Origin of the sequence: Pseudomonas sp. FJ2-5-13 (assembly GCF_029201605.1) — a bacterium.
GTDB classification, from domain to species: domain Bacteria; phylum Pseudomonadota; class Gammaproteobacteria; order Pseudomonadales; family Pseudomonadaceae; genus Aquipseudomonas; species Aquipseudomonas lactis.
In genome coordinates this window covers 863,264-919,793 of record NZ_CP104045.1, presented here as the reverse complement: position 1 = coordinate 919,793, position 56,530 = coordinate 863,264, and the positions used below count along the sequence as shown (strand labels likewise).

59 protein-coding genes, 2 tRNA genes and 1 pseudogene (2 of these 62 cut by a window edge) are annotated in these 56,530 nt (G+C 59.9%); 38 read left to right on the top strand and 24 right to left on the bottom strand.

What is annotated here, in order from left to right:
• Positions 1-471: the 5' portion of a peptidylprolyl isomerase gene (locus N2A98_RS04020; RefSeq protein WP_027606858.1), read on the bottom strand. The gene continues 15 nt to the left of window position 1, outside the view; only the first 471 of its 486 coding nucleotides appear in the window; its start codon is at positions 469-471; its stop codon lies off the left edge, out of view.
• On the opposite strand from N2A98_RS04020, the gene N2A98_RS04015 reads away from it, so the two are divergent.
• The 3 genes from N2A98_RS04015 to N2A98_RS04005 all read left to right on the top strand — a co-directional run bounded on the left by N2A98_RS04015 (position 470) and on the right by N2A98_RS04005 (position 3,836).
• On the top strand, positions 470-757 hold the full coding sequence (locus N2A98_RS04015) for a DUF3565 domain-containing protein (protein ID WP_078802457.1): 288 nt from the start codon (positions 470-472) through the stop codon (positions 755-757). The two genes, N2A98_RS04020 and N2A98_RS04015, sit on opposite strands and share 2 nt — an antisense overlap.
• A gap of 79 nt (positions 758-836) precedes the next feature.
• Positions 837-2,936: a phosphate acetyltransferase gene (gene pta, locus N2A98_RS04010; RefSeq protein WP_003188396.1), complete on the top strand. Its 2,100-nt coding sequence runs from the start codon at positions 837-839 to the stop codon at positions 2,934-2,936.
• Positions 2,937-3,836 (top strand): acyltransferase, encoded by a 900-nt coding sequence (locus N2A98_RS04005; RefSeq protein ID WP_275623050.1) that lies wholly within the window; start codon positions 2,937-2,939, stop codon positions 3,834-3,836.
• A gap of 533 nt (positions 3,837-4,369) precedes the next feature.
• Here N2A98_RS04005 and cysN read toward each other — a convergent pair.
• The 3 genes from cysN to N2A98_RS03990 form a co-directional block, all read right to left on the bottom strand.
• Positions 4,370-6,268, bottom strand: a complete 1,899-nt coding sequence (cysN, locus tag N2A98_RS04000; protein ID WP_003188392.1) for a sulfate adenylyltransferase subunit CysN — start codon at positions 6,266-6,268, stop codon at positions 4,370-4,372.
• Between the two features lie 9 nt (positions 6,269-6,277).
• A complete protein-coding gene (cysD, locus tag N2A98_RS03995; RefSeq protein ID WP_016971196.1) occupies positions 6,278-7,195 on the bottom strand; it encodes a sulfate adenylyltransferase subunit CysD in 918 nt (305 codons plus the stop codon).
• A 681-nt stretch (positions 7,196-7,876) separates the two neighbouring features.
• Positions 7,877-8,635 (bottom strand): Nif3-like dinuclear metal center hexameric protein, encoded by a 759-nt coding sequence (locus N2A98_RS03990; RefSeq protein ID WP_032893642.1) that lies wholly within the window; start codon positions 8,633-8,635, stop codon positions 7,877-7,879.
• Between the two features lie 101 nt (positions 8,636-8,736).
• Between N2A98_RS03990 and algW the strand changes: the two genes are divergently transcribed.
• Positions 8,737-9,897: a Do family serine endopeptidase AlgW gene (gene algW, locus N2A98_RS03985; protein WP_003188388.1), complete on the top strand. Its 1,161-nt coding sequence runs from the start codon at positions 8,737-8,739 to the stop codon at positions 9,895-9,897.
• A 112-nt stretch (positions 9,898-10,009) separates the two neighbouring features.
• Positions 10,010-12,106, top strand: a complete 2,097-nt coding sequence (locus N2A98_RS03980) for a TonB-dependent siderophore receptor (RefSeq protein ID WP_275623049.1) — start codon at positions 10,010-10,012, stop codon at positions 12,104-12,106.
• Positions 12,107-12,940: 834 nt separating this feature from the next.
• Here the strand turns inward: N2A98_RS03980 and hemH are convergent.
• On the bottom strand, positions 12,941-13,966 hold the full coding sequence (hemH, locus tag N2A98_RS03975; RefSeq protein ID WP_044271433.1) for a ferrochelatase: 1,026 nt from the start codon (positions 13,964-13,966) through the stop codon (positions 12,941-12,943).
• Between the two features lie 14 nt (positions 13,967-13,980).
• Positions 13,981-14,880 carry a TIGR01777 family oxidoreductase gene (locus N2A98_RS03970; protein WP_275623048.1) on the bottom strand — a complete coding sequence of 300 codons (900 nt, stop codon included), beginning with the start codon at positions 14,878-14,880 and terminating at the stop codon, positions 13,981-13,983.
• Positions 14,881-15,092: 212 nt separating this feature from the next.
• Here N2A98_RS03970 and N2A98_RS03965 point away from each other — a divergent pair, with 212 nt between their 5' ends.
• From N2A98_RS03965 to N2A98_RS03910, 12 genes are all read left to right on the top strand, one after another.
• Complete coding sequence (locus N2A98_RS03965) at positions 15,093-16,079, top strand: FAD-dependent oxidoreductase (RefSeq protein WP_044271431.1); 987 nt, start codon at positions 15,093-15,095, stop codon at positions 16,077-16,079.
• Positions 16,076-16,291, top strand: a complete 216-nt coding sequence (locus N2A98_RS03960; RefSeq protein ID WP_044271430.1) for a TIGR02450 family Trp-rich protein — start codon at positions 16,076-16,078, stop codon at positions 16,289-16,291. Before N2A98_RS03965 ends, N2A98_RS03960 begins: the two co-directional genes overlap by 4 nt.
• A gap of 112 nt (positions 16,292-16,403) precedes the next feature.
• A complete protein-coding gene (locus tag N2A98_RS03955; RefSeq protein WP_003188379.1) occupies positions 16,404-17,363 on the top strand; it encodes a DUF523 and DUF1722 domain-containing protein in 960 nt (319 codons plus the stop codon).
• Positions 17,364-17,366: 3 nt separating this feature from the next.
• Entirely contained in the window at positions 17,367-18,296 is a 930-nt protein-coding gene (locus N2A98_RS03950) for a MerR family transcriptional regulator (protein ID WP_275623047.1), read from the top strand.
• Entirely contained in the window at positions 18,297-19,739 is a 1,443-nt protein-coding gene (phrB, locus tag N2A98_RS03945; RefSeq protein ID WP_069557898.1) for a deoxyribodipyrimidine photo-lyase, read from the top strand.
• Entirely contained in the window at positions 19,732-20,154 is a 423-nt protein-coding gene (locus tag N2A98_RS03940; protein ID WP_078802453.1) for a nuclear transport factor 2 family protein, read from the top strand. The genes phrB and N2A98_RS03940 overlap by 8 nt, the downstream gene beginning before the upstream one ends.
• Positions 20,151-20,933 carry an SDR family NAD(P)-dependent oxidoreductase gene (locus tag N2A98_RS03935; protein WP_003188373.1) on the top strand — a complete coding sequence of 261 codons (783 nt, stop codon included), beginning with the start codon at positions 20,151-20,153 and terminating at the stop codon, positions 20,931-20,933. Before N2A98_RS03940 ends, N2A98_RS03935 begins: the two co-directional genes overlap by 4 nt.
• Entirely contained in the window at positions 20,930-22,177 is a 1,248-nt protein-coding gene (locus tag N2A98_RS03930) for an FAD-dependent oxidoreductase (protein WP_275623046.1), read from the top strand. The genes N2A98_RS03935 and N2A98_RS03930 overlap by 4 nt, the downstream gene beginning before the upstream one ends.
• Complete coding sequence (locus tag N2A98_RS03925; RefSeq protein ID WP_275623045.1) at positions 22,174-22,983, top strand: DUF1365 domain-containing protein; 810 nt, start codon at positions 22,174-22,176, stop codon at positions 22,981-22,983. Before N2A98_RS03930 ends, N2A98_RS03925 begins: the two co-directional genes overlap by 4 nt.
• Positions 22,970-24,241, top strand: a complete 1,272-nt coding sequence (locus N2A98_RS03920) for a cyclopropane-fatty-acyl-phospholipid synthase family protein (protein WP_275623044.1) — start codon at positions 22,970-22,972, stop codon at positions 24,239-24,241. Before N2A98_RS03925 ends, N2A98_RS03920 begins: the two co-directional genes overlap by 14 nt.
• Positions 24,234-24,725, top strand: coding sequence for a DUF2878 domain-containing protein (locus tag N2A98_RS03915; protein ID WP_047712548.1), 492 nt, complete (start codon positions 24,234-24,236; stop codon positions 24,723-24,725). The genes N2A98_RS03920 and N2A98_RS03915 overlap by 8 nt, the downstream gene beginning before the upstream one ends.
• 54 nt (positions 24,726-24,779) lie before the next feature.
• Positions 24,780-25,082, top strand: a complete 303-nt coding sequence (locus tag N2A98_RS03910) for a YkgJ family cysteine cluster protein (protein WP_003188364.1) — start codon at positions 24,780-24,782, stop codon at positions 25,080-25,082.
• 141 nt (positions 25,083-25,223) lie between these two features.
• Here the strand turns inward: N2A98_RS03910 and N2A98_RS03905 are convergent, their stop codons facing one another.
• From N2A98_RS03905 to N2A98_RS03875, 7 genes and pseudogenes are all read right to left on the bottom strand, one after another.
• Positions 25,224-25,742, bottom strand: a complete 519-nt coding sequence (locus N2A98_RS03905; RefSeq protein WP_275623043.1) for an acyloxyacyl hydrolase — start codon at positions 25,740-25,742, stop codon at positions 25,224-25,226.
• 111 nt (positions 25,743-25,853) lie between these two features.
• Positions 25,854-26,648, bottom strand: a complete 795-nt coding sequence (murI, locus tag N2A98_RS03900; protein ID WP_044271411.1) for a glutamate racemase — start codon at positions 26,646-26,648, stop codon at positions 25,854-25,856.
• The gene (locus N2A98_RS03895; protein WP_044271409.1) at positions 26,641-27,396 is read right to left on the bottom strand and encodes a molybdopterin-synthase adenylyltransferase MoeB; all 756 of its coding nucleotides are present in this window, start codon (positions 27,394-27,396) and stop codon (positions 26,641-26,643) included. Before N2A98_RS03895 ends, murI begins: the two co-directional genes overlap by 8 nt.
• Positions 27,390-28,220 (bottom strand): peptide chain release factor N(5)-glutamine methyltransferase, encoded by an 831-nt coding sequence (gene prmC, locus N2A98_RS03890; RefSeq protein ID WP_047712546.1) that lies wholly within the window; start codon positions 28,218-28,220, stop codon positions 27,390-27,392. Before prmC ends, N2A98_RS03895 begins: the two co-directional genes overlap by 7 nt.
• On the bottom strand, positions 28,221-29,303 hold the full coding sequence (gene prfA / locus N2A98_RS03885; RefSeq protein ID WP_044271404.1) for a peptide chain release factor 1: 1,083 nt from the start codon (positions 29,301-29,303) through the stop codon (positions 28,221-28,223).
• Positions 29,300-30,589, bottom strand: coding sequence for a glutamyl-tRNA reductase (gene hemA, locus N2A98_RS03880; protein ID WP_003188356.1), 1,290 nt, complete (start codon positions 30,587-30,589; stop codon positions 29,300-29,302). Before hemA ends, prfA begins: the two co-directional genes overlap by 4 nt.
• Positions 30,590-30,697: 108 nt before the next feature.
• Positions 30,698-30,784, bottom strand: a pseudogene (locus N2A98_RS03875) (outer membrane lipoprotein carrier protein LolA); the annotation flags it as partial.
• A gap of 121 nt (positions 30,785-30,905) precedes the next feature.
• Here N2A98_RS03875 and N2A98_RS03870 point away from each other — a divergent pair.
• The 19 genes from N2A98_RS03870 (at position 30,906) to N2A98_RS03780 (ending at position 45,324) form a co-directional block, all read left to right on the top strand.
• A complete protein-coding gene (locus N2A98_RS03870) occupies positions 30,906-32,630 on the top strand; it encodes a tetratricopeptide repeat protein (protein ID WP_044271401.1) in 1,725 nt (574 codons plus the stop codon).
• A gap of 4 nt (positions 32,631-32,634) precedes the next feature.
• On the top strand, positions 32,635-33,252 hold the full coding sequence (lolB, locus tag N2A98_RS03865) for a lipoprotein insertase outer membrane protein LolB (protein ID WP_078802448.1): 618 nt from the start codon (positions 32,635-32,637) through the stop codon (positions 33,250-33,252).
• Between the two features lie 49 nt (positions 33,253-33,301).
• Positions 33,302-34,105 carry a 4-(cytidine 5'-diphospho)-2-C-methyl-D-erythritol kinase gene (gene ispE / locus N2A98_RS03860; protein ID WP_153475606.1) on the top strand — a complete coding sequence of 268 codons (804 nt, stop codon included), beginning with the start codon at positions 33,302-33,304 and terminating at the stop codon, positions 34,103-34,105.
• 37 nt (positions 34,106-34,142) lie between these two features.
• A tRNA-Gln gene (locus N2A98_RS03855) sits at positions 34,143-34,217 on the top strand.
• Positions 34,218-34,263: 46 nt separating this feature from the next.
• Positions 34,264-35,205, top strand: coding sequence for a ribose-phosphate pyrophosphokinase (locus N2A98_RS03850; protein WP_003171603.1), 942 nt, complete (start codon positions 34,264-34,266; stop codon positions 35,203-35,205).
• 137 nt (positions 35,206-35,342) lie between these two features.
• Entirely contained in the window at positions 35,343-35,942 is a 600-nt protein-coding gene (locus N2A98_RS03845) for a 50S ribosomal protein L25/general stress protein Ctc (RefSeq protein ID WP_003188351.1), read from the top strand.
• 167 nt (positions 35,943-36,109) lie between these two features.
• Positions 36,110-36,694, top strand: a complete 585-nt coding sequence (gene pth / locus N2A98_RS03840; RefSeq protein WP_003188350.1) for an aminoacyl-tRNA hydrolase — start codon at positions 36,110-36,112, stop codon at positions 36,692-36,694.
• A 21-nt stretch (positions 36,695-36,715) separates the two neighbouring features.
• Positions 36,716-37,816, top strand: coding sequence for a redox-regulated ATPase YchF (ychF, locus tag N2A98_RS03835; protein ID WP_044271395.1), 1,101 nt, complete (start codon positions 36,716-36,718; stop codon positions 37,814-37,816).
• 320 nt (positions 37,817-38,136) lie between these two features.
• On the top strand, positions 38,137-39,060 hold the full coding sequence (locus tag N2A98_RS03830) for a sigma-54 dependent transcriptional regulator (protein WP_047712543.1): 924 nt from the start codon (positions 38,137-38,139) through the stop codon (positions 39,058-39,060).
• A gap of 217 nt (positions 39,061-39,277) precedes the next feature.
• Positions 39,278-39,481, top strand: a complete 204-nt coding sequence (locus N2A98_RS03825; RefSeq protein ID WP_044271389.1) for a hypothetical protein — start codon at positions 39,278-39,280, stop codon at positions 39,479-39,481.
• Positions 39,482-39,596: 115 nt separating this feature from the next.
• Positions 39,597-39,965 (top strand): EscI/YscI/HrpB family type III secretion system inner rod protein, encoded by a 369-nt coding sequence (locus N2A98_RS03820; protein WP_275623042.1) that lies wholly within the window; start codon positions 39,597-39,599, stop codon positions 39,963-39,965.
• A gap of 5 nt (positions 39,966-39,970) precedes the next feature.
• Positions 39,971-40,771 (top strand): type III secretion inner membrane ring lipoprotein SctJ, encoded by an 801-nt coding sequence (gene sctJ, locus N2A98_RS03815; RefSeq protein ID WP_044271387.1) that lies wholly within the window; start codon positions 39,971-39,973, stop codon positions 40,769-40,771.
• A gap of 13 nt (positions 40,772-40,784) precedes the next feature.
• A complete protein-coding gene (locus N2A98_RS03810; protein WP_275623041.1) occupies positions 40,785-41,333 on the top strand; it encodes a type III secretion protein in 549 nt (182 codons plus the stop codon).
• Between the two features lie 11 nt (positions 41,334-41,344).
• On the top strand, positions 41,345-41,938 hold the full coding sequence (gene sctL / locus N2A98_RS03805) for a type III secretion system stator protein SctL (protein ID WP_275623040.1): 594 nt from the start codon (positions 41,345-41,347) through the stop codon (positions 41,936-41,938).
• A gap of 59 nt (positions 41,939-41,997) precedes the next feature.
• Entirely contained in the window at positions 41,998-42,213 is a 216-nt protein-coding gene (locus N2A98_RS03800) for a hypothetical protein (RefSeq protein WP_275623039.1), read from the top strand.
• Positions 42,214-42,606, top strand: coding sequence for a type III secretion protein (locus N2A98_RS03795; protein WP_069557893.1), 393 nt, complete (start codon positions 42,214-42,216; stop codon positions 42,604-42,606). It begins immediately after the preceding gene.
• A 14-nt stretch (positions 42,607-42,620) separates the two neighbouring features.
• Positions 42,621-44,762: a type III secretion system outer membrane ring subunit SctC gene (gene sctC / locus N2A98_RS03790; protein WP_275623038.1), complete on the top strand. Its 2,142-nt coding sequence runs from the start codon at positions 42,621-42,623 to the stop codon at positions 44,760-44,762.
• A complete protein-coding gene (gene hrpT, locus N2A98_RS03785) occupies positions 44,759-44,962 on the top strand; it encodes an HrpT family type III secretion system protein (RefSeq protein WP_044271377.1) in 204 nt (67 codons plus the stop codon). The genes sctC and hrpT overlap by 4 nt, the downstream gene beginning before the upstream one ends.
• Before the next feature lie 11 nt (positions 44,963-44,973).
• Positions 44,974-45,324: a transcriptional regulator gene (locus tag N2A98_RS03780; RefSeq protein ID WP_275623590.1), complete on the top strand. Its 351-nt coding sequence runs from the start codon at positions 44,974-44,976 to the stop codon at positions 45,322-45,324.
• On the opposite strand, the gene sctU is transcribed toward N2A98_RS03780, so the two are convergent.
• The 11 genes from sctU to N2A98_RS03725 are packed head-to-tail and all read right to left on the bottom strand — an operon-like array spanning position 45,325 to position 55,465.
• Positions 45,325-46,422: a type III secretion system export apparatus subunit SctU gene (gene sctU / locus N2A98_RS03775; protein WP_047712537.1), complete on the bottom strand. Its 1,098-nt coding sequence runs from the start codon at positions 46,420-46,422 to the stop codon at positions 45,325-45,327.
• Positions 46,419-47,207 carry a type III secretion system export apparatus subunit SctT gene (gene sctT, locus N2A98_RS03770; RefSeq protein ID WP_044271374.1) on the bottom strand — a complete coding sequence of 263 codons (789 nt, stop codon included), beginning with the start codon at positions 47,205-47,207 and terminating at the stop codon, positions 46,419-46,421. Before sctT ends, sctU begins: the two co-directional genes overlap by 4 nt.
• Before the next feature lie 10 nt (positions 47,208-47,217).
• Positions 47,218-47,481 (bottom strand): type III secretion system export apparatus subunit SctS, encoded by a 264-nt coding sequence (gene sctS / locus N2A98_RS03765; protein WP_014716816.1) that lies wholly within the window; start codon positions 47,479-47,481, stop codon positions 47,218-47,220.
• A gap of 7 nt (positions 47,482-47,488) precedes the next feature.
• Entirely contained in the window at positions 47,489-48,142 is a 654-nt protein-coding gene (gene sctR / locus N2A98_RS03760; RefSeq protein ID WP_275623037.1) for a type III secretion system export apparatus subunit SctR, read from the bottom strand.
• Complete coding sequence (locus tag N2A98_RS03755; protein ID WP_047712536.1) at positions 48,139-49,155, bottom strand: FliM/FliN family flagellar motor switch protein; 1,017 nt, start codon at positions 49,153-49,155, stop codon at positions 48,139-48,141. Before N2A98_RS03755 ends, sctR begins: the two co-directional genes overlap by 4 nt.
• Positions 49,152-49,610, bottom strand: a complete 459-nt coding sequence (locus tag N2A98_RS03750; RefSeq protein ID WP_047712535.1) for a type III secretion system HrpP C-terminal domain-containing protein — start codon at positions 49,608-49,610, stop codon at positions 49,152-49,154. The genes N2A98_RS03755 and N2A98_RS03750 overlap by 4 nt, the downstream gene beginning before the upstream one ends.
• Positions 49,607-50,035, bottom strand: a complete 429-nt coding sequence (locus tag N2A98_RS03745) for a YscO family type III secretion system apparatus protein (protein ID WP_047712534.1) — start codon at positions 50,033-50,035, stop codon at positions 49,607-49,609. The genes N2A98_RS03750 and N2A98_RS03745 overlap by 4 nt, the downstream gene beginning before the upstream one ends.
• Positions 50,022-51,380 carry a FliI/YscN family ATPase gene (locus N2A98_RS03740; RefSeq protein WP_044271367.1) on the bottom strand — a complete coding sequence of 453 codons (1,359 nt, stop codon included), beginning with the start codon at positions 51,378-51,380 and terminating at the stop codon, positions 50,022-50,024. Before N2A98_RS03740 ends, N2A98_RS03745 begins: the two co-directional genes overlap by 14 nt.
• Positions 51,377-52,276 (bottom strand): FHA domain-containing protein, encoded by a 900-nt coding sequence (locus tag N2A98_RS03735; protein WP_275623589.1) that lies wholly within the window; start codon positions 52,274-52,276, stop codon positions 51,377-51,379. Before N2A98_RS03735 ends, N2A98_RS03740 begins: the two co-directional genes overlap by 4 nt.
• 37 nt (positions 52,277-52,313) lie before the next feature.
• Positions 52,314-54,407 carry a type III secretion system export apparatus subunit SctV gene (gene sctV / locus N2A98_RS03730; protein ID WP_044271365.1) on the bottom strand — a complete coding sequence of 698 codons (2,094 nt, stop codon included), beginning with the start codon at positions 54,405-54,407 and terminating at the stop codon, positions 52,314-52,316.
• Positions 54,404-55,465 (bottom strand): TyeA family type III secretion system gatekeeper subunit, encoded by a 1,062-nt coding sequence (locus tag N2A98_RS03725; protein WP_044271363.1) that lies wholly within the window; start codon positions 55,463-55,465, stop codon positions 54,404-54,406. Before N2A98_RS03725 ends, sctV begins: the two co-directional genes overlap by 4 nt.
• Before the next feature lie 264 nt (positions 55,466-55,729).
• On the opposite strand from N2A98_RS03725, the gene N2A98_RS03720 reads away from it, so the two are divergent.
• Together N2A98_RS03720 and N2A98_RS03715 are read left to right on the top strand one after the other, a co-directional pair.
• Complete coding sequence (locus N2A98_RS03720) at positions 55,730-56,281, top strand: RNA polymerase sigma factor (RefSeq protein WP_044271360.1); 552 nt, start codon at positions 55,730-55,732, stop codon at positions 56,279-56,281.
• A gap of 237 nt (positions 56,282-56,518) precedes the next feature.
• Positions 56,519-56,530 (top strand) — tRNA-Met (locus tag N2A98_RS03715); it runs 65 nt beyond the window's last position.

The window sequence follows — 56,530 nt, the reverse complement described above, 5'->3', positions numbered from 1 at the left end:
GCCTTCACCGTGGACGTGGCCGTGAGCCACTTCTTCCTGGGAAGCGTCGCGGATGGCCACGATCTTCACTTGGAAGTTCAGACGCTGGCCAGCCAGAGGGTGGTTGCCGTCAACGGTGACGTCGTCGCCGTCCAGGTCGCGGATGGTGACGATCTGCATTTGGCCGTCCGGCGCGGAAGCGTGGAACTGCATGCCCACTTCCAGCTCATCGACACCTTCGAACATGCTGCGGCTCAGGGTGCTGACCAGTTCGGCGGAGTATTCGCCGTAGGCATCTTCAGGTTCTACGGCGACGGTCAGTTCGTCACCGACGCTCTTGCCTTCCAGAGCCTTTTCCAAGCCCGGGATGATGTTGCCTGCGCCTTGCAGGTAAACCAGCGGCGCGCCGCCGGCGGAGCTGTCGATGACCTCACCAGCGTCGTTGGTCAGGGTATAGTCGATGGAGACAGCCTTGTTAGCGGCGATCGTCATGGGGCGAGACCTTTTGCAAAAGAATGAAGAACGGACAAGTCTAAACAAGGATTTGCCCGAAAGCGAACGGAACCCGGACGGACGGGGCCGATCAACGGTCACGATCACAGGTTTTCATCAAGACGACGATGGGCACTGGGTGGCCGAGCTGTCTTGCGGCCACACCCAGCACCTGCGCCACCAGCCGCCCTGGCAGTCACGCGCCTGGGTGCTCGACCCCGCGCAACGCCTTGAAAAAATAGGCCAGGCCTTTGCGTGCGGCTGGTGTGCGCAAGGGCACGAATAACGATAACCTTGGCGCCTGATTCGCGGTAGGCACTCACCCATAGAGCGCCACCCAAGCCATGCACCTCCAGAGAATTCGCATGCAGACTTTTTTTATCGCGCCCACCGATTTTGGTGTGGGTCTGACCTCCATCAGCCTTGGGCTGGTGCGTACCCTGGAACGGGCCGGCCTGAAAGTCGGCTTTTTCAAACCCATTGCCCAACCACACCCTGGCGACACCGGGCCGGAACGCTCCACCGAGCTGGTGGCGCGCACCCACGGCCTGAAACCGCCGCAACCGCTTGGCCTGGCTCACGTAGAGCGCATGCTCGGCGACGGCCAGCTCGATGAGCTGCTCGAAGAAATCATCACCCTGTACCAGCAGGCGGCCGTAGGCAAAGACGTGCTGATCGTCGAAGGCATGGTGCCGACCCGCAGCGCCAGCTACGCGGCACGGGTCAACCTGCACCTGGCCAAGAGCCTGGACGCGGAAGTGATCCTGGTCTCGGCACCGGAAAACGAAGTGCTCACCGAGTTGTCTGGCCGCGTGGAATTGCAGGCCCAACTGTTTGGCGGTCCCAAAGACCCGAAAGTGCTGGGCGTGATCCTCAACAAGGTACGCACCGACGAAAGCATGGAGGCCTTCTCGGCTCGCCTCAAAGAGCATTCGCCGCTGTTGCGCAGCGGTGATTTCCGGCTGCTCGGCTGCATCCCCTACCAACCCGAGCTCAACGCCCCGCGCACCCGCGATGTGGCGGACCTGATGGGCGCGCAGATCCTCAACGCCGGCGACTACGAAAGCCGGCGCATGACCAAGATCATCATTTGCGCGCGCACCATGCGTAACACCGTCGAGCTGCTCAAGCCCGGTGTGTTGGTGGTGACCCCGGGCGATCGCGACGACATCATCCTCGCCGTCAGCCTGGCCGCCATCAATGGCGTGCCGCTGGCCGGGCTGCTGCTGACCAGCGACACCCTGCCCGACCCGCGCATCATGGATCTGTGCCGAGGCGCCTTCCAGGCCGGGTTGCCGGTGTTGTCGGTGAGCACCGGCTCCTATGACACCGCCAACCAGCTCAATAGCCTCAACAAGGAAATCCCCATCGATGACCGCGAGCGTGCGGAAATCATTACCGACTTCGTCGCCAGCCACCTCGATGCACGCTGGCTGCACCAGCGGTGTGGCACGCCACGGGAGATGCGCCTGTCGCCGGCGGTGTTCCGTTACCAACTGATCCAACGCGCCCAGGCCGCCAACAAACGTATCGTGCTGCCCGAAGGGAGCGAGCCGCTGACCGTACAGGCCGCCGCGATCTGCCAGGCCCGCGGCATTGCCCGTTGCGTGCTGCTGGCCAAGCCTGCGGATGTGGAAGCCGTTGCCCGCGCCCAGGGCATCGACCTGCCCGAAGGCCTGGAGATTCTCGACCCCGATCTGATTCGCCAACGCTACGTGGAGCCGATGGTCGCCCTGCGCAAGAGCAAAAGCCTCAACGCGCCCATGGCCGAGCAACAGCTGGAAGACACCGTGGTGATCGCCACCATGATGCTCGCCCTCGACGAAGTGGATGGCCTGGTCTCCGGCGTGATTCACTCCACCGCCAACACCATTCGCCCCGCGTTACAGTTGATCAAGACCGCGCCGGGCTGCACCTTGGTGTCGTCGGTGTTCTTCATGCTGTTCCCCGAGCAGGTGCTGGTGTACGGCGACTGCGTGATGAACCCGCACCCAAGCGCTGCGGAACTGGCGGAAATCGCCCTGCAAAGCGCTGACTCGGCAGCCGCGTTCGGCATCACACCACGGGTGGCGATGATCAGCTATTCCAGCGGTGACTCGGCCAGCGGCGAGGAAGTGGAAAAAGTCCGCGAAGCCACCCTGCTCGCCCACGAGCAACAAAGCTCGCTGCTGATCGACGGCCCGTTGCAGTACGACGCCGCCGCCAACGAAAACGTCGCCCGGCAACTGGCCCCCAACAGCCAGGTGGCAGGCAAGGCCACCGTCTTTGTGTTCCCAGACCTGAACACCGGCAACACCACCCACAAAGCCGTACAACGCAGCGCCGATTGCGTGAGCCTGGGGCCGATGCTCCAGGGCCTGCGCAAACCGGTCAATGACCTGCCACGTGGCGCCCAGGTGGACGACATCGTGTACACCATCGCCCTGACGGCGATCCAAGCCGCCAATCGACCCATGGATATCTAAATGCTGGATTTTCTACCTGCCGCCGTGTGCGGGGTGATCGCTTCGCTGTTGCTGGCGCTGAACACGATCCTGCTGTGTTCGTTCCTGTTTATCGTCGCGCTGTTCAAGGCGCTGCCGTTTGCCAAGCGCCTGAGCGAATGGCTGATGAACCACACCCACGAAGCCTGGGTCACCAACAACAAGGGCTGGATGAACCTGGTGCGGCGTACACGCTGGCACCTGACTGGCCTTGAGGGCCTGGACTACCAGCACTCGTACCTGGTGACCAGCAACCATCAGAGCTGGGTCGACATCATGGTGTTGCAGTACGTGCTCAATCGGCGCATTCGCCCGCTGAAGTTCTTCCTCAAGCAAGAGCTGATCTGGGTACCCGTGATTGGCCTGGCGTGGTGGGCACTGGGCTTTCCCTTCATGAAGCGCTACAGCAGGGCTTATTTGGAGAAGCACCCGGAGAAGAAAGGCAAAGACCTGGAAACCACGCGCAAGACCTGCGCGAAGTTTCGCGACAACCCCGTGGGGATCTTCAACTTTGCCGAAGGCACACGCTTTACCCCGGGCAAGCATGCGCAGCAGCAGTCACCGTTTCGCTACCTGCTTAAACCCAAGGCGGGCGGTATTGCGTTTGTGCTGGATGCCATGGGCGAGCAGCTCAAATCACTGGTGAATGTGACCATCCACTACCCCGGCGGGCGCCCAGGCTATTGGGATCTGCTGTGCGGCAATGTGCAGGAGGTGGTGGTGCACTTTGAAGAAGTACAGATCCCGGCTGAGTTCATCGGCAAGAATTATGAGCAGGATGGGGACTATCGGTTGGCGTTCCAGGGCTGGATCAACCGGTTGTGGCAAGACAAGGATGCGTTGCTGGAGCAGTTGCACAAAGACTTTCCAGCCAGCCGCTGAACAACATGTGCATGCCATTTAATGTGGGAGCTGGCTTGCCTGCGATAGCCATAGGTATCTACACAACGCTGTAGCGCTCAACGCTAACCACGATGCGAAGCGAACCGCTCTTGATCTGCTTTTGATCTTGATCTCAAGCGCCCCGTTAAACCACGCTGGCCGGAATTCGACAGGGATTTGGGGGGTAAACCGGCAGGGATGCCGGTTTAGCCGCCCCGCGCCATGGATGGCGCGTGGCGGCGGCCCCCCAAATCACTGGCGGATTACGGGCACACCGAGCCTAGGCGAGGTGCCGAGTGGTGGGGCAAGAGCGTTTTGCTTACTTTTGCGCTTCTCAAAAGTGAGCCGCCGTCAGGGCGGAACCCTAAGTGGCCGTGACCTAAATAACGGATATGTACCCGGTCCAGCTGTGTTGACTCTTAGGCCGTCTTCGCAGGCAAGCCAGCTCCCACATTGACCGAGGCCACATTTGAGAATATGTAAAAAGCCCGCCACCGAGTGATCGATGGCGGGCTTTTTGATGGCTGCGAGGTTTAGATCGCGCCGCGCTGACGCAACAGCTCCAGCACTTGCTTGACGCTGTCTTCCAGCGACAACGCCTGGGTGTCGATCACCAGGTCAGCATTCAACGGCACGTCATACGGGAAAGATTCGCCAGGGATGTTATCCCCACCGGCCGCGTACAACCCTTGCGGGTCACGCTCGGCGCACACCAACGGCGATGCCTGTACGTAAACGGTCAGCAGGCGGTCGGCACCGATCAGCGCCTTGGCCTGTTCACGGCCTTCGGCATCCGGGGCAACGAAGGCCGCCAGGGTCAGCAGGCCGGCTTCGTTGAACTGGCGCGCCACATGAGCGGCACGACGCCAGTTCTCGGTACGCCCGGCACGGTCCTGCGGCAACCCTTTGTTCAGGTCGTGGCGCAGGTTCTGGCCATCCAGTACGAACACCGCACGGCCCATGTCGAACAGCTTGCGCTCGACCGCATAGGCCAGGGTGCTCTTGCCAGCGCCCGACAAGCCGCTGAACAACACCGTGGCCGGCTGCTGGCCGAAACGCAGGGCGCGTTCTTCGGTGGCGACATGCGCCAGGCTGCCGTGCTGCGCTGCGCCGCCATGACCCACCGGCGGTGCGATGATCATGCCCGCGGCCACTGTACCGTTGGTCAAGCGGTCGATCACGATAAACGCGCCGGTGGTGCGGTTGCTGTCGTAACCGTCCAGGGCGATGGCGGCGTCCAGGCTGACCTTGACCCGGCCAATCTCGTTGAGCTGCAGCGAACTCGCCGGGCCTTCAGCCAGGGTGTTCACATCCACGCGGTGCACGATGCTGGTGATGGAACCCGGCACGTAGCTGGTGGCGCGTTTGATGTCGTATTTCTTGCCCGGCAGCATCGGTTCTTCGGCCATCCACACCAGCATGGCGTCGAAGGCGTCGGTCACTTGCGGCACGTTGTCGGCATGCACCAACAGGTCGCCACGGGAGATGTCGATCTCGTCTTCCATGGTCAAGGTCACGGCCTGGCCTGGGCCTGCGTGTTCCAGCTCACCTTCAAAGGTGACGATGGATTTGACGCGGCTGCTCTTGCCCGACGGCAACACCACCACTTCGTCGCCCTTGTGCACGATGCCGCTCGCCAGAGTGCCGGCAAACCCACGGAAGTTCAGGTTCGGGCGGTTGACGTATTGCACCGGGAAACGCAGGTCGGTGTAGTTGCGGTCGTTGGCGATCTCGACAGTCTCCAAGATCTCCATCAGCGACTGGCCGGTGTACCAGGGCGAACGCTCGCTCTTGTTCACCACGTTGTCGCCCTTGAGCGCCGACATCGGCACGAAGGCCAGGGTGCTCGGCTTGAATGCGATACCTTCGGCGAACTTCAGGTAATCGGCCTTGATCGACTCGAATACGCTTTGGTCAAAGCCGTTGATGTCCATCTTGTTGATGGCCACCACGATGTGTTTGATGCCCAGCAACGAGGCGATGTAGCTGTGACGACGGGTCTGGGTCTGCACGCCGTAGCGGGCGTCGATCAGGATGATCGCCAGGTCACAGGTGGACGCACCGGTGGCCATGTTGCGGGTGTACTGCTCATGGCCGGGGGTGTCGGCGATGATGAATTTGCGCTTGGCGGTGGAGAAATAGCGGTAGGCAACATCAATGGTGATGCCCTGCTCACGCTCGGCCTGCAGGCCATCGACCAGCAACGCCAGGTCGATATCGTCACCGGTGGTGCCGGACTTTTTCGAGTCGCGGGTAATGGCTTCCAAGTGATCCTCGTAGATCATCTTGGAGTCGTGCAGCAGGCGCCCGATCAGGGTGCTCTTGCCGTCGTCGACGTTGCCGCAGGTCAGGAAGCGCAACATCTCTTTGCGCTCGTGCTGGCCCAGGTAGGCGAGGATGTCCTCGCTGATCAAATCAGATTGATGCGACATGACAGCCCCTTAGAAATAGCCTTGACGTTTTTTATCTTCCATCGAGCCGGCACCATCGTGGTCGATGACACGGCCCTGGCGCTCGGAAGTTCGCGTCAGGAGCATTTCCTGAATGATGTCCGTCAGCGTCTCGGCTTCGGACTCCACCGCGCCCGTCAACGGGTAGCAGCCAAGGGTGCGGAAACGTACTTTCTTTTTGACGATACGGGCCTTGTCTTCGTCGGACAGGTGCTCGAGGATGCGGTCGTCGTCGATCATGATCAACGTGCCGTTCTTCTCGATCACCTCGCGCTCGGCGGCGAAATACAGCGGCACAATCGGGATGCCTTCCAGGTAGATGTACTGCCAGATGTCCAGCTCGGTCCAGTTGGACAGCGGGAACACGCGGATCGACTCGCCCTTGTTGACGTTGCCGTTGTAGACGTTCCACAGCTCGGGGCGTTGGTTTTTTGGATCCCAGCGGTGTTTGCTGTCGCGGAACGAGTACACGCGCTCTTTGGCACGGGATTTCTCTTCATCGCGACGGGCACCGCCGAATGCGGCGTCGAAACCATGCTTGTCCAGCGCCTGCTTGAGGCCCTCGGTCTTCATGATGTCGGTGTGCTTGGCGCTGCCGTGGGTGAACGGGTTGATGTTCTGCGCCACGCCATCGGGGTTGATGTGGGTGATGAGGTCCAGGCCCAGCTCCTCGACCATCTTGTCGCGGAACTTGTACATTTCCTGGAATTTCCAGCGGGTGTCGACGTGCATCACCGGGAACGGCAGCTTGCCTGGGAAGAAGGCCTTGCGTGCCAGGTGCAGCATCACGGCGGAGTCTTTACCGATCGAGTAGAGCATCACCGGGTTATCGAACTCGGCGGCGACCTCGCGGATGATGTGGATGCTTTCCGCCTCCAGCTGTTTCAGATGCGTCAGTTTGTCGACCATGGTTACTCACGGAAAAACGATCTTATGGACGGCCAGCGGGCCGTGTTCGAGCGAGGCATGCTAGCACAGCAACTTCTTCTATTTAGGGCGCCAGCTAGACCGAAACGATATATGAATATGCCGCCGAGTTTGGCGCTCGACTCGGTCAATGTGGGAGCTGGCTTGCCTGCGAAAGCCATACTAAACCTGTGGCGAGGGAGCTTGCTCCCGTGACGACCTGATAGCCGACGCACCGCGATCCAAATGTGGGAGCTGGCTTGCCTGCGAAGACGGCCTAACAGTCAACACAGTTGGACCGGGTACATATCCGTTATTTAGGTAACGGCCGCTTAGGGTTCCGCCCTGACGGCGGCTCACTTTTGAAAAGCGCAAAAGTAAGCAAAACGCTCTTGCCCCACCACTCGGCACCTCGCTTAGGCTCGGTGTGCCCGTAATTCGCCAGTGATTTGGGGGGCCGCCGCCACGCGCCATCCATGGCGCGGGGCGGCTAAACCGGCATCCCTGCCGGTTTACCCCCCAAATCCCTGTCGAATTCCGGCCAGCGTGGTTTAACGGGGCGCTTGAGATCAAAAGCAGATCAAGATCAAGAGCGGCTCGCTTCGCATCGTGGTTACCGTTGATGGAGTTGCGTGGAGACCTACGATTCTCGCAGCCAGCTCCCACCGTGTTCAGCGCTGTGCTTTAGATCGGATTGGGGCAGTCGATGAACAGGTGCTCCAGGGCAAAGCGCCGCGCCAGGTAGTCGCCTAACGCCTGCACGCCATAGCGTTCGGTGGCGTGATGGCCGGCGGCGATGAAGCTGATGTTGTTTTCCCGGGCGCTGTGGAAGGTCTGTTCGGACGCTTCACCGCTCAGGTACAAATCGACACCCGCGGCAATCGCCTGGTCGATGTAGCCTTGGCCACCACCGGTACACCAGCCGACGCGGCGAATCATCTCGCTGCCTTCGATCAGCAGCGGTTCGCGGCCCATCACGTCCTGCACGCGGCGGGCGAAGTCACGGGGTGACAGGGGCTCGGCCAGGGAGCCGACCAGGCCGACAACTTTGGGGTTGCCAGGGTCCAGCGGGCCTTCGACGGTGATGTCCAGGTGGCGAGCCAGTTGCACGTTGTTGCCGACATCGGCGTGCAGGTCCAGGGGCAAGTGGTAGGCCAGCAGGCTGATGTCATGCTTGAGCAGGGTTTTGAGGCGGCGTTGCTTCATGCCGGTGATGCAGGGGTTCTCGCCCTTCCAGAAATAACCGTGATGGACCAGCACCAGGTCGGCCTTGGCTTCGACGGCGGCGTCCAGCAGGGCTTGGCTGGCGGTCACGCCGCTGACGATGCGCATCACTTGGGGCCGGCCCTCGACCTGCAGGCCGTTGGGGCAGTAATCGGCAATTTTGGCGCTGCCGAGGTAGCGGTCGGCTTCCTCGACGAGGGTAGTAAGGGGCACGGCCATAAAAGACTCCTAAATATCCCGTTCGCAGGCGTCGCAGCCTCGTATAATGCGCGACATTATGGGCGCTCTCCCGCCCCCTGCAACCTGTCAGGACTTACTTGATGCTCAAGGCACTGCGTTTTTTTGGATGGCCATTGTTGGCTGGCGTGCTGATCGCGATGCTGATTATCCAGCGTTATCCCCAGTGGGTGGGCCTGCCCACACTGGATGTGAACCTGCAACAGGCACCGCAGACCAACACGGTGGTGCAGGGTCCGGTGACCTATGCCGACGCCGTAGTCATTGCCGCGCCGGCGGTGGTCAACCTGTACACCACCAAAGTCATCAACAAGCCCGCGCATCCGTTGTTTGAAGACCCGCAATTTCGCCGCTATTTCGGTGACAACGGCCCCAAGCAGCGCCGCATGGAATCCAGCCTCGGCTCCGGTGTGATCATGAGCCCTGAAGGCTACATCCTCACCAACAACCACGTGACCACCGGCGCCGACCAGATCGTGGTGGCCCTGCGTGACGGCCGCGAAACCCTGGCCCGCGTGGTGGGCAGCGACCCGGAAACGGATCTGGCGGTACTCAAGATTGATCTGAAGAACCTGCCGGCCATCACCCTCGGCCGCTCCGACGGTTTGCGCGTGGGCGATGTGGCGCTGGCCATCGGCAACCCGTTCGGGGTGGGGCAGACGGTGACCATGGGCATCATCAGCGCCACCGGGCGTAACCAGCTGGGCCTTAACAGCTACGAAGACTTCATCCAGACCGACGCGGCGATCAACCCCGGCAACTCGGGCGGTGCGCTGGTGGACGCCAATGGCAACCTGACTGGCATCAACACCGCGATTTTTTCCAAGTCTGGCGGTTCACAGGGCATTGGCTTTGCGATCCCGGTGAAGCTGGCGATGGAAGTGATGAAGTCGATCATCGAACACGGCCAGGTGATTCGTGGCTGGCTGGGCATTGAAGTACAGCCCTTGACCAAAGAGCTGGCCGAGTCGTTCGGCCTGACCGGGCGTCCAGGCATCGTGGTGGCGGGGATCTTCCGCGACGGCCCGGCGCAGAAAGCCGGCCTGCAGCTGGGCGATGTGATCCTCAGCATCGACGGCGCGCCAGCGGGTGATGGCCGCAAGTCGATGAACCAGGTGGCGCGGATCAAGCCGACCGACAAGGTGGCGATCCTGGTGATGCGCAACGGCAAGGAGATCAAACTGTCGGCGGAAATCGGCCTGCGCCCACCACCGGCCACCGCGCCAGTGAAAGAAGAGCAATAACCGTCGCGACCCAAGCGCCCGTTCACGGGCGCTTGTAAGGCTATATTTCTTAGCGATTCATTCTCATTAGGCATGTTATATTGTTTCAATATCGCTATTGGAACGCTCTATCATGTCGTCTCGAAAGTTTGTGCCCTTGGCCGGCCTGGCCCTGGGTTTGCTGCTCGACCCTGCCTACGCCGAAGAAAACACCCTGGAACTGGACACCATCAGCGTCACTTCTGACGCCTATGAATCCGCCACCGGCCCAGTCGACGGCTACCGTGCCACCCGCTCTGCCAGTGCGACCAAGACCGACACGGCTTTGCGCGACATCCCGCAATCGATCAGCGTGATTCCGGCCACGGTACTCAAAGACCTGGGCAGTACCAGCGTGGAGCGCGCCCTGGAATTCGCCGGCGGTGTGTCCAAGCAAAACAACTTCGGCGGCCTGACCCTCTACGAATACAGCGTGCGCGGCTTCACCACGTCCGAGTTCTACCAGGATGGTTTCAGCGCCAACCGTGGTTACCCCAGCACCCCGGACGCAGCGAATATCGAACGCATCGAAGTGCTCAAGGGCCCCGCCGCCAGCCTCTATGGGCGTGGCGATCCCGGCGGCACGGTGAATATCGTCACCAAGAAACCCCAGCCCGAGGCCTTCACCACGCTGCAGACCAGCGCCGGCAGTTGGGACCGCTACCGCACGGCGCTGGATGTGAATACCCCGCTGGACAGCGAGGGGCGCGTGCTGACGCGAGTGAACCTGGCCGTTGAAGACAACCACAGCTTTCGCGATCACGTCGACGCCAAGCGCGTGTTCGTCGCGCCCTCCTTCAGTTGGCAGTTGGACCCGGACACCACCCTGCTGGTGGAAAGCGAGTTCGTGCGCCACAGTTCCACCTTCGACCGGGGCATCGTCGCCAACACAGGCATGTCCCATTCCACCTTCCTCGGCGAGCCCAACGACGGCAATATCCGCAACCACAACAACCGCATCCAGGCGGCATTGGAACACCACCTCAACGACGCCTGGAAACTGCGCCTGGCCAGCCATTACAAGCAAGGCAGCCTGTGGGGCGATGCTTCGGAAAGCCGTGCGCTGAACCCAGACGGCCACAGCGTCAACCGCCGCTACCGTGAGCGCTCCACCGGTTGGCATGACAGCATCACCCAACTTGAACTCAGAGGCTTGTTCGATATTGGCACTTGGCAGCACGAATTGCTGGTGGGCGCTGAATATGAGGATTACCGCAAAAAAGAACGCGTCACCACCATTGGCGGCAGTCGTTACCCCATCGATATTTACAACCCCGTCTACGGCCAGCCTAAACCCAATGGTGAGCGCTCCGGCACCGACTTCTTCGAACAAACCAAAAGCCACGCACTGAACCTGCAAGACCAGATCATCTTCACCGACCGCCTGCGCGGCATGATCGGTGCGCGCTTCGAGCACTTCGAACAAAGCACCGACGACTTCACCCGCAACCACGCCAAGAGCCGCCAAACCCACGACGCCTTCACCCAGCGCGCCGGCCTGCTCTACCAGCTCACGCCAGAAGTCGGCGTATTTGCCAACGCCTCCACCTCGTTCAAGCCCAATAGCGGCCTGGATGCCGGCGGCAAGTCCTTCAAGCCCGAAGAAGGCGTGGGTTACGAGGTGGGAATCAAAAGCGAACTGTTTGACGACCGCCTCAGCGCCACGCTTGCGGCCTTTCATATCGAAAAGGAAAACGTGCTGACCCTCGACCCGGCGACCAACCTCAACCGCGCCATGGGCAAGGCCCGTAGCCAGGGGTTCGACCTGCAAGTAACCGGGCAAGTGACCGACGCCGTGCGCGTGATCGGCGCCTTGGCTTACATCGACGCCGAAGTGACCAAGGGCGACAAAACCATCCCCACGGGCAGCCGCATTCTCGGCGTGGCCAAGCGCAGCGGGAGTGTGTTGGGCGTGTATGAATTCCAGGACGGCGCATTGCGTGGCTCAGACCTGGGCGCAGCGTTCACCTATGTGGGTGACCGCTCAGGCGAAGCCGGCACAGGCTTCGAACTGCCCGCCTACCACACCGTGGATTTGCTGGCCCATTACAAGGCCACGCAGAACGTGACGGTGGGGCTGAACCTCAACAACCTGTTCAATGAAAAGTATTACGAGCGGTCTTATAGCAACTATTGGGTCAACCCCGGCGAGCCGCGCAACTTCACGGTTAGCCTGACCCTTAATCTGTAAATACAGTCAAATTGTGGAAGGTGGCTTGCCTGCGATGGCCATAGATATCGACACAACGCTGTCGCAATCAACGGTAACCACGATGCGAAGCGAGCCGCTTTTGATCTTGATCTGCTTTTGATCTTAGGCGCCCCGTCAAACCACGCTGGCCGGAATTCGACAGGGATTTGGGGGGTAAACCGGCAGGGATGCCGGTTTAGCCGCCCCGCGCCATGGATGGCGCGTGGCGGCGGCCCCCCAAATCACTGGCGGATTACGGGCACACCGAGCCTAAGCGAGGTGCCGAGTGGTGGGGCAAGAGCCCTTTTGGTTACTTTTGGGGCTCTTTTCCAAAAGTGACCCGCTGTCAGAGCGGAACCCTAAGTGGCCGTTACCGCAGGAATGGATATGTACACGGATAACAGTGTCGCCTGCCAGACCGCCTTCGCGAGCAAGCCCGCTCCCACAGTAGGATCGTTGGGGGGTCAGGTAGCTGGGCGTCGGCTGTCAGGCCGCCATCGCAGGCAAGCCAGCTCCCACACTAGGATCGTTGGGGTGTCAGGTAGCTGGGCGTCGGCTGGCAGGCCGCCATCGCAGGCAAGCCAGCTCCCACACTAGGATCGTTGGGGTGTCAGGTAGCTGGGCGTCGGCTGGCAGGCCGCCATCGCAGGCAAGCCAGCTCCCACACTAGGATCGTTGGGGTGTCAGGTAGCTGGGCGTCGGCTGGCAGGCCGCAATCGCAGGCAAGCCAGCTCCCACACTAGGATCGTTGGGGTGTCAGGTAGATGGGCGTCGGCTGTCAGGCCGCCATCGCAGGCAAGCCAACTCCCACAACTGGCTCACCGCAGGGCTCGATTACAATGAAACCGGCGCCCGTTCGCACAGTGTATTAAGCGCCGCCGCCCACTGCGGCTCATCATTCAGACAAGGCACCAACACCAACTCCTCGCCCCCCGCTTCACGAAATTGCTCGCGACCGCGATCACCAATTTCCTCCAACGTCTCAATGCAATCGGCGACAAACGCCGGGCACATCACCAGCAGCTTCTTCACGCCTTGCTGGGCCAATGCCTCTAGGCGCGCCTCGGTGTAGGGTTCGATCCACTTGGCCCGCCCCAGGCGGGACTGGAACGCCACCGACCACTTACCCTCCGGCAAACCCAACCGCGCGGCCACGTCCCGCGCCACGCTGAAGCACTGCGCGCGATAACAAGTGGCAAGCACCTCGGGGGATGCATTCTTGCAGCAATCGGCGTCCTTGAAGCAGTGTTGGCCCGTGGGGTCGAGCTTGGTCAGGTGACGCTCAGGCAAACCATGGAAACTGAGCAGCAAGTGATCGTAATCCTGCTCCACATAAGCGCGCACACTCGCCGCCAGCGCATCCAGGTACTCAGGCTGATCGTAGAACGGTTGCAGGATCGAAAACTGCACATTCAGTTGCTTGTCGCGCACCACTCGCTTGGCTTCCTCTATCACCGTAGTCACGGTGCTGTCGGCAAACTGCGGGTACAACGGCGCCAGTGTGATTTTTTGAATACCCTGGGCGGCCAGGCGCGTCAGGACCGTTTCCAGGGACGGCTCGCCATAACGCATCGCCAGTTCCACCGGCCCCTGGGTCCACTGCGCGGTCATTTGCTGTTGCAGGCGGCGGCTTAAAACCACCAGCGGCGAACCCTCGTCCCACCAGATCGACGCATAGGCATGGGCCGATTGCTCGGGGCGCTTGATCAGGATCAGCGACACCAGCAAGCGCCGCACCGGCCACGGCAGGTCGATCACATAAGGGTCCATCAGGAACTGATTGAGGTAGCTGCGCACATCGGCCACGGAGGTGGACTTTGGCGAACCCAGGTTGACCAGTAACAACGCGTGATCGGTCATGCAACATCCTATCTTTAGAGGCGGCTGGACAAGTCGTCCAGAGCCGCACGCAACTCAGTGAACTGGAAAGTGAAACCTGCGGCCTGCAGCCGTTCAGGCAAAGCCTTTTGCCCGCCCAGCAACAAGCCGGACAACTCACCCAGGCCAACCTTCAACGCAAATGCCGGCATCGGCATGAACGCCGGGCGGTGCAGCACCTGGCCCAGGGTCTTGGCAAACTCGCGGTTACGCACCGGGTGTGGCGCGCAGGCATTATAAGGACCGTTGGCGTCTTGCTTGTGCAGAAGAAAATCAATCAGGGCGATTTGATCCTTGATATGCACCCAGGGCATCCACTGCCGCCCATTGCCAATCGGCCCGCCCAGCGCCAGTTTGAACGGCAGCAGCAGGCGCGACAAAAAGCCGCCCTCGGCAGACAGCACCAACCCCGTACGCACCAGCACCACGCGAATGCCCAAGGCTTCGGCACGCTGGGCGGTTTCCTCCCAGGCGATACACAACTGGCTGGGGAAATCATCCTGCACCGGGCCGCTGTCTTCGGTCAGTTCGCGCTCGCCGCCATCGCCGTACCAACCCACCGCAGAACCGGAGATCAGCACCGCCGGTTTCTGCTCCAGGCTTTCCATCCAGGCCAGCAAGGTTTCGGTGAGGTGAATGCGACTGTTCCACAGCAACGCCTTGCGCTTGTGGGTCCAAGGCCGGTCGGCAATAGGCGCGCCTGCCAGGTTGACCACCGCGTCCACCGCGCCAATCACCTCTTGCAAACGCGCCACCCCAAGCACCTGTGCACCACACAGCTGGGCGACCGTTTCCGGTTGCCGGCTCCATACGGTCAGGCGATGCCCTTGTGCGAGCCAGTGCTTGCAGAGTTGGCGACCGATCAAGCCGGTACCGCCGGTCAGCAAAATATGCATGGGACTCTCCTCATGTAACGTTCGCCGCCGCTCACTGGTCTATTTTATAAGCAGGGATCAATTTGATAATGGAGCGTGACGGGGGTTTAAGCCTTAGCTTAACCATAGGTCACGCCACACAATCAGGCACGCCAAAACTTATACCAAAAAACAATATTGTACAGCTATTGGTGTCGGCGTAGTCTGTACCCAACGGTAGAACGAGGCCTCCCATGACTGTTCCCATCGCGATCATTGGTACCGGCATCGCCGGTCTCTCCGCCGCCCGAGCGTTACAAGACGCCGGGCACGCAGTACAACTTTTCGATAAAAGCCGCGGCAGCGGTGGCCGCATGTCCAGCAAGCGCAGCGACGCCGGCGCACTGGACATGGGTGCGCAATACTTCACCGCCCGCGACCGGCGCTTCGTCAACGAAGTGCAGCGCTGGCAGAGCAACGGCTGGGCCGAGCAATGGAAGCCGCAGTTATATAACTTCAAGTCCGGCCAACTGACGCCCTCCCCCGATGAGCAGATCCGCTGGGTGGGCACGCCGCGCATGAGCGCCATCACTCGCGCCCTGCTCGACGACTTGCCAGTGGAGTTCGGTTGCCGCATCACCGAAGTCTTCCAGGGCACGCAGCACTGGAACCTGCTCGACGCGGACGGCGGCAATCACGGCCCTTTCAGCCATGTGATCATTGCCACGCCGGCGCCCCAAGCCACCGCCCTGCTGGCCGCCGCGCCTAAGCTGGCGAGTGCCGCCGCCGGGGTGAAGATGGACCCGACCTGGGCCATCGCCCTGGCTTTCGACAAGCCCCTGGATACGCCGATGGAGGGCTGCTTCGTGCAAGACAGCCCCCTCGACTGGCTGGCGCGCAACCGCAGCAAGCCTGGGCGGGACACCACCCTCGACACCTGGGTGCTGCACGCCACCAGCGCCTGGAGCAAGGCCCATCTGGACCTGTCCAAGGAAGCGGTGATCGAACACCTGCACGGCGCCTTTGCCGAATTGCTGCACAGCGCCATGCCCGCGCCGTCGTTCAGCCTGGCGCATCGCTGGCTCTACGCACGCCCCTCCAGCAGCCATGAGTTCGGTGTGCTGGCCGACGCCGACCTGGGCTTGTTCGTCTGCGGCGACTGGTGCCTGTCCGGTCGGGTGGAAGGTGCCTGGTTGAGTGGCCAGGAAGCGGCGCGACGCTTGATCGAGCACCTGCAATGAACCGCATCAACCCCGCCAAACTGCTGCTGTCAAAATGGACGGCAGCCCATCCGCGCCACAAAGAAAAACACTTCTTGGTCACCGAGTTGTTCCGTGACGACGAGGGCACGGTGCTGGACATCGAACTGCAGGCCGTCCTCACCCGGCGCGCCGAACGCCTGCCCTGGGAGACGTTGAAAAACGCTGAAGACTGGAAAATCGGCTGGAAATAACGCACCCACACAAACCTGTACAAATTATTTGACTTGTACAACATCGAGCCTATGATGAGATTTAGTTGTACAAGATTTTTAGCTTGTACAGGATTCTTGCAGAGGTTTGCTTATGTCCAGCCATGTGAAACCGAAGATCGCCATCAGCGCCTGCCTTCTGGGTGAGAACGTGCGCTTCAATGGCGGGCATAAACAGTCCCTGCTGTGCAGCCAGACCCTCAGTGACTATTTCGATTTTGTCCCACTGTGCCCTGAAGTTGCCATCGGCCTGGGCATTCCTCGGCAAGCGATCCGCCTGGTCGGGGACCCTGACCATCCGCAGGCCGTGGGCAGCGTAAACCCTGCGCTCAATGTCACGCAGCCACTGGATGATTACGGCCAGCAAATGGCGCGGGAACATACTGACCTGTGCGGCTACATCTTCATGCAAAAGTCACCGTCCTGCGGCCTGGAGCGCGTCAAGGTGTACCGCGACAACGGCACGCCTGTTGACGGTGGCGGGCGCGGCATTTACGCCCAGGCGTTTTGTGCTCGCCACCCCAACCTGCCGGTGGAAGAAGACGGTCGCCTGAACGACCCGGTGCTGCGGGAAAACTTCCTCACCCGCGTATTCGTGTACGCCAGTTGGCAGCAACTAATGGCCGACGGGCTTACCCGTCACCGCTTGCTGACGTTTCACTCGCGCTACAAGTACCTGCTGATGGCCCACAGCCCGGCGCATTACAAAAGCCTGGGCCACTTGCTCGGCAGCATGGGCAAAGGCATTGACCTGCCAGCGTTGGCCGACGGCTATTTCAGCGAACTGATGGCGGGCCTGAAAAAATGCGCGACGCGCGGCACCCATACCAATGTGCTGCAACACATCAGTGGCTACCTCAAGCAGGCCATCAGTGCCGATGACAAACAGGAAATGCAGACCGTTATCGGCCAATACCGGCACGGCATCGTGCCGCTGGTGGTGCCGCTGACCCTGCTCAAGCACCACTTTCGCCAACACCCGGACCGCTACATCGCTCAGCAGGCCTACCTGCAACCGCACCCGGAAAACCTCAGCCTGCGTAATGCGATCTAACCCATGAAACCTGCCCTGCTCGACGAACCCGGCGAAGACCTCGCCCACGCCCTGGAAAACGGCTGGCTGCCGATCCGCGAGGTGGCGCGCCAGACCGGCGTGAACGCGGTGACGCTGCGCGCGTGGGAGCGCCGCTATGGCCTCATCGTGCCCCAGCGCACCCCCAAAGGGCATCGGTTGTTCAGTGCCGAACATGTGCAACGCATCCAGGCCATCCTCACCTGGCTCAATCGCGGCGTGCCGGTCAGCCAGGTCAAGGGGCTGATCGACTCCGCCCAAGCCAGCCCGGAGCCGATGGAAAACGAGTGGCAGAGTCTGCGCCAGCACTTGGTGAGTGCCATCAGTGAACTGGCCGAGCGCCGGGTCGATGACGCGTTCAACCAGGCCATGGCGCTGTACCCGCCGCGCACCCTGTGCGAGCAACTGATGCTGCCGCTGCTCAACGAGCTGGAACAACGCTGGCAAGGCCAGTTCGGCGCGCAGATGGAGCGGGTGTTTTTCCTGTCCTGGTTGCGCAGCAAGTTCGGTGCACGGATCTATCACAACAATCGCCAACTCCACGGCGCGCCGCTGTTGCTGGTCAATCATTCCGACCTGCCCCTGGAACCGCACCTGTGGCTCAGCGCCTGGTTGGCCAGCAGTGCCGATTGCCCGGTGGAAGTGTTCGATTGGCCGCTGCCGGTCGGCGAACTGGCCTTGGCGGTGGAACACCTGCAACCGCGTGCGGTGCTGCTGTATTCGAGCAAGGCCCTGCAGGTGCCGGCACTCAGCAAACTGTTGGGCGGCATTAGTTGCCCCACGGTGATTGCCGGACCAACGGTGTGCATCCACCACGCCGAGTTGGGCGTATTAACCCAAGACATCCCTGATTTGTCCGTGGCCGAGGACCTGTTGTCGGCCCATCAATTATTGATCCAGCGTGGAATTGTCTAAATGCATTTGATCTGGCTGCGCACCGACTTGCGCCTGCACGACAACACTGCCCTGGCTGCCGCGAGCCAGCGCGGCCCCGTCGCGGCTGTTTACCTGATCACGCCCGAGCAATGGCTGGCCCACGATGACGCACCGTGCAAAGTCGATTTCTGGCTGCGCAACCTGCAACACCTGAGCCAGGCACTGGGCAACCTCAACATCCCGCTGTTAATCCGCCACGCAGCGACCTGGGACCAGGCGCCGACGGTGCTGAGCCAACTGTGCCGCGAGCTGTCGGTGGAGTCGGTACACGTCAACGAGGAATACGGCATTCACGAAAGCCGCCGCGACCGCGCCGTGGCCCAGGCCCTGGAAGCGGACGGCGTGACCTTCCACAGCTACCTGGACCAACTGTTTTTCCAGCCGGGCAGCGTGCTGACCAAGACCGGCACCTACTTCCAGGTGTTCAGCCAGTTCCGCAAGGTCTGCTACAGCCGCCTGCACAGCGCCCTGCCCCGCGTGGTGCCGACGCCAAAGGCCCAGGCCGAACTTGGCGTGAAGAGCGACCCTGTGCCGACGACAGTCGAAGGTTTCCAAACACCCAGCGAAACCTTGCGTGCGCTCTGGCCCGCAGGCGAAGACGAAGCGCGCCGTCGCCTCGATGCTTTCGCCGATCAGCAGATCAGCTATTACAAGGACGAACGCGACTTCCCAGCCAAGCCCGGCACCAGTCAGCTTTCTGCCTACCTGGCCGCCGGTGTGGTTTCGCCGCGCCAGTGCTTGCACGCCGCGCTGCAAACCAACCAGGGCGAGTTCGAAAGCGGCGACATCGGCGCCATCACCTGGATCAACGAGCTGCTGTGGCGCGAGTTCTACAAACACATCCTGGTCGGCTACCCACGGGTTTCCCGCCACCGCGCGTTTCGCCCGGAAACCGAAGCGCTGGCTTGGCGCAAGGCGCCCGAAGACTTGGCCGCCTGGCAACAGGCGCGCACCGGTTTGCCGATCATCGACGCGGCCATGCGCCAACTGCTGGAAACCGGCTGGATGCACAACCGCCTGCGCATGGTGGTGGCGATGTTCCTGACCAAGAACCTGCTGATCGACTGGCGCGAAGGTGAGCGCTTCTTTATGCGCCACCTCATCGATGGCGACCTGGCAGCCAACAACGGCGGTTGGCAGTGGAGTTCGTCCACCGGCACCGACTCGGCGCCGTATTTCCGGATATTCAGCCCACTGAGCCAATCGGAAAAATTCGACGGCGACGGCGTGTTCATCAAACGCTGGCTACCGGAGCTGGCCGCGCTGAATAAAAAACAAGTGCACAACCCCGAAGCGGCTGGCGGCCTGTTCGGGGTGGCGGATTACCCGCGTGCCATCGTCGATTTGAAACAGTCCCGCGAGCGTGCCTTGGCCGCTTTTCGCCGGCTGCCTTCGCGACAGGAGATGGCCGAACATGAGTGACTTCCTGCGCCAGTTCGCCCACACCTTCGCCACGCTGGACAAGCACAACCTGCACCTGCTTGGCAGCCTGTACAGCGAGGACATCGCCTTTGCCGATCCCCTGCATGAAGTCCAGGGCCTGCCCGCATTGCGGCGCTACTTTGCCGACTTGTACAGCAACGTCAGCCAGCTGGATTTTGACTTCCACGGCTTCGATACCGTGGCCGAAGGCGAAGGCTACCTGCGCTGGACTATGCGCTTTCGTCACCCACGCCTGGCCGGCGGCCAGGTGATCGAGGTGCCAGGCTGTTCCCATTTGATGTGGCACGACAAGGTTTACCGCCATCGCGACTATTTCGATGCCGGCGCCCTGCTCTATGAACATGTCCCCCTACTGGGTCGCGTTATTCGTTGGCTGAAAAGGAGAATGGGATGAGCCTTACACCGCCCCGTCGTTACTGGCTGACCGGCGCCAGCAGTGGTATCGGTGCCGCGCTGGCCGTGGAGTTGCTCGACAGCGGCGCCCACGTGGCCCTCAGTTCCCGCACCCAAGGCCCGCTGGATGCCCTCGCCCTTCGTTATCCAGGCCAGGTGCTGGTGGTGGCCGGCGACCTGACCAACAGCCAGACCGTGCGCGAGATCGGTGAGCGTATCAGCGAGGTCTGGGGTTCACTGGACACCGTGATCCTCAACGCCGGCACCTGCGAATACGTGGACGCCCGGCAATTTGACGCCTCGATCATCGAGCACGTGGTGCGCACCAACCTGCTGGCCAGCAGTTATTGCATCGAGGCCGCGCTGCCGCTGTTGCGCGCCGGGCGTACCCCGCATCTGGTGGGCGTGGCCAGTGCCGTGACCTACCTGCCCATGCCTCGCGCCGAAGCCTACGGCGCGTCCAAGGCCGGCCTGCGTTACTTGTTCGAATCCCTGCGTATCGGCCTGTCGCCAGAAAACATCGATGTCACGGTGATCAGCCCAGGCTTCGTCGACACGCCGCTGACCGAGCGCAATGATTTCCCGATGCCCCTGAGCTGGCCGGCCGACAAAGCCGCGAAACACATCTTCGCCAAGCTGGAAAAACGCCCGCTGGAAATCGCCTTTCCGGCCCTGTTCATTGCCACCTTGTGGCCGCTGTCGAAGCTGCCCAACCGCGCGCAACTGATCATCGGCAAACGCATGCTGCGCAGCCCGCCACCGAAGAAGGACGACCTGTGAAGATCGCCATTATCGGCAGCGGCATCGCCGGGCTGACCAGCGCCTACCTGCTCAGCCGTCGCCACGACATTACGCTGTTCGAGGCCAGTGACTGCATTGGCGGGCATACCCATACGGCCAACGTGACGGTCGACGGCAAGAGCTATGCGGTGGACACGGGCTTCATTGTGTTCAACGACTGGACCTACCCGAATTTCATCCGCTTGCTGGCGCAAATCGGGGTCAGGTTCAAACCCACCGAGATGAGCTTTTCGGTGTGCGACCAAAGCACCGGCTTTGAGTACAACGGCAACAACCTCAACAGTCTGTTTGCCCAGCGCCGCAATATTCTGTCGCCGGGGTTCTGGGGCATGCTGCGCGATATCCTGCGCTTCAATCGCCAGGCGCCGCTGGACTTGCAGGAGCAGCGCATCAGCGCCGACATGACCCTGGGCGATTACCTCACCGCTGGCGGCTATGGCCCAAGGTTCATCCGGCATTACATCGTGCCGATGGGCGCGGCTATCTGGTCGATGTCCCTGGCCGATATGCTCAAGTTCCCCCTGCAATTTTTTGTGCGCTTCTTCAAGAACCACGGCTTGCTCTCGGTGAGCAACCGCCCGCAATGGTGCGTGATCGAAGGCGGCTCCAGCCGTTATATCGAGCCGCTGACCCGCAGCTTTCGCGAACAGATACGGCTCAACTGCCCTGTGCATAAGGTGCAACGCAGCGACGAAGGTGTAGTTATCCACAGCCCGGCCGGCAGCGAAACTTTTGACCGCGTGGTGTTCGCCTGCCACAGCGATCAGGCCCTGGCCTTGCTCGACGACCCCAGCCAGGCCGAACAACAGATCCTCGGCGCCCTGCCCTACGCCGACAACGACGTGGTGCTGCACACCGACACACGCCTGTTGCCCGACCGCAAACTGGCCTGGGCCAGCTGGAACTACCGGCTGACGGGCAACACGCAACAACAGGCCGCCGTCACCTATGACATGAACATCCTGCAAGGCATCGACAGCGCCACTACCTTTTGCGTCAGCCTCAACCAGACGCCGATGATCAACCCGCTGAAGATCCTGGCCCGCTACACCTACGCCCATCCGCAATACAGCCTGGCCGCGGTGGCGGCGCAGGCACGCTGGGAAGAAGTGAACGGCGTGCGCAATACCTTTTACTGCGGGGCCTACTGGGCCAACGGTTTTCACGAAGATGGCGTGGTCAGCGCCCTGCGTGTGGCCCAGGCCTTTGGGGAAACCCTGTGAACAGCGCCCTGTACAGCGGCTGGATCGCCCATCGGCGGTTTACGCCCAAGGCCCACGCCTTTCGTTACCGCATCGGCCTGCTGTACCTGGACCTCAGCGAAGAGGACGAAGTACTGGGGCTCTCGCCGCTGGCTGGCACGGGTCGCCTGGCGCCTTTCGGTTTCCGCCAGCAGGATTACCTGCGTGAACTCACGCGCCACGGCATGAGCTTAAGCGATGCCGTGCGCCACGAAGTCGGCAAGGCTCTGGGGCATACACCCCAGGGCGCTATCTGCCTGCTGACCCAGGCCCGCAGTTGGGGCCTGGCTTTTAACCCGGTGAGTTTCTTCTACTGCTTCGAGGCTGACGGGCAACTGGCCGCGATCCTGTGTGAAGTGACCAACACCCCATGGCGCGAGCGCTATCACTACGTGCTGCCCGCCCAGGCACTGGGCGCCGACGAGCACCAGCATTTCGCCGTGGCCAAGGCCTTCCATGTGTCGCCGTTTTTACCTCGCGACCTGGAATACCGCATGAGTTTCAGCCCACCCGCCGCCAGGCTCGGCGTGCATATGGCCGATTGGCAGGGCACGCAAAAAGTCTTCGACGCCACCTTGAGCCTGGAAAAACAGGCACTGAGCCGCGCCAGCCTGCATCGCTATTTGTGGCGCTTTCCCTGGATGACCGCCAAGACCGGCCTTGCGATCTACTGGCAAGCCTTGCGCTTGCTGCTCAAACGCACACCGATTTTTTCCCATCAGGCCGCCGATGGCGCCTCTCGCACCGCAGTCGGGTATACCAAGGATAGCCACCATGAAATCCCCTAGCTTATCGGTCAAGGCTAACCGCCTGAACGTCAACCGCATGACCGCTGCGCTGCTGCGCAAAGGCGTGTTGCGCCAGCTCAGCCAATTGCGCCATGGCCAACTGGTGATCATCGAGGATGGCGAGCGGCAAGTCTTCGGCGCACGGGAAGCGCACCTGCTGGGCGAGATCCAGATTCTCGACGCGGCGGTTTGGGGCCTGGTGGCCGCCAATGGCTCGATCGGCGCTGGCGAAGCGTTTATCCACGGTTACTGGACCAGCCCCGACCTCACCGCCGTGGTGCGGGTGATGGTCAGCAACCTGGAGGTGCTCGACGCCATGGAGGGTGGCCTCGCTCGCCTGGCCCGGCCGTTCACCCAGGGCCTGCACTGGCTCAACCGCAACACGCGCAAAGGCTCGCAAAAAAATATCGCCGCCCATTACGACCTGGGCAACGACCTGTTCGGAGAATTTCTCGACCCCACCATGATGTACTCGGCGGCGCAGTTCCTCACGCCTGATGACACCCTGGAGCAAGCCCAACTGAACAAGTTGGCGCGCATCTGCCAGAAACTGGCGCTCAAGCCCAGCGACCATCTGCTGGAAATCGGCACCGGCTGGGGCAGCATGGCGTTGTATGCCGCGCAGCACTACGGTTGCCGGGTCACCACTACGACCTTGTCCAAGGAACAGTTCGCCTACACCGCGCAGCGTATTGAGGCGCTGGGCCTACAAGACCAAGTGACGGTGCTGCTGAGCGATTATCGCGACCTCACCGGTGAGTACGACAAACTGGTGTCGATCGAAATGATTGAAGCGGTGGGCCATCGTTTCCTGCCCACCTATTTCAAACAATGTGCCCAGTTGCTCAAGCCCGACGGCTTGATGCTGCTGCAAGCCATCACCATTCGTGAACAGCGCTTTGAACAGGCCAAGCGTAGCGTCGACTTTATCCAGCGCTACATCTTCCCCGGCGGCGCGCTGCCCTGTGTACAAAACATGCTGCAGATCGTCAGCCGCGACACTGACATGAACCTGCTGCACATGGAAGACTTCGGCCTGCACTACGCCCGTACCCTACGCCTGTGGCATGAGAATTTTCGCCGCGCCCATGGCCGTCTTGCGGAACTGGGTTATGACGAATACTTCCTGCGCCTGTGGGAGTTTTACCTGTGCTACTGCGAAGGCGGCTTTATGGAGCGCACCATCGGCACCGCACAGTTGCTGCTGGCCAAACCGGCGGCGATCAATCCACCGCTGCTCGGACGTTTCAGTGCTTAAATCCCTGGCCAACGCCGTGCTGTTTCAGTGCGGCTGGTTTGCCTGCGTGCTCGGCGGCGACAGCCGTTGGGTGTTGATCGGCATCGCGGCGCTGGGCGCGCACCTGCTGTGGATAAGTTCCTGGGCCAGGGAGGGGCGAGTGATTCTGGCCGTAACGGCGCTGGGCACACTGGTCGATACGGCATTGCGTGGGCTTGGCGTGTTTGAGTTCAATACGCCGGGGCCACTGATTCCGCTGTGGCTGATACTGTTATGGGCCTTGCTGGCCACCACCTTGCGCCATTGCCTGGCCTGGAGCGCACAGCCCTGGTGGCTGGCCAGCCTGCTAGGCGCGGTGGGCGGGCCGTTGTCTTATTACGCCGGCAGCCAATTGGCGGGTGTGAGTTTTGGGTACGCCACCATCCCAACACTGATCGGCCTGGCGCTGTTATGGGCCATGCTCTTTCCGCTGTTGCACAGGATTGCGCAGAGGCTGGAGCATTGACGCCCGTCCGAGCATTCATACGCGTCTAGCGCACTTGCCTTACACTGCGCGCCTATGACCAACATCCCTCACATTCAAATCACCGAACCCGTCACCTGCTCGACGTGCGCGGCCTGTTGCTGCCAGCTGGAAGTTATGCTGATCACCGACACTGGCGTGCCGCAACGTTTTATCGATACCGACGATTGGGGCGGTGAGGTGATGCTGCGCCTGGACGACGGCTGGTGCGCAGCGCTGGACCGCGACACGATGATGTGCACGATCTATGAACTGCGGCCGCTGATATGCCGGGAGTTCGAGATGGGGGCACCGGAATGCCTTGAAGAGCGTGAAGGCATTACCACGGCCTACCGCTGACCCCGAATGGCGTGATGATCACGGGCTTGTGTGGGAGCGGGCTTGCTCGCGAAGGCGGTGGGTCAGTCTAGGGATGTGCTAGCTGATACACCGCTTTCGCGAGCAAGCCCGCTCCCACAGGGGGGCCAAGCGTTTTTAAGATTACAACGGCATGGTGTAGTGCAGCGAGTAGCTCTCTACACCATCGTTATTGCTGCTGATGCCGGCGTTGGAATAATGCGTGGCACGAATGCCCACTTCATGCCCACCGTTGAACCGCAGGCCGAAACCCAGGCGGTCTTCGAACTGGAAGGACTGGCCAATGTTGTTGTCCTCCAGCCGAGTGCGGGAGAACAACGCCACGCCGATACCGGCTTCGATGTAGGGCTTGACCGACTCGCCGGCAAACTCATACACAAATACCGGCGAGAACGACAGGCTGCTGGCGCCCGCACGGTCATCCCCTTGCCAATAGGTATAGGCGCCGCTCCAGTAGCCGGTCAGTCGGCCGACATTGCTCTGCATCCAGCTTTTGTCCCAATCGGAGGTCAGGCCCAGACGGTAGGTCAGCGTCGAATCGCTGGTGCTGCCCAAGCCGAACTCCAGGCCGGCGGCCTGGGCTGAAACAGAGTGTCCCAACATAGCGGCCGCAATCGCAGCCAAACAGAACAAGCGCTTCATGTGAAACGTCCTTTGCAAACGGAATAATTGGGTTATGTACAGGCTAACGGGCTATAGAAGCCGACGCATAGCCAGAAGTTCAGCTTTTTTCAGTGTTATTTCACGAAATTTTCACGAGCCAAAGCTTCGCACAACTCCAGGATGTTTCCAAAGTGTCGGTAGGATATTTCTTAGGTGATACAGGTCGCCGCTGGTCCAGAACTGTGCAGGTTCAGGTTCGCCAGCGGCCAGCAGGTCGCGCTCACCGAGCAAGCGCTTGAGCTGGCGCGCCACGGCGGCGCCGGTATCAATGAGGATGATGCTGGGGGGCAGCATCTGCGCCAGGAGTGGCTTGAGGAAAGGATAGTGAGTACAACCCAGGATGATGGTGTCGCAACCAGCGCTGAGCAGCGGCTCGATATAGCCTTGCAGCAGGGCGCTCAAGGCGGGGCTATTCAGGTCGCCAGCTTCAATCAACTCCACCAGGCCTGGGCACGGCTGGGTAATCACTCGCACATCGGTGGCGAAGCGATCGAGCAAGGCGGCGAACTTGGCGCTTTGCAGGGTGCCGGTGGTGGCAAGCACACCCACCACACCGCTGCGCGTGGCAGCAGCAGCAGGTTTGACCGCAGGTTCCATGCCGACCAACGGCCAGTCGGGGTAGTCCTGGCGCAAATCGGCGACGGCGGCGACGGTTGCCGTGTTACAGGCAATCACGAACGCCTTGGCGCCACGCTCGCGGAAAAACTCAGCGACCGAGCGAGAACGCTCAAGAATGAACGCCGGGGTTTTCTCGCCATAGGGAATGTGCCCACAGTCCGCCACGTACAGCAGCGACTCGTGAGGTAATAATTGCTGAATTTCTTCCAGCACCGTCAGGCCGCCGATGCCGGAATCGAACACACCAATAGGCGCGCCCTTAACCATGTTGTGTCCCGCAGACGCTGCAGCCAGGGTCGCGCTTGACGCGCAACTCGCGAAAACGCGTGGTCAGCGCATCGATCAACAACAAGCGTCCCACCAACGGCTCACCAAAACCGGCCAGCAGTTTCAAGGCTTCCAACGCTTGCAGGCTGCCAACCACTCCCACCAACGGCCCGACGACGCCGGCTTCGCTGCAGGTCAGTTCAGTGTCGCTGCCGTGCCCATACAAACAGTGGTAACAGGGGCTGTCGGCGCGACGGGAATCGAATACCGACAATTGCCCCTCAAGGCGAATGGCCGCGCCACTGATCAACGGTTTGCCAGCGGTTACGCAGGCCGCGTTGACCGCCTCGCGGGTAGAGAAGTTGTCGCTGCAATCGAGCACCAGGTCCACTGCGTTGACCGCAGCGGCCAGCGAGTCGGCATCCAGCGCAGCACGATGGGCGACCAGGGTGACTTCAGGGTTGATCGCCTTCAGGCGCCCCATGGCCGAATCGACCTTGGTCTGCCCCACGCTGTTAGTGTCATGGATGATCTGGCGTTGCAGGTTGGTCAAATCGACCGTATCGAAATCCGCCAAGTGCAATTCGCCCACCCCAGCAGCGGCCAGGTAAAGCGCCACCGGAGCGCCCAGGCCACCCAGGCCGACGATCAACGCGCGGCTCTGTTTCAGGCGTAATTGGCCATCGATGTCGACATGCTGCAACAGAATCTGCCGGCTATAGCGCAACAGCTCCTGGTCGGTCAGCACGGGTGGCGCCCCAAGGTGATGCGCTCGTGACCGCCGAGGTCGATGCGGCTGTGTACGCCGTCAAAGCCCTGGTTCAGCAACAAGTCGCGCACGGCCTGGGCCTGGTCGTAACCGTGTTCGAGCAACAGCCAGCCGTCGTCGTTCAGGTGAGCAGGAGACTCTGCAATGATCAGGCGCAAATCGTCCAGGCCATCGTGCCCCGCCACCAGCGCACTGGCCGGTTCGAAACGCACATCACCGGCCACCAGGTGCGGGTCATTGTCGGCAATGTAGGGCGGGTTGCTGATAATCAGGTCGAAGCGGTGGCCTTGCAGGGCGCTGAACCAATGGCTGCTCAGCACCGTGGCGTTATGGAGGTGCAGGCGTTGGCGATTGCGCTCGGCCAGGGCCACGGCCTCCAGCACGCGGTCGACCGCCGTGACCTGCCAGGCCGGGCGTTCGCTGGCCAAGGCCAAGGCGATGGCGCCGGTGCCGGTGCCCAGGTCCAGGACCTGGGCGGGCGTGGCGGGCAGCAATTCCAGGGCAGCCTCCACCAGCAGCTCGGTTTCCGGGCGCGGGATCAGCGTATGCGGAGCCACTTCAAGGTCGAGTTTCCAGAAGCCTTGCTGGCCGAGGATATACGCCACCGGCTCGCCGCTGCGGCGGCGCTGCAGGTAGCTGGCAAAGGTCAGGGCGTCTTCGCTGCTGACGATTTTTTCCGGCCAGGTATGCAGGTAGCTGCGCGATTTGCCCAGGGCCGCGGCCAGCAGTAACTCCACGTCCAGGCGCGCCGTCGGCGAGTCAGGCAGGTCAGCGGCGCGCAGCAGGCTGGCGATGATGGTCATTTAGTCACCTATCGCTGCCAGTTGGTCGGCCTGGTATTCGGCGAGCAACGGCTCGATCACCGCATCCACGCCACCGGCGAGGATTTCGTCAAGGGAGTACAGGGTGAGGTTGACCCGATGGTCGGTAACCCGGCCCTGGGCAAAGTTGTAGGTGCGGATACGCTCGGAGCGGTCGCCGGAGCCCACCAGCAGCTTGCGTTCGCTGGCAATCGCATTGGCCGCGGCGCTGGTCTGCTGGTCGTTCAACTTGGCCGACAACCAGGACATGGCCCGCGCACGGTTCTTGTGCTGGGAGCGTTCTTCCTGGCACTCCACCACAATGCCCGACGGCAAGTGAGTGATACGGATCGCCGAGTCGGTCTTGTTAACGTGCTGGCCACCCGCACCGGATGAGCGGTAGGTGTCGACGCGCAAGTCCGCCGGGTTGATCTCGATGGCTTCCTGTTCGTCCGGCTCAGGCAACACGGCGACGGTGCACGCCGAGGTGTGGATACGGCCTTGGGATTCGGTGGCCGGCACACGCTGCACGCGGTGCGCACCGGATTCGAACTTCAGCTTGCCGTAGACGTTGTCGCCTTCGACCCGGGCGATGACTTCTTTATAGCCGCCGTGCTCACCCTCGTTCTCAGAGAGGATCTCCACGCGCCAGCCGCGACGCTCGGCATAACGCGAATACATGCGGAACAGGTCGCCGGAAAAAATCGCCGCCTCGTCGCCACCGGTACCGGCGCGGATTTCGAGGAACACGTTGCGCCCGTCGTTAGGGTCCTTGGGCAGCAACATGCGTTGCAAGTCACCCTCAAGCTCGGCGAGTTTTTCCTTGGCTTCGCGGACTTCTTCCACGGCCATTTCGCGCATGTCCGGGTCGTTGTCCTTGAGCAGGGCCTGGGCGCCTTCAAGGTCGGCCTGAACTTTCAGCAGGTTTTTATAGGTGGCCACAATGGGCTCAACTTCGGCGTATTCCTTGGAATAAGCGCGGAACTTGGTTTGATCGGAAATGACCTCGCCATCGCCGAGCAAGGCGGTCAGTTCTTCGAAACGGTCCTGGAGCACATCCAGTTTATTGAGCAGTGACGCTTTCATTGCGGTTTTTTATCCGAAGAGCTGTCTGACGCGCCCTCACCGAGGGCAAAGAGTTCCTGGGCCATGGCCAGCGCATCGAGGCGGCCTTCGGCGGTAAGCTTTTTCAACTGGACGCTAGGGGCGTGCAGCAGTTTGTTGGTCAGGCCACGGGCCAACTGCATCAGCACCTCCTCGGCGCCGCTGCCGTTGGCCAGCATGCGCTGGGCCTTGAGCAACTCTTCATCGCGCAGGCGTTCGCCCTGCTGACGATACGCCTTGAGCACATCCACTGCCGCCAGTTCACGCAGGCGCACCATGAAATCTTCAGCGCCGGTGCTGACCATTTCCTCGGCGGCCTGGGCGGCGCCCTGACGGCTCTTGAGGTTTTCCGCGACGACTTCGTGCAGATCATCGACGCTATAGAGGTAAACGTCGTCCAACTCGCCGACTTCGGGCTCGATATCCCGCGGAACGGCGATATCTACCATGAAGATCGGCTTGTGCTTGCGCAGCTTCAACGCGCTCTCGACCGCGCCCTTGCCCAGAATCGGCAATTGGCTGGCGGTGGAACTGATGACGATGTCACTGCGTACCAGCTCAGCGGGAATGTCCGACAGCAGCACCGCATGGGCACCGAACTGCTCGGCCAGAATGCTGGCGCGCTCCAGGGTGCGGTTGGCGACCACAATACGCTTCACGCCAAGGTCGTGCAGGTGACGGGCCACCAGGGTGATGGTTTCCCCGGCGCCGATCAGCAGGGCCTGGCTGCGCTGCAAGTCGCTGAAGATCTGCTTGGCCAGGCTCACGGCGGCAAAGGCCACGGACACCGGGTTTTCGCCGATGGCCGTGTCGGTGCGCACTTGCTTGGCGGAATTGAAGGTGGCCTGGAACAGGCGGCCCAGCAACGGGCCGACGGTGCCGGCCTCGCGCGCTACGGCGTAGGCGGACTTCATCTGGCCGAGGATCTGCGGTTCGCCCAACACCAGCGAGTCGAGACCGGCCGCCACGCGCATCATGTGACGAACTGCCGCATCCTCTTCATGCACATAAGCGCTGGCGCGCAGGTCATCGAGGCTCAAATGGTGATAATCGGCCAGCCAGCGCAGCACGACATCCGCTGAAAGATGTTCCTGCTCTATATAGAGCTCGCTGCGATTGCAGGTCGAAAGGATCGCAGCTTCGCGGCTGTCGGTGAGCCGGCAGAGCTGCTGCAGGGCCTCAACCAACTGCTCTGGCGTAAACGCCACGCGCTCGCGCACGTCTACGGAGGCAGTCTTGTGGTTAATACCGAGTGCGAGGAAGGCCATTCAATATCGCTGATGATGTCGGGAAGCCGACAATTGTCCTACTTCGAAAGATCCAGAACAACCACCGTCGTCTATTGTCCCTATACCTTATGCCTATCAATGCACTTTTGTAGGAGCGAGCTTGCTCGCGAAAAACCTGAGAGCGCCGCTGAGCGCCAGGCGTCCCGCGTTATCGTTGACGATTTTCGCGAGCAAGCTCGCTCCTACAAAGGAAAGGCAAAAGGCAGCAATAGTCGTATTCCGAGTGCCCCGGTTATGTTTGGCCGAAGGCTTGTGTCATGATGATCCGACCGCAGGTTAGTCGTCCTCTTCCTATATGAATAGATCTTCCGCGTTGCTCCTCGCTTTTGTCTTCCTCAGCGGCTGCCAGGCCATGGCCCCCGTGTCGCCGGACGCTACGTCGCCGGTGGAAGACAGCACTCCCGCCCCTGAAAAGCCCAAGGTTTATTCCTCGTTCAGTGAAGAAACGATCTACAGCCTGCTGACCGCTGAACTGGCCGGCCAGCGCAATCGCTTCGATATTGCGCTGGATAATTACGTGACCCAGGCCATCAACACCCAGGACCCGGGGATTTCCGAGCGAGCGTTTCGCATCGCCGAATACCTGGGCGCCGACCAGGCAGCGCTGGACACCTCGCTGATCTGGGCCAAAAACGCCCCGGATGACCTGGAAGCCCAGCGCGCCGCAGCCGTGCAACTGGCGCGTGCCGGGCGCTATGACGACTCCATGGTCTATATGGAGAAGGTTTTGCAGGGCAAGGGCGACACGCATTTTGACTTTCTCGCGCTATCGGCCGCCGACACCGACCAGGACACGCGCAATGGCCTGATGAAGAGTTTTGATCGCCTGCTGCAAAAGCACCCGAAGAACAGCCAGTTGATTTTCGGCAAGGCCCTGCTGCTGCAACAGGACGATGAAGCCGACGCCGCACTCAAATTGCTTGAGCAGAACCCGCCGGAAGAAGGCGAAATCGCGCCGATCCTGTTGCGTGCACGGCTGCTGCAAAGCCTTAACCGCGGCAAGGAAGCGATTCCGCTGCTGGAAAAAAGCATCAAGAAATACCCCGGCGACAAGCGCCTGCTCCTGACCTATGCACGCATGCTGGTTGAGCAGGACCGTATGGAAGACGCCAAAGTGCAGTTCGCCAACCTCGTCCAGCAATACCCGGACGACGACGAACTGCGTTATTCCCTGGCACTGGTGTGCCTGGAAGCCAAGGCCTGGGACGAGGCCAAGGGCTACCTGCAAGAGCTGATCGAGCGTGACAGCCACGTGGACTCGGCGCACCTGAACCTGGGCCGCATCGCTGAAGAGCGCAACGACCCGCAGGCGGCCCTGCTTGAATACGCCCAGGTTGGCCCCGGCAATGATTATCTGCCCGCCCAGTTGCGCCAGGCCGATATCCTGATGAGCAACGGCCGCACCGACGAAGCGGAAAAACGCCTGGCCGCGGCCCGCGATGCCGAGCCGGACTATGCCATCCAGCTGTACCTGATCCAGGCCGAGACCTTATCGGCCAACAAGCAGGGCGAACGCGCCTGGAAGTTATTGCAACAGGCGTTGCTGCAATACCCCGACGATTTGAACCTGCTGTACACCCGCGCCATGCAGGCGGAAAAACGCAATGACCTGGCACAGCTGGAAAAAGACCTGCGCCTGATCATCAAGCGTGACCCGGACAACGCCATGGCCCTTAACGCTTTGGGCTATACCTTGTCCGACCGCACCACGCGCTACGCCGAAGCCAAGGCGCTGATCGAACAAGCCCACCAGCTCAACCCGGAAGACCCGGCCGTGCTCGACAGCCTGGGCTGGGTGAATTACCGCCTGGGCAACCTCGACGAGGCCGAGCGCTTGCTGCGCCAGGCCCTGGAGCGTTTCCCGGACCAGGAAGTTGCCGCACACCTGGGCGAAGTGCTCTGGGCCAATGGCAAGCAGCGCGAAGCCCGACAAATCTGGGAAAAATTCCTCAAGGAACAACCCGACAGCCCCATCCTGCGCAGCACCATCAAGCGCCTGACCGGATCCGAGACCCTTTAAATTTATGTTCTTGCGCCACGTTATTGTTTTCAGCTTCATCGCCCTGCTCGCCGGTTGCGCGGGTATCGGCAGCCGTGAATCCGTTGAAGGCCAGGGCAACCCAACCCAATGGAAACAACACAAGGACCAGCTCAGCAGCATTGATGGCTGGCAGATCGAGGGCAAGGTCGGGGTGCGCGCGCCGAAAGACTCCGGCAGCGGCACCCTGTTCTGGCTGCAACGCCAGGACTATTACGACATTCGCCTCTCGGGCCCCCTGGGCCGTGGCGCAGCCCGCCTGACTGGCCGGCCGGGGCAAGTGAGCCTGGAAGTGGCCAACCAGGGCCGCTACGAGGCAACCTCCCCGGAAGAACTGCTAGAGCAGCAGATCGGCTGGAAGTTGCCCGTCTCGCATCTGGTCTGGTGGGTGCGCGGCCTGCCGGCGCCGGACAGCAAGAGCCGTCTGAGCCTCAATGGCGACAGCCGCCTCGCCACCCTGGAGCAGGATGGCTGGCAGGTCGAATATTTGAGCTATGTGGAACAAGGCGGCTACTGGCTTCCAGAACGTATCAAGCTGCATGGCACCGACCTTGACGTCACACTGGTGATCAAGGACTGGCAACCGCGCAAGCTGGGGCAATAACGTGTCCGCACAAAAATTGACCCTGCCCTCCCCGGCCAAGCTAAACCTGATGCTGCACATCCTTGGTCGCCGTGAAGATGGCTATCACGAATTGCAGACGCTGTTTCAATTTCTCGACTACGGCGATGAGCTGACCTTTGCGGTGCGTGACGATGGCGTGATCCAGCTGCACACCGAATTCGACGGCGTGCCCCACGACAGCAATCTGATTGTGCGGGCGGCAAAAAAACTTCAGGAACATTCTGGCTGCACACTCGGCATCGATATCTGGATCGACAAAATCCTGCCCATGGGCGGTGGCATCGGTGGTGGCAGCTCAAATGCCGCCACCACCTTGCTGGGCCTCAATCACCTATGGCAACTGGGCTGGGACCATGACCGCCTTGCTGCGCTGGGCCTTACGCTGGGCGCCGACGTCCCGGTTTTCGTGCGGGGGCACGCCGCATTTGCTGAAGGCGTTGGGGAGAAACTCACCCCTGTAGAGCCCGAAGAACCTTGGTATGTCGTGCTGGTGCCGCAAGTATCTGTAAGTACAGCAGAAATTTTTTCAGATCCGTTGTTGACACGTAACTCTTCTCCCATTAAAGTGCGCCCCGTTCCCAAGGGAAACAGTCGAAATGACTGCTTACCGGTTGTAGCAAGGCGTTATCCAGAGGTACGTAACGCTTTGAATTTGTTAGGTAAATTTACCGAAGCAAAATTAACCGGAACTGGAAGTTGTGTGTTTGGGGGCTTCCCAAGCAAAGCTGAAGCTGATAAAGTCTCGGCCCTTCTTACAGAGACCCTTACAGGGTTTGTAGCAAAGGGAAGCAACGTTTCGATGTTGCATCGCAAGCTGCAAAGTCTGCTCTAAAAGGAACCGAGTGTTAGGCACTCGTTGCAACAGATACAGGGGCGTCGCCAAGCGGTAAGGCAGCAGGTTTTGATCCTGCCATGCGTTGGTTCGAATCCAGCCGCCCCTGCCATTTTCTAATACTCATCCAGGTTACCCTCAGCCTCTAGGTACTGCGCGTGTCCAAGATGATGGTCTTTACGGGGAATGCCAACCCCGATCTGGCTCGGCGTGTCGTACGTCAGCTGCATATCCCTCTCGGTGACATCTCTGTCGGTAAATTCTCCGACGGTGAAATTACAGCCGAGATCAATGAAAATGTCCGCGGTAAAGACGTCTTCATTATTCAGCCGACCTGCGCTCCGACCAACGATAACCTGATGGAACTCGTCGTGATGGCTGATGCCTTCCGCCGCTCCTCAGCGACTCGAATCACAGCTGTAATCCCTTACTTTGGTTATGCCCGTCAGGATCGCCGTCCGCGCTCCGCACGTGTGGCTATCAGCGCGAAAGTCGTTGCTGACATGCTGACCGTGGTAGGTATCGACCGTGTGCTCACGGTTGACCTGCACGCTGACCAAATCCAGGGGTTCTTCGATATTCCGGTAGATAACATCTACGGCTCCCCCGTTCTGGTGGATGACATCGAAGACCAGCGCTTTGAAAACCTGATGATCGTGTCCCCGGACATTGGTGGCGTCGTGCGTGCACGGGCTGTTGCCAAATCCCTGGGCGTGGACCTCGGGATCATCGACAAACGCCGTGAGAAAGCCAATCACTCTGAAGTGATGCATATCATCGGTGATGTCGAAGGGCGTACCTGTATTCTGGTTGATGACATGGTCGACACCGCCGGCACCCTGTGCCACGCGGCGAAAGCCTTGAAAGAGCACGGTGCGGCAAAAGTCTTCGCCTACTGCACACACCCTGTGCTGTCGGGCCGAGCGATCGAGAACATCGAGAACTCCGTGCTGGACGAACTGGTGGTGACCAACACCATCCCGTTGTCCGCCGCAGCTCAAGCCTGTGCACGTATCCGCCAACTGGATATTGCACCGGTCGTTGCCGAAGCGGTTCGCCGCATCAGCAATGAAGAATCGATCAGCGCGATGTTCCGTTAAGGGTCAAACCAACGGATCACCTCACTGACGAAAAGCGCCCCGCCCCAGCATTCCGCTGGGGCGGGGCTTTTTTGCCCATATCGAGTTCGGCGCTGGTCGCAAACGCCCCTCGATGATGGCTATTTTGGAGATACAACATGAACGAATTTACTCTGAACGCCCAAGCGCGTACTGACCTGGGGAAAGGTGCGAGCCGCCGCCTGCGTCACGCCGCCAACATCCCAGCCGTTGTCTACGGTGGTAACAAGCCTGCTGAATCCGTGACCATCCTGGCCAAGGAAATCGCCAAGCTGTTCGAAAACGAAGCTGCCTACAGCCACGTTATCGAGCTGAACGTCGACGGCGCCAAGCAGAACGTCATCGTTAAAGCGATGCAGCGTCACCCTTCCAAGCAGTTCATCATGCACGCTGACTTCGTTCGCGTTGTAGCTGGCCAGAAACTGACCGCCATCGTGCCTGTGCACTTTGTGGGTGAAGAAGCTCCGGTCAAGAAAGGCGGCGAGATCTCTCACGTCTTGAACGAAATCGAAGTGACCTGCCTGCCGAAAGACCTGCCTGAGTTCATCGAAGTCGACCTGTCGGCTCTGGAAATCGGCGCCATCGTTCACCTGTCCGACCTCAAGGCCCCTAAAGGCGTTGAGTTTGTCGCACTGGCTCACGGTGATGACAAAGCTGTTGCCAACGTTCACGCTCCACGCGTTGCTCCAGAAGAAGCTGAAGAAGGCGCTGCAGAGTAATTCACTCTGTATTGCCGGAGCTTGAGGAAACATCGCGGACCGAAACGTAGCGAGAAAGCGGGCGATAACGCGGCGTTTACTCTTGAGTAAATGATGTAGTGTCGTCCACTTTCGCCGCACACGGGTACGGCGATGTTATCCACAACTCCAAAGGAAGGGCCCCTGTCGTGACTGCCATTAAACTGATCGTTGGCCTGGGAAATCCAGGCGCCGAATACGAACAGACCCGGCATAACGCGGGGGCCCTTTTTGTTGAGCGTATCGCCCACGCCCAAGGCATCAATCTGGTGGCCGATCGCAAATATTTTGGCCTGACCGGGCGCTTCTCGCACCAGGGTCAGGATGTTCGTCTACTGATTCCCACCACCTACATGAACCGCAGCGGCCAGGCTGTCGCGGCGCTTGCGGGCTTCTTCCGGATCAAACCCGAAGAAATCCTGGTGGCCCATGACGAACTGGACCTGCCACCCGGCGTAGCCAAGCTCAAGCTCGGCGGCGGGCATGGTGGGCACAATGGCCTGCGCGACATCATCGCGCAGTTGGGCAATCAGAATAATTTTTACCGTCTGCGGCTCGGCATTGGCCACCCAGGCGTTGCCAGTATGGTTTCAAATTTCGTCCTGGGTCGTGCGCCACGCGCCGAACAGGAAAAACTCGATGCCAGCATCGATTTTGCCCTCGGCGTGCTGCCGGATATCTTCGCCGGTGAATGGAACCGTGCGATGAAAAACCTGCACAGCCAGAAGGCCTGACTCTTACCGAGGGGAAACACCATGGGATTCAATTGCGGCATCGTCGGCCTGCCCAACGTCGGCAAATCCACCCTGTTCAACGCCCTGACCAAGTCCGGTATTGCGGCGGAGAACTTCCCCTTCTGCACCATCGAACCCAACAGCGGCATTGTGCCGATGCCGGACCCGCGTCTTGACGCACTGTCGGCCATCGTCAATCCCAAGCGCGTCCTGCCGACCACCATGGAGTTCGTCGACATCGCAGGCCTCGTCGCCGGCGCCTCGAAAGGTGAAGGCCTGGGCAACAAGTTCCTGGCCAACATCCGCGAAACCGATGCCATCGCCCATGTGGTCCGCTGCTTTGAAGACGAGAACGTGATTCACGTCTCCAACAGCGTCGACCCGAAACGCGACATCGAGATCATCGACCTGGAACTGATCTTCGCCGACCTCGACAGCTGCGAGAAGCAACTGCAGAAAGTCGCGCGTAACGCCAAGGGCGGCGACAAGGATGCAGTGGTCCAGAAGGGCCTGCTGGAGCAACTGATCGCGCACTTCACCGAAGGCAAGCCAGCGCGCAGCCTGATGAAGAACATGGGCGCAGACGAGAAGGCCGTGATCAAGGGCTTCCACCTGCTGACCACCAAGCCTGTGATGTACATCGCCAACGTTGCCGAAGACGGCTTCGAGAACAACCCGCTGCTCGACGTGGTCAAGGCCATTGCCGACGAAGAAGGCGCCATCGTTGTTCCGGTGTGCAACAAGATCGAAGCGGAAATCGCCGAGCTTGATGACGGCGAAGAAAAGGACATGTTCCTCGAGGCCCTGGGCCTGGAAGAGCCTGGCCTGAACCGTGTGATCCGCGCCGGCTACGAAATGCTCAACCTGCAGACCTACTTCACCGCCGGTGTCGAAGAAGTCCGCGCCTGGACCGTCAAGGTTGGTGCCACTGCGCCACAGGCCGCCGGCGTGATCCACACTGACTTCGAAAAAGGCTTCATCCGCGCCGAAGTGATCGCCTACAACGACTTCATCCAGTTCAAGGGTGAAGCCGGTGCCAAGGAAGCCGGTAAATGGCGCCTGGAAGGAAAAGACTACATTGTTAAAGATGGCGATGTGATGCACTTCCGCTTTAATGTGTAATCGCCACCTGTAAACTTAGTTCCAGACTAAAAGCCGATGCATTGCATCGGCTTTTTTGTGGCCGCACGCTTAATAAACCACCGCTAACTTACCTCAAAACACTCCGACCTCTCAGAAACTTCCTATTTACCTCCCAACACATTACACCCACAAAACCAAAACCTTTTTAAAATCCAAACTTACAATCATTTTCCTACAGTATTCCGGCCTATAACCACCCCTGCACCGGGTGACAACTTCTATATTCTGCGTTCTACTGAGCTGGCGCTTGCATACCGTCCTTCCACAGTGAAGTACTAGCGAACAGGGAGTATCAATCGATGTCGGCCTACGTCCAGAAGGATAATAAAACAGACGTTTCACTCATCGAGGGTCAGGAACTTGAAACCACGCTTAATAACACCGCCGCGCTTAACGTTGATATCCTGCTGTTAGGAGAGACGGGTACCGGCAAAGATACGCTTGCACAACGGATTCATCGCTTATCGGGCCGACGAGGTAATTTTGTTGCCGTGAACTGTGCGGCCATCCCGGAAAGCCTCGCGGAAAGCCAGTTGTTCGGTGTCAACAGCGGTGCCTATACCGGGGCAATACAATCAAGGGCTGGCTTCGTCGAGGCAGCCCACCTGGGCACCCTGTACCTCGATGAAATCGACAGCATGCCCTTGAGCCTGCAAGCCAAGCTGCTGCGTGTGCTGGAGTGCCGTGGGGTGGAGCGCCTTGGCTCGACTCGGTTGATTTCCGTGGACATGCGCGTCATTGCATCGGCCCAGCAATCTCTACAAATCATGGTCGAACAAGGTGCCTTCAGGCGTGATCTCTACTTTCGACTGAATGTCGTGAGCATCGAACTCCCGGCCCTGCGAGATCGGCGCGAACGGATCATCCCGTTGTTTCGGCAAATGATCCAGGAAGAAGCGGACCAGTTCAAATGTACTCCGCCAACGCCGTCTGACGGCCTGTTGCATGAGCTGCTCTGCCACTCCTGGCGGGGTAATGTGCGGGAGCTACGCTCGACGGCGAAACGGTTCGTACTGGGCTTGCCGCCGCTCTCGATGCCTGCATGCAGCAAACAACCTACGCAGATGAGCCTGAAAGCACGTCTTCAACAAATTGAAAAAGCGCTGATTGAGGAGTCAATGTACCGCCACCAACATTGTGTGGACACCGTCGCGGTCGAACTGGGGCTCGCAAAGCGCACGCTGTACTACAGGATGAAACAACTGGGCATATCACTGACGTGATGACACAGGGCGCGCCTAAACACTCAGTAAAACTTAAGCATCCAGCCTCCGAAAAGCCGACCATAAAAAATCTTGTTACAGACATATTTGGAACGATTGAGCCCCGTGAACCACGTATTCAAAGCCTGGCTCAAGTTACAAAAAGTTCCAGACTTCAGCGGGTAGTGGCTCGCGACAAATGAGTCAACTTTCAAAATATCGAAACAGGAGTCTTATTATGAGTGGTATATCCGGTGTCAACTCGAACGCAACCATATACACCAAAGCCATGGAGGACATCGCCAAAACGGCGGGAGATGGTGGCGGTAGTAGCTCTGCGGCTGCACGCGCAGAAGCAGTCGCCGAGAAAACTTTCGCAGAAACCATGAAGGCAAGGCTGATCGCGGGCTTGTATACCGCGGCTAAAGAAATTCGTTCGTAACAGGACCACCTCCCCGGCTCATTAGTCGGGGAGGGTGTCATATGAACTCAAGTAGTCAATGCAGCATCTGCCATTTTCAAGAACCTGCTTCAAACACTCTCACCGCGGGCCCTATATGCAGATAGAAAAATTTGAATTTTCAACGCTGAATACCCCCCGCAATGGCACGGATGTCATACCGCACACTTCAGCACCTAGTGCGGATGCGAGTTTTTTCACGTCAATGCTCGATGGCCCGACAGCCATCAGGCCTACCGCCGCCATCCCTGCTGAATTGACCCTGCTCACGGAACCATCAAAACATATCGCAGATATGAAAGACCGCCTCGCACGTGCGCTGAAATCTTCAAGTAAAGGCATGGATGCTGACGCATTCAGAGAATACCCGCGCGAACTCTCTAATGTGGCACTCACGACCCAACTGTTGGTAAAGAGCGTTGGCAAGACAAGCCAATGCATCGACAAAATTTGTAACCTGCAATAGTGAACATGATTAAATCTCTGTCTGCCGCCCTGCTTCTGTTACTCGTATTCACGTTAAACGGTTGCAGCGACCGCGTTGAACTTCATCGGCAACTTTCTGAGCAAGAAGCCAATGAAGTGGTAGCGGAGTTGGCAGATAAACATATTCGCGCCCAAAAAATCCCAGCCAAAGACGGCGTTGTCGTGGCCGTGCAAGCCGCCGACATTGGACGCGCAGTACGTACTCTGGAGGCCGCAGGCTTACCACGAGTGGCGCGGACCACGCTGGGCGATACCTTTCGCAAGGAGGGGGTCATTTCAACGCCGCTGGAAGAACGGGCACGCTACATCTACGCCTTATCCCAGGAGCTTGAGGCCACGTTATCCAACATTGACGGCGTTATCGTTGCCCGTGTGCATGTGGTACTGCCAGAACGCATCGCACCAGGCGAGCCAGTCCAACCCGCATCCGCGTCAGTATTCATCAAACATGATCCACGCCTGGATCCCGACAAAATCCGTGCGCGCGTTCGAAGGATGGTGTCCAGCAGCATCCCGGGCATGACGACAGCAGTGGACAACCCGCAGAAACTCACGGTGATCTTCGTGCCTGCCGCCGCCTATCAGGAACAACAGCGCCTGGCGTACTTCGGCCCCTTCCTGGTGCCAAACAGCGATCTTGGTTTTTGGCGAAACAGCGTGACCATTTCACTGCTCGGGTTGGTGGCGGCTGTGGCAGCCACGCTGTTCCTGAACAATCGCCGCCGGCGCCACGTACAAGAACCGGCGGTGGCAGGCAAACCGGTCGGCCCAGCCCATGACGCCTGAGCCCAATCATCCCATGCGCGAAAATCTGGCCTGGGCACAGTGGTGGGCGTTCCCCTGGGACTATGCCCATGAAGACTGGAAGGACGACAAGTACCAAGCCATTAACGCGCTTTATCGTAGCCGCAGGTTGGTGCCGAGCGGGCTTACTGGTGTGGTGACATGCTTGCCCGCGCGCCCCCAGCCTGCCGTACTTCACATGGCCCTCGCTTCGACCGAACAACTGAACATGACGCTTGCGTTGGTTCACGACACGTTCAATCCTCAAGCCCCAGGCCTTTTGAGCGACAACGATCACCTGTGGTGCATACGTCTCTCCAAGACGCTGCCCCCAGACATGCTCTCCTCTGGCGCAGAGCCATTGCAGTTGCTCCATAGCTGGGTAGAACCCGCTATCTGGCAACGCCTTCGGCTGCGCTTCTCCCGTGCACGCGTACTGGAGGTTGAAAAAAATAGCCTTTCGCTCGATACCACCAACAACCGACTGAACACGCTATGGCAAGCCGTCGTCTGGCGCGTTACGACGCTGGCAAGTGACCACCTGCCGCTTGACGCGAATGAGTAAGGAGACCAGCGATGTTATGCCGATACGCCATTGAGTTACTCAACGACGCACCAGGGCTGCGGCACACCCTGATTCCCCGGGAAGAACTTGCCAATTGGGTACAAGCCGAGGAGCTATTGAGCCGCGCCAGTGCCCAGGCCGATGAGCGGATACGGCAGGCGGAAAAGAAATGCGAAGCGCTACTGGAAAATGCCTCGCAGGAGGTCTGGCTACGCGCAGATGCTCAACTCAAACGCTGGGAGCGCGATCGCCAGGCAATGTGCGACAACCTTGAATACTACGCGACAGCAATCACCAACCAAGCTATTCGCTGTCTGCTTGACGAGACAGTACCCCCTCAACGGCTGGCCGCGTTGCTCAAGCAGTTGCTGGCCAACCAAGTCCAGGAAATCGAAGCGACGCTGTTTTGTCACCCACTTGACCTAGAGGCGATAAAACAACATCTCGACCATCACAAGAGCCCGTTCTGGAAACTCCAGGCTGACGAAGCACTCGAGTTCCAGACACTCGTACTGAAAACAGACGAAGGAGACTTTCGTATCAGTTGGCACTCGATGCTCGATATTTTTTTCAACCACAACAAAGAACGCAGGATTGACATCTAACCCCACCCGTCTCAATACATCGGATTTCTCCAACATTCAAAAATCCAAAAGGAACCACCATGGATGTTTATAGCGACCTCTCACGTCAACTTTTAAAGAACAGCAACACCGCCAGTAAGGCTTACCAACAAACAACCACGGAAGTTGACAATAGCGAAGACTCCTATTTGTTCTATGAACTGGCCGTCAAGGCTACAACTGCCCAGATGGCGTATCTGGAACACAACCGAACTCACCACATGTTGCTCAAGACTGTATTTGAGAGTGTTCCTTAAATGAAAGTGCTCATCAGTAAATGGTGGAAAAACCGTCAAGAGCCGCTCTCGTTGTTTGAAGGCGATGACGAAATCACTCTGAGATCCCAGGGCGACACCTTATTACTGGGGGCACATCTGAGTTTCCTTACGCCAGAGCACCCAGGCTTGGAGCAGTGGATGCGTCTGGGCGCCGCCAGCTTGAACCATTTCCAGGGTGCGCTGGCTCAAAAAGCTGACACGGGCGCGCTGTGGTTGATTCAAAGCCTGCACACCGATCGTGGAGAAGCCCACGTGCTCGGTTGCCTCGAGGCTCTGCTCAACCAACGCGATACATGGCGCGCCATCGCTGCGCGCCTTGCTCGTCCAGGCCAGAACCTCAAACCCACCCCGCTGCGTTCACGCTCGTATTAATCAGAGATCTGTCTATGCCTAACAAGACCCATAAGGGCAACCGCTTGTGCCTTGACTCGCCTGGTGTTTCATCCAAAAGAGCCCAGTGGCGGAACGTGCTCCTGTTTTCCTGGCTGCTGGTTTCAACACACAGCGCGCTGGCCGCCATCCCGTCCGAATGGAAAAACACTGCCTATGCGTATGAAGCCGAGCACAAGCCTGTGCAGGACGTACTCGAAGACTTCGCCCGGACCTTCGGTACACAATTGCAGATCGAGGGCCTGCTGGAGGGCATCGTCAATGGCAAGATACGCGCTAACACCCCGCAGTCATTGCTCGACCGCCTGGGGGTAGAACATCGCTTCCAATGGTACCTGTACAACAACACGCTCTACATCAGTACTCTGGACCAACAGGAGTCTGCGCGCCTGGAGGTCTCCTCCGAAACCATTGCCGACCTCAAGCAGGCCCTCACCGATATTGGCCTGCTCGATAGCCGTTTCGGTTGGGGTGAGTTGCCCGAAGATGGCGTCGTGCTGGTCTCGGGCCCTCGACGCTATATCGAACAGATCAAGCAATTCAGCAGTCAACGCCGCTCGGTGGACGAAAAACAGAGCGTGCTGAGTTTCCCGCTGAAGTTTGCCAATGCAGCGGATCGCCACGTGGATTACCGCGGCCAGAAGATCACCATTGCGGGTGTTTCCAGCATTGTGCGGGGCTTACTGGAGCCACGCTCCAACGCGACAACCCCGGCGTTGGCCCAGCGCCCCGCCTCACAGCCCGCCCCTCTCGTGCCCAATGTTCCTCGCTTGAGCAACCCGTTGCTGGGGCAGATGCTCGGTACCAACAGCACGCCCATGCCAATGGATATTGGCGCCACACTCACCCCGCGCGCGCCGGCGCCGACCAGCCGGATTCGTGTCGAAGCCGACATTCGCAATAACGCGGTGCTGATCTATGACCTACCAGAGCGCCAAGCCATGTACCGCGAGTTGATCGCGCAACTCGATGTGGCGCGAAAACTGGTGGAAATCGATACGATCATTCTGGATATCGAGCGCACGCAGTTGCGTGAGTTCGGCGTGAACTGGGGGTTTCAGAACAGCCGCTTCCGTGGCGGCGCGAGCCTGGCGCCGGGCACATCGCAACAATTGTCGATCGAAAACCGCGACCGTTTTTATGCCGATATACGCGCACTGGAAGCCAAGGGGCTGGCGACCATGGTGTCCAACCCCTCCGTGCTGACCTTGGAAAACCAACCGGCGGTGATAGACTTCAACCGCACTCAGTACCTGACACCCGGTCGTCAGAACGCAACCATCCTGCCGGTCACCGTAGGTACCAGCGTACAGGTCGTGCCGCGCGTCATCACCAGCCGAGGCAGCCATCAGATTCACTTGGTCGTGGATATCGAGGACGGCATGTTCGACGAGTCCAGCCCCAATCGTGACCTCAAAGACCTCGATGTGCGCCGCGGTAACGTCAGCACCCAGGCGGTCATGGCGGAAAAGCGCTCAATGGTGGTGGGCGGATTCCACGTCACGGAAAGCGCCGACAGGCACAACAAAGTGCCGCTGCTGGGCGATATCCCACTGCTGGGCAAGGCGTTGTTCTCTTCAAGCGAACGGCAGAACAATCGACGTGAACGCCTGTTCATCATCACCCCACGCGTCATCGGCGACCAGGCCGATCCGTCCCGCTATTTGCCTCAGGCAGACCAGGCCGAGTTGCAGACGGCTCTTGCACCATTGGCCAGGCGCAACGCTCCTCACCAGCCTGAGATCAAGCGTAGCGACATCATTAGCACGTTGGCGCATCTGGTGACGGGGGAAGTGCCCAAGGCCTTCAAGTTGGCGCCCATGCCCCTCGGGTTGAACACGCTGTGCAGCCCCCGCGACTTGCTGGCGCTGAACACCGAGCGCAGCCAATGGTATGCAGGCCCTGAGTACAACGTCGCGGTCGTCGTGATGCGCAACCAGTTCAACCGCAATGTGCGCGTCGATGAAAAAGAGTGCAGCAACTCGCAAACGCTCGCCGTCACCGTGTGGCCACATGCCTGGTTGAAACCTGGAGAGGAAGCCGAGGTTTTTATCGCCATGCGTCCGGTGGTGAAGGATGAACACCTCAGCGTGCCCCGCCCCACCTTAATTACTCCTTTTCACAAGGTTCGACCATGAGACATCAATTGTTGTGCGTAACCCTGATCGGCGCGGCGCTGCTCGTCAGCGCTTGTACCCCAACATGCAAAGGCGACTCGTGCTCACGCCCGCAGTCCACCGAGCAGAAGATGGTGATCTGGTGGCCCTCGCACATGCGCGTCCAGCCTGGCCCGTCCGGGGAGCGTGCGGATTACCAGACAATATCGCTGGAGCGCTGAGCATGACAGAAATGCCAGACGATCAACGCCAGGTATTTCTGAACGAACTGATGAGTGGCACCGCCACTCACCAGTTGCTCGCCCCTGGTATCAAGCTGTGCACGTTGACGGCGGGTAACCATTCGGGGCTGGCCCTGCATGTCGCTCGCGAAGCGTTGCAAGCCGGGCAATTGCAACGGATATTACAGCGCCGCTTCGAGCAGGCCCTGGTATTCGACGGGTGTTTTGTCTACCTCGATGCCCAGGGAGCCATGGTGATCTGGCATGCGCTGCCAACACCGCCCGGCAATCTGGACAGGGCGCTGAGCCGGATGCTCTCGCTGGCCGGTCTCAGCGTCCTGGACCCAGGATCCAGTCACTGATCAGCGCTGCTCAAGCTCCGGGAGCTCCAGCGTCTCGCGTTTGGCGTCATCATCCAACTCGCGCAAGGTGCGATAGATCAACGCCACGGCCTGCAGGGTTTCGCGAGGAATGCTGGCTCCCAGCTTTTTGGTGTAAATCGTACGTGCCAACCACACGCACTGAATCACGGGCACTTCGGCGGCCTTCGCGCGCGCGATCAGTTTTCGCGCTTCGTCATCCATGCCTTTGCTGATCAGCAGGGGCAGAGGCGTCTTGCCAGGACGGTAATACAGGGCGACAGCAAAGTGCGTCGGGTTGACCACCAGCATATCAGCCTCTTCCAGCTTGGGCAGTTTGACCTTCGGTTCCTCCTGGGCCAATTGCTGCGCCAACTGACGGCGCTGGCCTTTCACATGGGGGTCGCCTTCCATGTCCTTGTACTCTTTGACGACCTCGACTTGCGTCATCCGCATGCGCTTGGCAAAGAAATACTTCTGCATAGTCATGTCGATAAGCGCCAGTACCAGCAACAGCCCAAGGCAGGCGTGCAGCAAATAGCGAAACAGGGCAATCAGCGCCAGGATGTAACTTTGCAGGTCACTGTTTGCCAGGTTGATCAGCGTCCCCACGGAGGGCCAGACCACCACGTACACAATCATTCCTAAAAGAAACGCCTTGGCGATGCTCATCAACAGATTGATCACCGACTGGGCAGAAAACATTTGCTTGATTTGGCTCAGGGGGTTGAGGCGGTTGAAATCCAGCTTCAAGGTCTCTGGGGCAAACAGCAACCCGAACTGCATCCAGCTGCTGATCAGTTTCGTGGCAATCGCCAGGGTAGCCATCAGCAGGGAGAACGAAAAAAACACGGTCAGTCCGTCCACCAGTACTTCTTCCAGCGATCGTGCAAACGGCTGGCCCACGCGAGACATCGGCAACACCATCATTTGCTGGAAGCGCTGCATGCTGGTCTCGGCGGTAAACAGCGCAATCTCGCTGATGGCCGCCAGCGCCAGCAACTTGCCCACGTCCTGGCTTTGGGCGACCTGGCCTTTCTTACGTTGATCGCGCAGCTTCTTGGCTGACGCGGGATGCTTCTTTTCCCCCGAGTCGCTCATGGCTGCGAGCCCTGGAACAACAGCCCCAATACATGCTTAAGATCACCCAGCTGACTCAGGCGCCCGACGATCAGGTCTTGCAGTAATGCAAAGTACAACAACAAAATGCCGATACCCGCCAGGCACTTGAGCGGTGGCGCCAGCGTACTCACCTGTAACTGCTGGCTGTACACGCCCAGCAGCGCGACACCGAACTCCAGCAACAACAGCACTGCGATGAAGGGAGCGGCGTATAGCATCATGTGCGTAAACGTATCTCCCAGCAGGTCGACAAACAGACTCATACCATTCTCTGCCGGGAGCGGGAACCACACAGTAGGCGGCCAAATCAGGTAGCTGTCCCAGATCACCTGGGTCAGCGCGCCCAGCCCCAGCACAGCCATCAGCAAGAAAATCGCCAGTTGCTTGAACAGATGCCCGATCGGCGTCGCGTCTGGCCCCAGGGAGGGGTTGAGCTGGCCACCGGCCAAGGCGCCGCGCTGGTTATCCAGCAGCGCTCCCACCGACTCGAAAAGCCAGAACGGCATGGACAACAACACCCCCAGCAGCACCCCAAGGGCCACCTCCTTCAGCGCCAGGCCGGCGAGCATGAGCCCCGAGAGCTCCTGGCCTTGCAATGCCGCATGGATGGCCGGCGCGGGCATCAATGCCATGACCATCACCAAGGTATGCCGAGGCATGCCGCGTATATGCTGAAAACAGAACGCCGCCACCAGGATGCCACAGGGGTATATACGCGCCATACCGAGCACCAGGCTGGGCAGAAAATCGAGATACAGCAGCACAGGCAGGATCTCAGTTCAGGGCCGAACGGCCGATCATTTCAAAGGTCAGGTTGATCAGCTGGATCAACTCCACGCCAATCCAGCGCCCTGTCAGGATCAACGTGACCCCCACGGCGACCAGTTTGATGCCAAAGGGCAGCGTCTGATCTTGTATCTGCATCAGCGCTTGCACCAGGGACGTCAGCACACCGACCACCACCGCCACAATCAACGGCGGCGCCGACAGCACGACCACCAGCAACATCCCCTGCTTGAACAGCACGATCGGTTCCATAGGCGACTCAGAGATAGGAAAGGAACAGGCTGTCGAGCAATCGCGACCAGCCGGACACCAGCACGAACAACAACAGTTTGAGCGGCAGGGAAATCGTCATGGGCGAGACCATTTGCATCCCCAGCGCCAGCAGCAGGTTGGACACAATCAGGTCAATCACAATGAAGGGAATGTAGATCAAAAAGCCGATCTCGAACCCCGCCTGCAACTGCGACAGTACGAACGCCGGAATCAGCAGAATCAAGTCTTCGCGCTGCACCTCCTGGGCCATTTTCACAGGCCACAGGCGCGAAGTGTTTTCCAGCAGATGAGTCAGTACATCGGGGTCGATGTTGCGCAGCATGAAGGCACGCAAGGGTTGGATGGCCTCATTGCCGGTCTGCAGGAACGTGTGCACGTTGCTCATGTCCAGGGGCGATGCCTTGACGTTCTCGGCGATCTCGTAACCTACCGGTGCCATGATGAACAGCGTTGCCGCCAGTGCGATACCGTTGATGGCCATGCCAGGCGGAACCTGCTGCACCCCGATGGCGTTGCGGGTGATCATCAGCACAATCACGATCTTCAAAAACGCTGTACAGACCACCAACAGCATGGGCATCAATGACAATGCCCCAAGAAAGACTGCCAGAACAAGAGGGTCCAGCCCCTGGACTGTCATCGAGCGAACATCACGCGGGACAGCTGCAGGCCCAGGCGCCCGTCGACTTCCACCAACTGCCCTTGGGCAATAGGTCGATCGCCATAATAGAGGCCAGCCATACCGGGACCGTAACCGGCAATACCCAGCACCGAGCCGGCCGCCAGGTTGCGCAGTTCACCCAGCGTAAGGTTGAGTGTTCCGCAGCGTACGCTCAGTGCCATGCTCAACTCATCGAATGGCTCACTGCCGAAGACATCCACCACCGGCATATCTTCCTCACTCCCAGCGTAATGGGGGGCTGCAAAATTTTCGTCCATGGATGTGTCCTCGATAGAAGTTAAGGTCAGACAAAGCGCCCCGGTGGCATCGTCAATGCAACCATGCAGCCGCTGTTTGCCAACCTGTACATAACCGCTGCCCTGGGCTTGAAAGCAGGTCTGCTCAAGCACCACGACATCACCCGCGCGCAAGCTGCGTGCTTGTGCAACCGATAGCTGCACGCGCCCAAGGGTCACGGCAATTGCCAGTTCAAACGATGCCGGCAGCGGCGCAGCCGTGACACGCCAAGGCCCAGCCTCACACAAAGCCAGGAAGGTTTCGGGGGCCAGCCACACATAACCATCCACCCGAGACGTGCCCAGAGTTGCGCTGAGGCGACAGCCAAAACCCGTGGCTCGGTCCACTTCCTCCAAGAGGCGCACACTGCCCAGCAACGCCTTGACCTGGGGGCTCAGGTGATAATGGAACAGGTCCCAGAACCAGGAGTCCGGGTCATTGCCAAACTGCGCCAACGGCACCGGGCACTCTCCGAGCAGGCTGAGCAACGGTCCCGCCTCAGCGAGCACCAGCGCGCCACACGCCGTCTCCAGACCTAGAGAATCGACCCGGGTAGGAGAACGCCCAGGTTCAAGCCGCAGCTCACCGCGCTGACCTGCGACCTGAAACGCAAGGCGCAGCCCGCGCCCCAATCGACGGCGTGCGGCAACGGTGTCGTGTCGCAGCTTAGGTAATGTCAGTATCGGCACTATCACGCGCAGCCGACGTTAGGCAGGCTGAGGCTCACTGGAAGCCCCAACGCCTGCGTAAATCGGTCCTCACATTGTTGCCGTACACCACCGAGCCAGCGCGCCGTGGCATCGTGTTCCGCTTCCAGTTCAATCGCCCAGGCGCTCTGTTCTCGACGTACACTGGCGTTTATCCGCCCCAGGCGTGGCAAGTACAGTACCGCCTGCAACGGCCACTGCGAACCGGCCAACACCCGAGGCGCCAGCTGTTCGGCCAGCGCCTCGATCATGGCGATGCCGGCCACGGCTTTTTTCCCCGATAAGGAAGCTCCCGTCCCGGCGTCCTCCCCATCATGAGCAAACAGCTGCGCAAACAATCGCCCTTGCTCCCATGGCACCACACCCACAGTGCCTGGCTCACGTTCCTCCCTCGGCTCGCGCAAACGCGGGCGCTCAACGGGCTTATTTGCAACCTGGGTCATATCGGCTCCTGTGCCAGTAAAAGGGATAGCTCCTGAAGCTTTTCCACCTGCCGCAGGCATTCGGTGGCTTGCCTCTGGGCGCTGCCAACGCGGCTTTCTTTCTCGTGTCGTTGGTTGCGCAATGCCTCAAGCTGCCCCTCACCACGCTGGGTGTTTGCAGATAAAGAGCGCTCCTGTGCACTCCAGGATTTAAGGCCTTGCAAGGTCAAGACCTGGCCCTGGTGCTGACTGAGCAACAGCTCACTTTGCCGGGCCTCCTCCTGCCGAGTGTGTTCAAGCGCATCCTGGGCCTGCTGGATATGCGCCAACAGGGCCTGCTGCGCACGCTTGGCCTCGCGCAGGGCACGTTCGGCCCGATCGGCCCGGTGCCTGCGCAGACGACGAAGCGTCTCCACCTCACCGAGCAGCACGTCAGAATGGGACATGGGTGGTCAGCTCCTTGAGTTGCTCCAGCGTGACGGCCATCGGCGAGGGTTCACGCAAATCCTGGCGCAGGAAACCATCCACCGCTTGCCGGCTGTTTACGGCCAGGTCCGTCAGGGCATCGCTGCCAGGCTGGTACTCCCCCAACTTGAGCATCAGCTCGATCTGTTGGTACGCCGACAGTAAACGTCGCAACGCCGTGCCTGCGCGGATATCCTCAGGTTCTGCAACGTTGCTCAATATTCGAGAAAGGCTTGCCAGCACATCCACCGCCGGATAGTGCCCGCGCTCGGCCAATTTGCGCGACAGCACGATATGGCCGTCGAGCAGCGAACGCACTTCATCGGCCACCGGGTCGTTCATGGAGTCCTGCTCGATCAGCACCGTGTAGATCGCGGTGATCACACCGTCACGGGTCAACCCGGCGCGCTCCACCAGGCGCGGCAGCAAGCTGTACACCGAAGGGGGCAGGCCACCGCGCCCCAGGGGTTCGCCAGCCGCCAGGCCGATTTCGCGCTGGGCCCTGGCGAAACGGGTCAGGGAGTCAATCAGCAGCAGCACGCGTTGGCCCTTGCGCCGAAAGCCTTCGGCCAATGCCGTGGCGGTAAACGCGGCGCGGGCGCGCTCCATGCTGGAGCGATCAGACGTGGCACACACCAGTACCGCTTTAGAGCGCAGTTGCTCATCCAGCTCATGGTCGAGAAACTCACGCAGTTCGCGCCCTCGCTCGCCGATCAGGCCGAACACGATGACGTCGCATTCGACGTTACGGGCGATCTCGGCCAACAAGGTCGTCTTGCCACAACCGGCTCCAGCGAACAGACCGACACGCTGGCCTTCGCCTAGCGTCATCAAGCCATCAATGGACCGTACACCGGTGGCCAGCGCGCGGTTGATACGCGGCCGGTCGGTGGGCAAAGGCGCTTCACACAGCACCGCACTGGTGTCCGGCAGTTCAGACTCCACAAACGCGCTGGCACCCTGGCCCGTGATCGGCCGCCCGAAACCGTCCAGTACCTGGCCCAACAGCGCCTCGCTGACCTGCACTCGGTGCGAAACGCCCAGGCGCTCAACACCGGCGCCCACTCGCACGCCTTCGAGGTTGCCCAGGGCACTGAGCACCGCATCTTGCTGATCAAAGCCGATGATTTCGGCGAGCATGAAATCACCCGGGCCTTTTTCTACCTGACACAAGTCGCCGATGCGCGCCTGAGGCAGTCGGCACTGGAGCAGCATGCCATTGACGCGCTGGATGCGACCACGCATCGCCACTGGCGCAAAGCTACTTAGCGCCTGGGCCTGGCGCTGTTGCCAGGCGTCGAGACGCGCTTGCAGTTGCGTACTCACCAAAGCACCTCATAACGCTGCGCGCCGTCAAAAACCACTTTGCTGTTGTCGATCAGCACCAGGCGCAGGCCGTCTACCTGATCCCCCAGAAAAAGCCGGCTGCCCTCTTCCAGCACCACGTGGCCGTTCGGTCCGCCCACTATCTGCACAATTCTGAACGGCAAGGCCTCATCACGCACACGTACACGACTGATCACCGGCACCGCACTGTCGAATTGCTCACCAAAACGGCTGAGCATCCGCGACACCAACTCCACATCCTCTTGGGAAACGTCCCCGCTGAGCACGACTTGGCCGTTGATCACCTGCAAGCCGATGCGCGGGATCAACTCACGCTCGCCAAGCATCTTCACCAACTGTTGGCGCACATCAGTTGGTGAGGCCAGTTCCTGTTTGCCAGCCACCACAGGCATCAGCGAAGCCTGGGCCTCATGCTCCCCGGTCGAGACCGTGCCCACTACCGCGATGATGATCGCCATTACCAACACCAGGCTGATCAAGCGCTTTTGCTGCGAGGGCGCAATGGAGGACAACTTCATTGACTGCGCAGGTTCATCCGCCGATGGCACCGCTGCGGCTGCCGACGCCACAGGCTCGGGCCACGGGTGATCCGCCAGGGTGACGCACAACCTTACGCTGCCCACTAAAAAGGGCACGTTCAACGCCAGATCCGGGATCTGCGCCATGGCCTGTCCAGAAGGCCCGTACAACAGCTCAGCCTCGGCCTGCACCGACCAGTTAGCCTCAGAAAAGCGCAGCAACGCATGATGCTCGGCAACCCCCGGATCGTTCAGCACCAAGTCAGCGTCTGCCTGGGCGCCGATGCTCCATTGTTCACCGAACAACGGCAACGCAGCGCCCTGGCGCTGGCCATCAAGCACCCGTAACTCATACATCATCGAGCCCTCCTCTGTATTGACCATGGCTGGGGGCTCATGCCGCCGCCCCCCGCACCAAGGTTTCCTGGCCCAGGTCTATGCGCCCCAGGACCTTGACCCTGGATGTGCTTCCCAACTCAGCGAAAGACAGCACCGGGACATGGTTGAACTCTTCCAGCAGCAAGGTCCGCAATGGGCTGCGCAAGTCTTGCGCCACCAACATCACACTTTTGCTCTTGGCCCTTAGAACAAAGGCTTGGTTGAGCAGGCTGATAAAGGCCGCGCTGTTGTTCTCGTCCAGCGCAAAGAACACGCCGGTCTGGGTCTGGCGCAGCGCCTCGCGCAGGATGTTTTCGCTCTGCGGAGACAACAGCCAGGCATGCAGGCCATCGGCCTCGCTGTACTGGTGGTAGATCTGTGCCTTGAGGGCAATGCGCGCATAGTCGGCCAGGGCTTCGGGTTCACGCTCGTGTTGCCCGTACTCGATCAGCGACTCGACAATCAGTCGTACCGCCCGCAACGGTACGCCTTCACTGGCCAGGCGTTGCAACACCGCGGAAAAACGTGACAGCGGCATGATGCGCTGCAGTTCCTGCACCAGTTCCGGCTGGTTATGCTCAAGCCAACTCAAGATCGACTTGCTCTCCTGAATCCCCAGGAACTGTGGCCCGCTGAGCATCATCGCCTGCCTCATGCGTTCCAGGATCAGTTGCGTGGCCGTGAAGCGCTCCAATTGCGGGTCATCGAGCAACGGATCATCAGGGGGTAACCAGAGCCAATCCTGTTCATCCCGCTCCGCCAGCCCCGGTATGGCGTGCTCTGGCTCAACTGTCAGCGCCTTGCGCTCAACGGCCACATGATTGACCACTGACGCCCTGACCATGGGCACCTCATGCACACAGAAGCGCATTTCATCGACGGCCAGGGAGTCATCGAGTTCGACTTCGAACGGCGGCAACGTCAGGCCAATATTGGCCACCAGTGAGTTTCGCGACTGGCGAATCCCATGGATCAGATCCGTCACCTCAGGCGTTCCGCGCAGAACGGGGGAAAACTGCAGCAGGTAAGGACGCGAAGGATCAAAACCGCGCAAGTCCTCTTTACCGTTCTCTTCAGGGCGGACGACTTCAGCGGCCTCGTTGGCGGGTTCTGCCTGTCGCTGACGCTGACGTACCAGGTAGTACCCCACACTCCCGGTGATCATCGCGATAAAAATAAACACCAGGGTAGGCATGCCAGGCACCAAGGCAAACGCAAGCATGCCCACCGAGGCAATCACCCAGCTCTTGGGTTCGCTGGTCATTTGCCGGGCAATTTCGACACCCATGTTACTGACGCCTTTGCGTCCATCCGGCGCTACACGGGTGATGATCATGCCCGCAGTCAGAGAGATCAGCAGCGCTGGAATTTGCGCTATCAGGCCATCGCCGATGGTCAGTACCGAATACAGCGAAATGGAATCGGCAGCGCTCAGGCCGTGCTGGAACATCCCCGTGGAAAAGCCGCCCAACAGGTTGACCACGACGATGATCAAACCAGCGATGGCGTCGCCTTTGACGAACTTCATGGCGCCATCCATGGCCCCGAACAGCTGGCTTTCACGCGACAGCTGATCGCGTTTGTCGCGCGCTTGCACGCCGTCAATCAACCCGGCTCGCAGGTCGCTGTCGATGGACATCTGTTTACCCGGCATCGCATCCAGGCTGAACCTCGCCGCCACCTCGGCGACCCGCTCCGAGCCCTTGGTGATCACCAGGAAGTTGACCAGGGTCAGAATCAGGAAGATCACCATCCCGACCGCCAGGTTTCCTCCAACCACAAAATTACCGAAGGCCTCTACGATGTCACCAGCGTCCTGCTCCAGCAGGATCAAGCGAGTGGTCGCAATCGACAACGCCAGTCGAAACATGGTCGTCAGCAACAAAATCGAGGGGAATGACGAAAACGCCAGGGGGCCCGGCAAGTAGAGCGCCAGCACGATCAAGAGGCACGAAATACAGATATTCAAAGCAATCAGAATATCCACCAGCCAGGTGGGCAGTGGCACGATAAAGATAAAGATAATGCCCATGACCACCACGGCGCCCAGCACTTCGGCACGTTGTGCGGCTTTGAGCAGCAAGCCGTTGATGGTCGACAGTACGGTCACGTCATTACCCCCGACAGACCGGCGCGCTTGGTTCCGCCATGAATTCGATTCAGCTCATCCATCACCACCACAAAGCTGGCCAAGGTTTCCTGACGGCCTCTATTGTCAGGCCACAGGGCCAGGGGCAATTGCTGGATGAGGGGATAAAGCGCGTTGAGCGCAATGAGTTGCCGGGCGAGCGGCCCTCCCCCCAGATCATCCCCCAGCCGCAGGATTTCGCCGGCGGTTATACCGCTGCCGGCGTAACCCAACAGACGCTGCAGCAGCGTAACCGCCTCATCCTCCATACACAGGCGCTGCTTGCACGCCACGCAACCAGCCAGCACTGCGCTCAATTGCCCGCAGCTTCGCAGTCCCACCAACAAGGTGCGCAACATTGGCGTAGGCATTGAGGACACCAACGCGGCTATATCGTCCGCCAGGGCTTTACGCATCACGGTAAGCCCGTCTTGAAACCGGTCGCCGCCGTATACACCCAACAGGGCTTGCATCATCGTCGCGAGGGATTGGCGCGTGACCACGCTGGCGTAGTAGAGCGCACGTAGGGCCTGGCGCTCCTCGGCGTCCGCGCAGGCCGCTTGCAATGCCACAGCGATATTTAGGCCAGCCTGGATTTGCCCCTTGAAACGAGCCTCCAGCTTGGCAATCGCTGAACGCGCCAAGGCAGCCTCGGATTTACGGATTTCAGTATCGGCCTCGTTGGCCAGGTGCTTGAGCACCACGAACGCACGCGCCGGGTCGCCGCCCGCAATGTCGAGCAGCTTTTCGACACTGGCGCTTTGCAGCAACTGCATCCTGAGTCGGCGCGAAACCGCAGCCATGCTCGCCTGGGCCGGGTGACCCAACTGGTCATAAAGCTCCGCCAGCTTTTCAGCCGCAGGCACGCGCACGCCCATCTGCCGATGGGCCAGCGGAAGCTTGTTGAGCTCCACCTCCTGATTGAACCGATGGGCCAGTTCGTCGACACCCTTCGCAAGTGCAGGCACGGAGGCAGTGTTGATAACAGGTTGATCCGGACGTTGGACCGTTTGCACATCGTTGCGAGATTCGACTTTCATGGACAGGCCAGTTCAGGAAGAGTGTTTTCCCTGTGTGGCGAGGCCTACCCATACGGTTCCATTGAAATTTGAGGCTGAGGCGAGTTTGAAAATACTTGCACAGACGCCCATTTCCCAAGTGCAAAAGCCTGCGTAAAAGAACCTCAATTCAAAACATTTATTTATTTAAATCAATTAGTTATACGATTTTTTCTCTTTGGCACAGGCAGTGCAATCGGGTTTCTGTCGACACGTTTCGACTGCGTCTACCTTAAGGAAAAAATCATGAATATCCCTATTGAAGCCTTAGTTCACCTTGGTGGCAGTTCGCCTCAATTCATGCTCCATCTGACAGACGACCAACAGAAAAAACTCCGACGTTTCATTCACAAACGGGTACTCAATCCCGAAGACGCGGATGATCTTTTGCAACTGACTTACTTGGAAGCCTGGCGCAATCGCGAGCGTTTCAGTGGTAACGCCACGCTCAGCACCTGGATGTGTGGCATCGCGCAAAACCTGATCCGCAACCACTTTCGACGCCTGTATGCCAAGCCTGCACATTGCGAATTCGATGAGTCGCTGTGGCATGGCCATGAAGAAAGCCACAGCCTGGACTGGGAGTTCGAGGTCAACCGTCGCCTGGAAAATACCCTCAGCGCGATCGACCACTTGCCAACAGAAATGCGCAGGACGCTTTACGCCTCGCTGGAAACCGACGGCAGCTACCAGGACACCGCCGACGTACTGGACATTCCTATCGGCACCGTGCGCTCGCGCCTGTCACGGGCACGCGAACAGCTCAAGCGCGTCACCCACACCTCACTGCACCCGTAAGTTGAATTAGCCGGTCAAGCGTTGGGCGACAGGGATATCTGCCCAACACTGTCGGACTTGGCCCGCGAGTAAACCTTCAAAGACACCGAGCTTCTTCTACTCCCCCTCCTCCACGGTGCATTCGCCACCGCCCGTCGCCAAAATCAGCGCTTTGGCTTAAACAGTTGAAAGCGTAGAAAAATTTTCAACAAAAACGCTTGACGCATTGCCGTTCCAAGCGAATAATGCGCGCCACTTGGCTACATAGCT

Coding starts and splice junctions, on each gene's coding strand:
- pta (WP_003188396.1), top strand. CDS start 837: ATGCAGACTTTTTTTATCGCGCCCACCGATTTTGGTGTGGGTCTGACC.
- N2A98_RS03845 (WP_003188351.1), top strand. CDS start 35,343: ATGAACGAATTTACTCTGAACGCCCAAGCGCGTACTGACCTGGGGAAA.
- cysN (WP_003188392.1), bottom strand. CDS start 6,268: ATGTCGCATCAATCTGATTTGATCAGCGAGGACATCCTCGCCTACCTG.
- N2A98_RS03825 (WP_044271389.1), top strand. CDS start 39,278: ATGAGTGGTATATCCGGTGTCAACTCGAACGCAACCATATACACCAAA.
- hrpT (WP_044271377.1), top strand. CDS start 44,759: ATGAGACATCAATTGTTGTGCGTAACCCTGATCGGCGCGGCGCTGCTC.
- N2A98_RS03735 (WP_275623589.1), bottom strand. CDS start 52,276: ATGTATGAGTTACGGGTGCTTGATGGCCAGCGCCAGGGCGCTGCGTTG.
- cysD (WP_016971196.1), bottom strand. CDS start 7,195: ATGGTCGACAAACTGACGCATCTGAAACAGCTGGAGGCGGAAAGCATC.
- sctJ (WP_044271387.1), top strand. CDS start 39,971: ATGATTAAATCTCTGTCTGCCGCCCTGCTTCTGTTACTCGTATTCACG.
- N2A98_RS03910 (WP_003188364.1), top strand. CDS start 24,780: ATGACCAACATCCCTCACATTCAAATCACCGAACCCGTCACCTGCTCG.
- hemA (WP_003188356.1), bottom strand. CDS start 30,589: ATGGCCTTCCTCGCACTCGGTATTAACCACAAGACTGCCTCCGTAGAC.
- N2A98_RS03920 (WP_275623044.1), top strand. CDS start 22,970: ATGAAATCCCCTAGCTTATCGGTCAAGGCTAACCGCCTGAACGTCAAC.
- ispE (WP_153475606.1), top strand. CDS start 33,302: ATGCTGCACATCCTTGGTCGCCGTGAAGATGGCTATCACGAATTGCAG.
- N2A98_RS04005 (WP_275623050.1), top strand. CDS start 2,937: ATGCTGGATTTTCTACCTGCCGCCGTGTGCGGGGTGATCGCTTCGCTG.
- ychF (WP_044271395.1), top strand. CDS start 36,716: ATGGGATTCAATTGCGGCATCGTCGGCCTGCCCAACGTCGGCAAATCC.
- N2A98_RS03780 (WP_275623590.1), top strand. CDS start 44,974: ATGCCAGACGATCAACGCCAGGTATTTCTGAACGAACTGATGAGTGGC.
- N2A98_RS03955 (WP_003188379.1), top strand. CDS start 16,404: ATGTCCAGCCATGTGAAACCGAAGATCGCCATCAGCGCCTGCCTTCTG.
- sctL (WP_275623040.1), top strand. CDS start 41,345: ATGTTATGCCGATACGCCATTGAGTTACTCAACGACGCACCAGGGCTG.
- N2A98_RS03960 (WP_044271430.1), top strand. CDS start 16,076: ATGAACCGCATCAACCCCGCCAAACTGCTGCTGTCAAAATGGACGGCA.
- N2A98_RS03745 (WP_047712534.1), bottom strand. CDS start 50,035: ATGTCCCATTCTGACGTGCTGCTCGGTGAGGTGGAGACGCTTCGTCGT.
- N2A98_RS03935 (WP_003188373.1), top strand. CDS start 20,151: ATGAGCCTTACACCGCCCCGTCGTTACTGGCTGACCGGCGCCAGCAGT.
- N2A98_RS03965 (WP_044271431.1), top strand. CDS start 15,093: ATGACTGTTCCCATCGCGATCATTGGTACCGGCATCGCCGGTCTCTCC.
- N2A98_RS03870 (WP_044271401.1), top strand. CDS start 30,906: ATGAATAGATCTTCCGCGTTGCTCCTCGCTTTTGTCTTCCTCAGCGGC.
- N2A98_RS03800 (WP_275623039.1), top strand. CDS start 41,998: ATGGATGTTTATAGCGACCTCTCACGTCAACTTTTAAAGAACAGCAAC.
- murI (WP_044271411.1), bottom strand. CDS start 26,648: ATGGTTAAGGGCGCGCCTATTGGTGTGTTCGATTCCGGCATCGGCGGC.
- N2A98_RS03720 (WP_044271360.1), top strand. CDS start 55,730: ATGAATATCCCTATTGAAGCCTTAGTTCACCTTGGTGGCAGTTCGCCT.
- N2A98_RS03990 (WP_032893642.1), bottom strand. CDS start 8,635: ATGGCCGTGCCCCTTACTACCCTCGTCGAGGAAGCCGACCGCTACCTC.
- N2A98_RS03830 (WP_047712543.1), top strand. CDS start 38,137: ATGTCGGCCTACGTCCAGAAGGATAATAAAACAGACGTTTCACTCATC.
- N2A98_RS03750 (WP_047712535.1), bottom strand. CDS start 49,610: ATGACCCAGGTTGCAAATAAGCCCGTTGAGCGCCCGCGTTTGCGCGAG.
- N2A98_RS03820 (WP_275623042.1), top strand. CDS start 39,597: ATGCAGATAGAAAAATTTGAATTTTCAACGCTGAATACCCCCCGCAAT.
- prfA (WP_044271404.1), bottom strand. CDS start 29,303: ATGAAAGCGTCACTGCTCAATAAACTGGATGTGCTCCAGGACCGTTTC.
- N2A98_RS03980 (WP_275623049.1), top strand. CDS start 10,010: ATGTCGTCTCGAAAGTTTGTGCCCTTGGCCGGCCTGGCCCTGGGTTTG.
- sctU (WP_047712537.1), bottom strand. CDS start 46,422: ATGAGCGACTCGGGGGAAAAGAAGCATCCCGCGTCAGCCAAGAAGCTG.
- N2A98_RS03970 (WP_275623048.1), bottom strand. CDS start 14,880: ATGCATATTTTGCTGACCGGCGGTACCGGCTTGATCGGTCGCCAACTC.
- algW (WP_003188388.1), top strand. CDS start 8,737: ATGCTCAAGGCACTGCGTTTTTTTGGATGGCCATTGTTGGCTGGCGTG.
- N2A98_RS03940 (WP_078802453.1), top strand. CDS start 19,732: ATGAGTGACTTCCTGCGCCAGTTCGCCCACACCTTCGCCACGCTGGAC.
- N2A98_RS03905 (WP_275623043.1), bottom strand. CDS start 25,742: ATGAAGCGCTTGTTCTGTTTGGCTGCGATTGCGGCCGCTATGTTGGGA.
- sctS (WP_014716816.1), bottom strand. CDS start 47,481: ATGGAACCGATCGTGCTGTTCAAGCAGGGGATGTTGCTGGTGGTCGTG.
- phrB (WP_069557898.1), top strand. CDS start 18,297: ATGCATTTGATCTGGCTGCGCACCGACTTGCGCCTGCACGACAACACT.
- N2A98_RS03810 (WP_275623041.1), top strand. CDS start 40,785: ATGCGCGAAAATCTGGCCTGGGCACAGTGGTGGGCGTTCCCCTGGGAC.
- sctC (WP_275623038.1), top strand. CDS start 42,621: ATGCCTAACAAGACCCATAAGGGCAACCGCTTGTGCCTTGACTCGCCT.
- sctR (WP_275623037.1), bottom strand. CDS start 48,142: ATGACAGTCCAGGGGCTGGACCCTCTTGTTCTGGCAGTCTTTCTTGGG.
- prmC (WP_047712546.1), bottom strand. CDS start 28,220: ATGACCATCATCGCCAGCCTGCTGCGCGCCGCTGACCTGCCTGACTCG.
- hemH (WP_044271433.1), bottom strand. CDS start 13,966: ATGACCGATCACGCGTTGTTACTGGTCAACCTGGGTTCGCCAAAGTCC.
- lolB (WP_078802448.1), top strand. CDS start 32,635: ATGTTCTTGCGCCACGTTATTGTTTTCAGCTTCATCGCCCTGCTCGCC.
- N2A98_RS03950 (WP_275623047.1), top strand. CDS start 17,367: ATGAAACCTGCCCTGCTCGACGAACCCGGCGAAGACCTCGCCCACGCC.
- N2A98_RS03725 (WP_044271363.1), bottom strand. CDS start 55,465: ATGAAAGTCGAATCTCGCAACGATGTGCAAACGGTCCAACGTCCGGAT.
- N2A98_RS03795 (WP_069557893.1), top strand. CDS start 42,214: ATGAAAGTGCTCATCAGTAAATGGTGGAAAAACCGTCAAGAGCCGCTC.
- N2A98_RS04015 (WP_078802457.1), top strand. CDS start 470: ATGGGGCGAGACCTTTTGCAAAAGAATGAAGAACGGACAAGTCTAAAC.